Source organism: Dactylosporangium sp. CA-139066 (genome assembly GCF_050936175.1).
In the GTDB taxonomy this organism is placed as follows: domain Bacteria; phylum Actinomycetota; class Actinomycetes; order Mycobacteriales; family Micromonosporaceae; genus Dactylosporangium.
Genome location: NZ_JBNJNH010000001.1, coordinates 6,580,341 through 6,637,136, shown reverse-complemented (window position 1 = coordinate 6,637,136; position 56,796 = coordinate 6,580,341). Strand labels below are relative to the sequence as shown.

The window sequence follows — 56,796 nt, the reverse complement described above, 5'->3', positions numbered from 1 at the left end:
CTCGGTGTCGAGCTGGCGGTCCTTGAGCTCCGCGTTGCGCTCGGCCACCTTCTGCTGCTCGGCGATGATCGCCTGGTCGCGCTCGGCCTGGGCGAGCGGGCCGGCCGCGGCGGTGCGCGCCCGGGCCGCGTCGATCTCGGCCTGGACCGCGGCCTGCTTGAGCGCCAGGTTGCGGCCGGACTCGGCGATGACCTCCTCGGCCTTGAGGCGCTCCTGCTCCGCCCCCTGCCGGGCCTGGGCCTCGGCGATGGCGGCGGCCCGGTACACCCTGGCCGCCTCGGGCCGGCCGAGGTCCTCCAGGTAGGTGCCGGCGGTGCGGATGTCCTCGAGCTGGAACACGTCGAGGACGAGCCCCTGGTGCGTGAGCGTCCGCTCGGCCTCCTCGGCGACGTGCGCCGCGAAGCCGGCCCGGTCGCGGATGATCTCCTCGACGGTGAGCCGGCCGATGACCGAGCGCAGCGCGCCGGAGAGCACCTGCTTGGTGAACGCCTCGATGCGATCCTGCTGGTGCAGGAACCGCTGGGCGGCCGGGCGGATCATCTCCGCCGTCCCGCCCACCTTGACGATCGCGACCGCATCGGCGTCGCAGCGGATGCCCTGCTTGCTGACCGCGGCGGTGACCTCGACCGGGATCTCGCGGCTGGACAGGTCGAGGCGGTGCAGGCGCTGGACGATGGGCAGCACGAACACCGCCGCGCCCATCACCACCTTCTGCCCCGACAGGTCCGTGGTGACGCTGCCGTCCGCGGCCTTCACCGAGCGGCCCTTGCGGCCGGTGACGATGAACGCCTCGTTGGGGCCGGCGACCCGGACCCGCGACAGCACGGACGCGACGATGAGCACGACGAGCACGACGAGGCCGCCGATAGCGGCTAGGAGCGGTGTCATGACCCTTCCTCAGGAGAAAAGTGCCCCATTTGCTGATGGACGGCCGACAGCGGCGTGACCAGGACACTCGTCGGGGTGGGCACCCCGATGACGAGCACCCGGACGCCGAGCGCGAGCGGGCCGTCCGCGCGCGCGTTGAACTTCATCGGCTGTCCCGCGTAGGACAGCCGGACCTGGCCGAGGCCGCCGGGCGGGATCTCGCTCACCACCACGCCGACGGCGCCGACCAGCCCGGCGCTCTCCGGCGTCGCGTCGGTCGGCATGTCGGCGACGGCGTTGACGAACCGCCCCGCGCCCCAGGCGAGCGGCGTGCCGGCCACGAGCCCGGCGACGCAGCCGACGAGGACCGCGCCCGGGCCGCTGCGGTGCGACAGCTCGATCGCGATCGCCCCGCCGAACCCGAATCCGCCGATGAACCCACTCGTGATCGGCAGTGTGAATGCCCTGCCGTTGCGCCGCCTGGCCAGCCGATGGAGGAATCGGAAATGACCGATTCTCCGGAATCGGAGGGAAAGCAGCAGCAACAGGAGGCTCAGGCCACCCAGGCCCAAGAAGGCGAGCGTCACCGCGCTCATGCCGCCGCCTCCGCTGCGCTCCGGCGACGGCCTGAGCCAATGCTGTGCTTATTGCTCGCGGCCCCTCCGCCCGGTCTGGCTCGACGGGACTCCGTGGCGGTCGACCCAGACCAGGCGCCGCTTCGCTCCGGACCGCTCATGCGCCATCCCCGTTGTTCCCGGTGTCAGGGCGCCGGGAACCGCACGGCCGAATCTACGACCGGCCGTCAAGTGATCCGGGTCACGCTCCGGCGCGCAGGGTGATGAGCGTGATCTCGCTCGGGGCGAAGACGCGGAAGGGCGGGCCCCAGAATCCGGTCCCGCGGCTGGTGAACAGCTGCGTGCGCTCCCCGTGCCGGGTCAGGCCCTGCACCACGGGCTGGTCGACGCGCACGAGGTAGTGGAACGGCCAGATCTGCCCGCCGTGCGTGTGCCCGGACAGCTGCAGGTCGATGCCGTGCGCCACGGCGGCGTCGATCTGCTTCGGCTGGTGGGCCAGGAGCAGTACCGGCAGCGCGGGATCGGCGCCGTCGAGCGCCAGCGCGTGGTCGGCCCGGTGACCCTCCAGGCCGGAGCCGGCCGCGGTCCGGTCGTCGACGCCGGCCACCACGAGCCGGTCGCCGCCGCGCTCCACGACGACGTGCCGGTTGTGCAGCGGCTCCCAGCCGAGGGCCTGCATGCGGTCGAGCCAGCCCTGGGCGTCGCCGAAGTACTCGTGGTTGCCGGTGATGTACACCCGCGCGAGCTTCGCCCGGATGTCGCCGAGCGGCGCCGACTGCTCGGTGCGCTGCTGCGGGGTGCCGTCGGCGATGTCGCCGGTGTGCGTGACGATGTCGGCGTCGAGGGAGTTGACGACCTCGGTGACGCCCCGCGACCAGGCGGCGCGGTCGATCGGCCCGTAGTGGGTGTCGGTGAGCTGCACGATCCGCAGCCCGTCGAGGCCGGCCCCGAGCCGCGGGATGCGCACCTCGACGCGGCGCACCCGGGGCACGCGCATGGCCTCGCGGTACCCCCACAGACCCAGCCCGGCCGCCACCACGACGGTGAACAGCGCCGCGACCCGCGAGCGGACCGGGTCGGCGACCCCGCCGGCGAACAGCGCGAGGCGCAGCAGGTCGCCGGCGACCGCCCACACGAACAGAATCCACACGGCGCCGAGGATCGTGTCGCCGATGCGGGCGGCCCAGTCGACCCGCCGCCCGTGGCCGAGGAACATCGTGACCGGGAACGCGACGAGCGCCACCGCGAACAGCACGGTCCCGCCGGCCTGCACGGCCGCCGGCCAGTCGTTGCCGGCCATGACGAGCGACCACCACGGCACGCCGAAGAGCAGCCCGAGCACGACCACGAGCGTTCCGGCGAATGCCAGGGGTCGTAGCAGGGAGCGCGGCCGTTCGGCCGCCGCGGGCACCGCATCAGTAGTCGCCATCCGGCAATATTGGCACGCGCTGCGGGGCCCTACCTGAGAGACGCCTGAGAGATCAGTGCGACCCCGCGGCCGCGGGGCGCCGGCATGACGGCGTGCCTGCGGGGGCTGACGCCGGCGCTGGATGTCCGTCGCGGCCCGGGTCCTGTCCGCGGTCCCTACGAGGCCGCCAGCACGTCCACGATGAACCGCAGCGCGCCGGCCGGGCGGCCGCCGCCGGGGTTGTCGCCGTAGGCCATGGAGGACGGGATGTCCAGCTGCACCCGGCTGCCGACCTTGACGCCGACGAGGCCCTGGTCCCAGCCGGGGATGACGCTGCCGGTGCCGAGGGTGAAGGGGAACGCCTGCTGGTGGTTCCAGGAGGCGTCGAACTCCTTGCCGTCGGCGTAGGTCACGCCGACGTAGTTCACCGTGATCTGGTGGCCCGACTGGGTGGCCGGCCCCTTGCCCTCGATGAGCGTCGTCACGTTGAGCTTCGTCAGGGTGCCGCTGCCGGCCTTCGCCTCGGGCTTCGTCGACAGCGCGGGGTCGGCGCCGTCGGGCACGGGCGGGAACTTCGCCGCCGGTGCCGTGGTGGGCGCCTCCGCCGGCGCCGCGGTCGTCGCGGCGGCATTCGCGCTCTGGTTGTCCGTCGTCGAGCCGCCGGACCGGATCGCGAGCACCACGACCAGGGCGATGACGGCGGCAACGGCCACGCCGGCGCCGGTGATCGCGAGGACCCGCCGGCGCCTGGCCGCGGCGGCGGCCCGCGCCCGGGCGGCCTTGGCGGCGGCGCGCTTCTAGGCCTTGGACATCGGCTCGGTAACGTTCACCGGCATACCGTACGGCAAACCCGTCGCCCCCGGCGTTCCCGCTCCGGTTCAGGTCGCGACGATGCCCGTGCGCAGCAGCGACACGAGCCGCCGGGCGTGCGCGGCGTCGGCCGCGAGGGCCGCGCCGGCGGCGAGGACCAGCACGTCGGCGGCGGTGACCCCGGGCCGCAGCGCGTCCCCCGCCCGCGCGGTCAGCCGCTCGGCGACCGAGGTGATCGCCGCGTGCCACCGGTGGAACAGCGCGGTGCGCCGCTCGCTGCCCCCCTCGGTCGCCGCGAGCGCCAGGGACCGGTGCGCGGCGACGTGCACCACGAACTCGTCGAGCCACGTGAACAGCGCGTCCGCCGGGTCGGAGGCCTCCAGCAGCTGCTCGCCGCGCGCGCACAGGGCGGCAACCTCGTCGGCGTAGACGGCGACGAGCAGGTCCGCGCGGGTCGGGAAGTGGCGGTACAGCGTGGCGTTGCCGACCCCGGCCCGCCGCGCGATCACGTCCAGCGCCACGTCCGTGCCGCCGGCCTCGGCCAGCACCTCGCGCGCCGCGGCGAGCAGCCGGGCGGCGTTGCGGGCGGCGTCGGCCCGCGGGCCGCGCTTGCTATCCGGGGACATCCCCGGATACGTTACCCGAACGCAAACCGGGGATGTCCCCAGTTAGGATGGAGGGCTCGTCGTGGCCATGACGGCGGACGACCGGATCGCCATCACCGACCTCATCAACCTGCACGGCCACCTGACCGACCGCGGCGACTTCGACGGCCTGGCGGCCCTGTTCACGCCCGGCGTGGTGTACGACGTGTCGGCCCTCGGCGGCGGCGAGCTGACCGGCCTGGAGGCGCTGCGCGCGGCCGCGCTGGCGCTGGGCGAGGCCAATCCGGTGGCGCACCACGTGACGAACATCGTGCTGCGCGAGACCGCGGACGGCGTGGTCCACGCGCTGTCGAAGGGCCTGGGCATCATGGCCGACGGCTCGGCGGGCAGCGTGACCTACGAGGACACGCTCGAGCGCACGCCGGCCGGCTGGCGCATCACCCACCGCGTCGTGCGCCCCCGTCGCACCCCGCTGCGGGGCTGACGGCGCCGGCGCTACGGCACGAGCAGGACGCGGCCCAGGTTCGCGCGCGACCCCGACCTCGACGCCGACGTCCTGAGCGACGTCCTGCACAGCGGGCCGGTGCTGCATCTGCTGGAGCAGGGCGACGGCCCGCGGCTGGCGGCGACGCTGCGGGCGCTGGTCGCAGCCCTGCTCGACCAGCGCCCGCAGCCGTTGCCGTGAACGATCAGCCCGTGGCGCGCGGGCGGGTGGTCACCGCGGACAGCGGGGTGGCCACTTCCTCGAGGGACTGGCCCTCGGCGTTGACGCCCAGGAATATCTCCACCACGCCGCCGATGACCATGACGGCGGCGCCGATGAGGTAGCCGATGAAGAGCTTGCCCGGGTCCTGGCCCTCGCCGATCAGCCAGCCGTAGAAGATCGGGCCGATGGCGCCGAAGCACTGGGCGATGGCGAAGAAGACCGCGATCGCCTGGGCCCGGATCTCCAGCGGGAAGATCTCCGACACGGTCAGGTACGCCGAGCTGGCCCCGGCCGAGGCGAAGAAGAAGATGACGCACCAGGCCAGGGTCTGCGTGAACGCGTTGAGGATGCCCGCGTCGAACATCCACGCCGAGACGGCCAGCAGCACGCCGGAGAGGATGTACGTCCCGGCGATCATCTTGCGCCGGCCGATCGTGTCGAACAGGTGGCCCAGCACCAGCGGGCCGGCGAGGTTGCCGAGCGCGAACGCGATCAGGTAGATCGGCGTCTTCTCCGCGTCGACGTGGTAGAACTTCGACAGCACCAGCGTGTAGGTGAAGAAGATCGCGTTGTACAGGAACGACTGCGTGATCATCAGGCTCGCCGACAGGGTCGAGCGCGCCGGCATCTGGGTGAACAGGACCCGCAGCAGTGACAGGTAGCCGTGGCCCGAGGACGGGCGCACCTCCAGGGCCCTGGACTCGTCGACCGGGGCGAGGGTCTGGCCGGAGGACTCGACGTCGCGCTCGATCTGGGCGATGGCCTCCTCGGCCTCCCGCTCGCGGCCGTGCATGATGAGCCAGCGGGGGCTCTCCGGCAGGTGCCGGCGCAGGTTCCAGATCAGCAGGCCGATGATCGGGCCGATGAGGAAGCCCAGCCGCCAGGAGATGTTCAGGGAGATGTGGTTGAGCAGCACGTACGTGCCGAGCGTGCCGATGATGGCGCCGGCCCAGTAGGTGCCGTTGACGCCGATGTCGACGCGCCCGCGGTACTTCGCCGGCATCATCTCGTCGATCGCGCTGTTGATCGCGGCGTACTCGCCGCCGATGCCCGCGCCGGCGATGAACCTGGTCAGGTACAGGAACACCAGGGCGGTCGCGCCGTTGCCCCACGTCAGGGCGGTGAGCGCATTGCCGGCGAGGTAGACCCCGAGGGTCACGACGAAGAGATTCTTGCGGCCGAGGGCGTCGGAGAGGCGGCCGAAGAACAGCGCGCCGAAGACCTCGCCGAGCAGGTAGACCGTGGCGATCGCGCCGACCTGCGTGCTGGACAGGCCCAGCGTCTCCTGCTTGTTGAGCACCGCGCCGACGGCGCTGGCGATGGTGATCTCGAGGCCGTCGAGCACCCAGGCGGTGCCGAGCGCGAGCACCATCCGCGTATGGAACGGGGCCCAGGTGAGCCGGTCGATCCGTGCGGGGATCAGGCTGCGGATGATCCCGCCCGTTGACGCGGATGCGGATTGTATTTCAGCCACGTGCACCTCCCAGGCGCTGATGCCGCCTTGGGGGACGCGGCGGCGGGCGTCCATCTGTGACAGGACGTGCCCGAAGCCGCACATATCAAAACCCGCCACTTGACGGAACCGGCGGAATCGATAAGGCTGCTTTCTGAGAGAGCGCTCTCTCATCCCGCCAGCGAACGACGCCCGCCAGCGCCGGTCCACCGCCTGATCCGGCGCATCCCCCGCGGTGCGGCGTCGATCGCCGACGCCCCCAACCCACGTCAGGGAGCAGCCTAAATGCTCGAGAACTCGAGACCACCGACGCCCCAGAACATCGATGAGCGTGCGCCAAAGCGGCGCCGCCGGCGCAAGCCGTTGATCGTGAGCGCGCTCTCCGTGGCGGTCGTGCTCATCGGCTACGCGGCGTTCACGATCGGCAACGCCAGCGCCGCCAGCTCGCTGCTGTCGCAGGGCAAGCCCACCACCGCCTCCTCCTCGGAGAACGCCGGGACGCCCGCCTCGGCCGCCACCGACGGCAACACCGGCACCCGCTGGTCCAGCGCCTTCAGCGACCCGCAGTGGATCCAGGTCGACCTCGGCCAGACGGCGACCATCGACCAGGTCGTGCTCAACTGGGAGGCCGCCTACGCCAAGTCCTTCCAGATCCAGACGTCCGCCAACGGCACGACCTGGACCAACATCTACAGCACGACCACGGGCACAGGCGGGGTGCAGACGCTCGCGGTGTCCGGCTCCGGGCGGTACGTCCGGATGAACGGCACGGCCCGCGCCACCGCATACGGGTACTCGCTGTGGGAGTTCCAGGTGTACGGCTCGTTCGGCGGGACGACGGGCTGCGGCACCGCCAACGCGGCGCAGGGCCGCCCGGCCTCCGCGTCGTCGACGGAGAACGCGGGCACGCCCGCCTCGGCCGCCTTCGACGGCAACACCGGCACCCGCTGGTCCAGCGCGTTCAGTGACCCGCAGTGGATCCAGGTCGACCTGGGCGGCACCGCGAGCATCTGCGGCGTCGACCTGAACTGGGAGGCCGCCTACGCGAAGTCCTTCCAGATCCAGGTGTCCACCAACGGCACGACGTGGACGAACATCTACAGCACCACGACCGGCGCCGGCGGCGTGCAGCAGATCACCGCGTCGGGCTCGGGCCGCTACGTGCGCATGAACGGCACCGCGCGGGCCACCGCCTACGGCTACTCACTGTGGGAGTTCGCGGTCCACGTGACCGGCACCGTGCCGACCACGCCCAACAGCACCCCGCCGAGCAGCCCGCCGCCGCCGGACCAGTTCTGGGGCGACACCAGCAACATCCCGGCCGCGCAGAACGTGGTGATGGTCAAGGTGCTCAACCGCACCAACGGCGCCTACCCGGACAGCCAGGTGTACTGGAGCTACAACGGCTCGGTGCACTCGATCGCCGACCAGCCCTACTTCGACATGCCGGCCAACACCGCGGGCCGCATGTATTTCTACGTCGGCAGCCCGAACAGCCAGTACTACGACTTCATCGAGTTCACCGTCGGCCCGTCGGTGTTCAACGGCAACACCACGCGCGTCGACGCGTTCGGCCTGAAGATCGCGATGCGCCTGCACTCGCACGACGGCAATGACGTGCAGGTCGGCGAGGACTACCAGACCTTCACCGAGTCCCGCACCGCGACGTTCAACAAGTTCATCGCGGAGGTACCGCAGGAGTTCAAGGTCCTGGCGCAGTCCCAGGCGCCGTACCGCATCATCGCCCCCGGCAGCGACCCGACCTTCCGCAGCGGCGGGGTGAACCAGAACTACTTCACCGCGTACGCCCAGCAGTACGGCATCAACGCCCCGACCTCGGACATCTTCGGGTGCGCCGGGGTGCTGGCCAACGACCCGGGCAACTGCGCCGCGCTCAACCGGCACGTGCGCCAGCTGCCGCAGTCGGACTGGTCGACGCCGAGCCTGTACTACCAGGCCGCGCCGGCGAACTACTACGCCAAGTTCTGGCACGACCACGCCATCAACAAGCTGGCGTACGGCTTCCCGTACGACGACTACGCCGGGCAGTCCTCGTTCATCTCGCACGGCAACCCGCAGTACCTGCTCGTGGCCGTCGGCTTCTAAGGAGCGAACGGCGAGGGGTGGCGCGGATCACCGCGCCACCCCTTTCTTCATCCCAGGTTTATCAGTCTACATTTACTATATGGAGATCGAGAGCACCGCCGCGGCGCTGCAGATCGCGGTCGGCCGGCTGGTCCGGCGGCTGCGGCAGACCCACGTGCCGGGCGAGCTGACCCTGTCCGAGGCGTCGGTGCTGTCCCGCCTCGACCGGGAGGGCGCCATGACCCCGGGCGAGCTGGCCGCCTCCGACCGGGTCAAGCCGCAGGCGATGGGCACCACGCTGCAGGCCCTGGAGCAGCGCGGCCTCGTCTCCCGCGCGCCCGACCCGGGCGACGGCCGGCGCGTGCTCATGGCCGCCACCGACGAGGGCAAGCGGCTGCTCACCGACCGCCGCACGCTCAAGACCCACGCCCTCGCCGACGCGATCGGCCGGCTCACCGACGCCGAGCGCGACGCCCTCGTCGAGGCCGCCCGCCTGCTGGACCGACTGGCGGAGGAGCTGTGAGCGCCGCCGTCCTCGACCCGCCGAAGACCGACCGCTACAAGTGGGTCGCGCTGTCGAACACCACGCTCGGCATGCTCATGGCCACGATCGACGGGTCGATCGTCATCATCTCGCTGCCGGCCATCTTCCGCGGCATCGGCCTCGACCCGCTGGCGCCGGGCAACATCGGCTACCTGCTGTGGATGATCATGGGCTACCTGCTCGTGTCCGCGGTCCTGGTGGTCGCCCTGGGCCGTCTGGGCGACATGTTCGGGCGCGTCCGGATGTACAACTCCGGCTTCCTGATCTTCGCGCTCGCCTCGATCGCGCTCTCCTTCGACCCGTTCCACGCCGCCGGCGGCGCCCTGTGGCTCATCGGCTGGCGCATCGTGCAGGCGTTCGGCGGCGCGATGCTCACGGCCAACTCGGCGGCGATCCTCACCGACGCCTTCCCGGCCCGCCAGCGCGGCATGGCGCTGGGGATCAACCAGATGACCGCGCTCGCCGGGCAGTTCCTCGGCCTGCTGCTCGGCGGGCTGCTCGCCGCGTGGGACTGGCGGGCGGTCTTCTGGGTCAGCGTGCCGGTCGGCGTCGTGGGCACCATCTGGTCGTACCGCAGCCTGCGCGAGACCGGCGAGCGCCACCGCGCCCCGGTGGACTGGGCCGGCAACGTGACGTTCGCGGCCGGCACCGCGCTCATCCTGGCGTCGATGACCTACGGGATCCAGCCGTACGGCGGCCACCCCACCGGCTGGACCAGCCCCCGGGTGCTGGGCGGCATCGGCCTGGGCGTGGCGCTGCTGATCGCGTTCGTGGTCATCGAGTCGCGCGTGGCCCACCCGATGTTCCGCCTGGCGCTGTTCAAGGTGCGCGCGTTCGCCGCCGGCAACCTCGCCGCGCTGCTCGTGGCGGTCGCCCGCGGCGGCATGCAGTTCATGCTCATCATCTGGCTGCAGGGCATCTGGCTGCCGCTGCACGGCTACAAGTTCGAGGACACCCCGCTGTGGGCCGGCATCTTCATGCTGCCGCTGACCGCCGGCTTCCTCATCGCCGGCCCCGTATCGGGCTACCTGTCCGACCGCTTCGGCGCCCGCCTGTTCTCCACCACGGGCCTGCTGCTGGTCGCCGCCGCGTTCGCCGGCCTGCTGCTGATCCCGATCGACTTCCCGTACCCGCTGTTCGCGTCCCTGCTGCTGCTCAGCGGCCTGGGCCAGGGCATGTTCTCGGCCCCGAACACGGCGGCCATCATGAGCAGCGTCCCGGCCGGCCAGCGGGGCGTGGCCTCGGGCATGCGCTCGACGTTCCAGAACGCCGGCATGTCGCTGTCGATCGGCGTGTTCTTCTCCCTCATGGTGGCGGGCCTGGCCCGCGCCCTGCCCGAGACGCTCACGTCCGGCCTCACCGCCCAGGGTGTACCGCCGGACGTGGCCGGCCACGTCGCCTCCCTGCCCCCGGTGAGCACCCTGTTCGCGGCGTTCCTGGGCAGCAACCCGGTCGAGCACCTGCTGGGCGGCCCGGTGCTGGCGGCGCTGCCGCCACAGAACGTCGCGACCCTGACCGGCCACGAGTTCTTCCCGCACCTGATCGCCACACCGTTCCACGACGGCCTGGTGGTCGTCTTCGGCGCCGCCACGATCATGACCCTGCTGGCCACGGTCGCCTCCGCCTCCCGCGGCCGCCACGTGCGCCAGCAGTAGCACCGGCACGTCCGCTGCCGCTGGACCCTCACCTCAGGTTGAGGGTGCGGTACTGCCAGCGGGAGCGCAGCCAGCGGTCGTGGCTGGCGATGACGAAGGTGCCGGGGCCGGTGGACAGGGCCTCCTCCAGTTCGTCGCACAGGGCGGGGGAGAGGTGGTTCGTCGGCTCGTCCAGCAGGAGCAGGTCCGGCGGGTCGGCGATCAGCAGGGCCAGCGCCAGGCGGCGGCGCTGGCCGACCGACAGGTCGGCGACCGGGCGGGCGGCGTCGCGCGGGGAGAGCAGGCCGAGGCTGCTCAGCGGTACCGTCGCGGCCAGATCCTCGCCGAGCGACGCCTCGTAGGTCTGTGCGGCGGTGCGGTCCGGGCGGGCGAACGTGGTGTCCTGGGTCAGCAGGGCGACCCGCAGCGCGGGGCGGCGGTGGACGGCGCCCTCGGCCGCGAGGTGGCCGGACAGGACCGCCAGCAGCGTCGACTTGCCGGTGCCGTTCCCGCCGGTGACGAGGAGGCGGTCGCCGGACGGGATGTCCAGGCGGTCCAGGGTGAGGCGGCCGGGGACGTGGACGTCGCGCAGGGAGACGAGCAGGCCGTCCGTCGCCGTGGCCAGCGCGGGGGCGTGGAAGCGCAGCGGCGGCGGGGGCTTGCGGACCTGGTCGCGGGTCAGGGTGTCGAGGCGGCGCGACGCGTTGCGCACGCGGCGGGAGATCTGCTGCTCCACGCGGCCCACCGTGCGGCCGTAGTTCATCTTCTCGTTGTCGCGCTTCGGGCGGTTGTGCGCGACCTGGTGGGCCGTGACCGCCACCGCCTGGCGCAGGCCGGCCAGCTCCTCCTGCTCCTCGGCGAAGCGGCGCTCCCAGCGCTCCCGTTCGGCCCGCCGCTGCGACTGGTACGCCGAGTAGCCCCCGCCGTAGCGCTGAGGGCCGTCGACCGACGGGTCGAGGTCGATCAGGTCGGTGCATACGGCGTCCAGGAAGGCGCGGTCGTGGCTGGCCAGGACGACGACGCCGGGCAGGGCGCGCAGCTGGGCCTCCAGGAACGCGGCGGCGCCGTCGTCGAGGTGGTTCGTCGGCTCGTCCAGCAGCAGCGCGGCCGGGCGCCGCACCAGCAGGGCCGCCAGTGCCAGGCGGCCGCGCTGACCGCCCGACAGCGTCGCCAGGGTCCGGTCATGCGGTACCGCCGAAAGACCCAGGCCCGCGAGGACGATCTCGGCCCTTCGGTCGGCGTCCCAGGCGTCGAGCTCCTGGGCGCGCTCCAGCAGGACCGCGTAGTCGTCGAGGCGGTCCTCGGCCAGGGCCGCGTCCAGGCCGGCCAGGCACGCGCGGGCCTCACGCAGGGCGTCGTCGAGCACGGCCCGGAGCGTGGCCGAGGGGTCGTACGGCATCTCCTGGTGCAGATGGCCGAGGTCGGGCGGGCGCACGACGGTGCCGCCGTCGGGCTCGTCGGCGCCGGCGAGCAGGCGCAGCAGCGTCGACTTGCCGGTGCCGTTCTCGCCGATCAGGCCGATGCGGCGGCCGGGCGCGGCCGTGAGGGACACCCCGTCGAGCACGCGGCGCTGGCCGAACGTGCGCACGAGGTCATGGGCGAGCAGGGGTGCACGAGACAAGAAAGACCACCGGTGGGTAGACGCTTCCACCCGCCGGGCACGAAGCCTCGGACGCGGGCGCGGGAAGAGCCGGTGATCACATCGCCCTCGACGATATCCGGCCCGGCCCGCGCCCGGCAATCCGATTACACCGTGGCGTCGCCCATACCCTTGACCGACTTGCTGATCTTGCGGTTGTGCAGGAAGAAGTAGCAGCGCGAGGAGTGGTCGCCGGCCTTCCAGCCGGTGGCGCCGGACGTGCGCCACCAGACGTAGTAGACGTCGCGCTGCTTGTTGTACGCCGTGCGGGACATGCCCATGTACTCGAGCATCTTCGCCTCGCACGCCTTGCCGAACAGCTTGTCGTTGGCGTCCTGGCCGTTCGGGTACGCGGCGTCGGCCGGCGCGGTGACGTAGCCGGCGTACTCCATGTCGTGCGGGGACGTGCACGCCACCGGGTCGGCCCGCGCGAACAGCGTGTCCTTGGTGCCGCCGGACGTGACCGCGCACGTCTGGGCCAGCGCGCCGCCGTTCTGCACGGCGTTCTTGAAGGACTTGTCGAACTTCTCGAACTTGTCGTCGGGGCCGACGACGGCCGCGTCGCAGTGGTAGGTGCGCAGGCCGCCGAGCCACTGGGCGTACGTGGGCGGCTGCAGGTACAGGTACAGCCGCCCGGCCTGCCAGTCGCCGCCGAGGTACTTCGCCGCGCCCTCCTCGCACGCCGCGTACAGCGGCGCGAACTGGCCGCGGTCCGGCAGCTTCGGCTGCTTGCCGAGGTCGTCGGAGACCTTCCCGACCGCCACGATCTCGATCTGGTGCGGGCCGTCGCACGGCACAACCTCGGGGACGCCGTCCCACGAGGAGGAGTCCTGGTTGCTGAAGCCGGCCGAGTTGCGGCACTCGCCGAGGACCGGCTCGGGGACCTTCGCCGCGGGCATCATCGCCCAGTCGTCGCCGAGGTCGCCGTCGGTGCCGGCCGGGTTGGCGCAGCCGGAAAGGGCGCCGAGCAGCAGCAGCGCCGCCAGCGCGAGCGTGTGTCGTCTCATCGCCGTCAGACGTTGATGTCCCCGGCGCCCTTGAGCGACCGGTTGATCTTCTTCTTGTCGATCATGGCGTAGCAGCGGGCGGTGTGGTTGCCGGCGGTCCACTCGTCCTTGTCGCCGGTCATCCAGTAGCCGTAGTACAGCGCCTTCTGGTTGGCCCAGCTGCTGTGGCTCATGCCGATGTAGCTGAGCATCTTCGCCTCGCACGCCTTGGAGAACGCGGCGTCGACGGCCTTGCCGTCGGCCGGCCAGTCGTTCGTGGAGCTGCTGACCGCGCCGACGTACTCCACGTCGTGCGGGTCGGTGCACCTGGACGGCGTGATGTCGTCCCAGCTGTCCTGGGTCGTGCCCACCTGGGTGCCGCAGGTCAGCTTCAGCTCGCCGCCGGAGGTCAGGGTGCCCTTCATGGTGGTCTTGCGCGGCTCGAGCACGCCCAGCTCGGAGCGCAGCGCGCCCACGTCGCAGCGGTAGAAGCGCGCGTCGCCGCTCCACTGCCGGCTCGTCGGCACGACGACGTTCACCCAGACGCGGCCGCCCTGCCACTCGGCGCCGAGGTAGTCGGTGGCCGCCTTGTCGCAGTCCGACCACGCGTCGGTCAGCTGCGACGGCGACGGCGGCGAGCTCGAGCTCGCGGCGGAGCCGGTGAAGTGGCCGACCTTGACCGTCTCGAACACGTGCGACATGTCACACGTCGTCTGCGTGACCGCCGACGGCGTCACGTCGTTGACCTTGGTGGCGCTGGTCGTCCAGCACGAGTCGACGGCCGGCTCCGGGATCTTGGGCGCGGCCATCATCGCCCAGTCGTCGGTCAGGTCGCCGTCGCCGGCCTTGGTCCCGGCGCAGCCGCCGAGCGCCCCGGTCAGGGCGACGGCGGTAGCGAGCGCCGCAATTCGTTTCACGTTTCCTCCCCCGCGGATGATGCAGGGGGCACTATGTCAACTTCTCGACCAGTGAGGTATCAACCGAACAGTCGAGGTTCTGGATATAGACCGCGCTCACGGGCGGCCAGCCGGGCCAGCCCGAGCAGGGCGTCCAGCGACGGCGTCGGCACGCCCTCGGCCTCCGCGATCTCGCGCACCGCGCTCAGCATCGCGTCGAGCTCGAGCGGCCGGCCCGCCTCGGCGTCCTGCAGCATCGACGTCTTGAACGCGCCCAGGCGGCGGGTCACCGCGTTGCGGTCGGCCGGGCTCTGCTCGATCGGGCAGCCGATGCGCGCCCCGATCGCCGCCGCCTCCCGCATGACCGCGTGGGCGAAGCCGTTGACGAGCGGGTCGTCGAGGATGCGGTCGGCGGTCGCGCCCGTCAGCGCCGAGATCGGGTTGACGGTCATGTTGCCCCACAGCTTGTACCACACGTCGCGCCGCACGTCGGCCGACAGCGTGACGTCGAACCCGGCCAGCAGCCCGGCCACGGCGTCCAGGCGCGCGCTGCTGCCGCCGCCGGGCTCGCCGAGGATCAGGCCGTTGCCCGCGGCCAGGCGCGCCTCGCCGGGCGCGGTCACCGCGGCGCTGAGGTGCACGACGCAGCCGATGACCCGGGACCGGTCGATGACCGCGGCCACCGTCCCGTCCGGGTCGACGCTGCGCAGCGCCCGGTCCGGGAAGAACCACCACGGCACCCCGTTGAGCGCGGGCACGACGATCGTGTCCGGGCCGAGCAGCGGCTTGAGCGCCGGCGCGAGGGCCGGCAGGGCGTGCGCCTTCACGGTCAGGATGACGACGTCCTGCTCGCCCAGGTCGGCCGCCTCGTCGCTCGCGGTCACCGGCCGGGCCGCGCCGTCGAGGGACCAGCCGCGCTCGCGCAGCGCCGCCAGGGTCGCGCCGCGGGCCAGCACCGACAGCGGGCCGGCGATGCGGGCGCCGAAGACGGCGCCGACCGCTCCGGCGCCGACGACGCAGACCCGCTCCAGGCCGGTCACGCCGGGGCCTCCTCCAGCAGGTGGGCCTCGAGGCGGGCGTAGGTGGCGTCGGGCAGACCGAGGTACGCCCGGATGGAGCCGTGCCGGGCCCGCAGGTCGGCCAGGAACAGCAGCATCGCCTCGGCGGGGGAGAGCAGCCAGCGCCGCGGCATCTTCTCGATCTCCGGGTTGAGTCCGCGCAGGAACGCCAGGGTCCGCTCGGTGGCCGCGCTGGTCAGCGCGTAGTCCTCCGCCACGACGTCGTCGGGGACGCCCAGCGCGGCGAGGGTCACCGCCGACACCACACCGGTGCGGTCCTTGCCGGCGACGCAGTGCACGACCACGGGCGCGTTGCCGGCGTCGGCGATCACCTCGACCGCGGCCGAGATCGCCGGGTGGCCTTGCTCGGCGAGCTCGAGGTAGCGGTTGGCGAGCCACCGGGCGTCGCTGGGCTCGTCGTGGTCGGTGGCGTCCTCCCACTCCGCGTGCAGCGGGTTGAGGTGGTGGTACGTCAACCCCTCGAACGCGTGGATCCGCCCGTCGCGGTCGATCTCCCGCGGACGGCGCAGGTCGATGACGGTGCGTACGCCGAGCGCCGTGAACGAGGCGGCGTCCGCGGGGTCGATGCGGCTGAGCGAGTCGGACCGGTACAGCCGCCGCCAGCGCGTGGTGCGGCCCGACTCGGTGCCGTAGCCGCCCAGGTCGCGGAAGTTGAACAGGTTGGGGTGGTCGTAGTTGCGCACGCAGCGACGATAGCGGCTATGCCGGTACTGAAGGCACGGGCATCATCCGGGCCAGCTCGTCGCGCAGCACGGCGGCGGCCGCGTCGAAGTCGCCGGCCGGGGTCTCGGCGCCGTCGCGGGTCACGACCCGCCAGCTGCCGTCGGCCGAGGACGACAGCGTCGCCCGGACCGGCTCGACGCCCCGCGTCACGTCGGCCGCCGACGAGGCGGTGAACGTCGCCACCGCCGGGCGGTGCCGGTGCAGGAACTGGTCGGCCACGGCCAGCAGCGGCTCGCGCGCGTCGACGTCGGCCGGGATCGGCTTGATGTCGTAGCACCGGTACGCCCGGGCCGCGACCAGCACGCGGCTGCGCTCGCCGTGGATGAGCAGGGCCCCGTCGGCGTGGTCGTCGGCGCTGAGCTCGACCTGCACGAAGCCGCGCGGGTGGTGCAGCCCGGCGGCGACCGCGGCCACGGCCGGCGCCATCTCCAGCCGCGCGCCGTCGACCGGCGCGGCCAGGTGGCGCAGCAGCAGCGAACCGAGGCCGGCGCTGAGCACCGCGTCGGTGCGGTCGGCGTCGGTGAGCCCGAGCAGCCGCGGCGTCTCGCCGGCCCGTTCGCCGCTGGCGAGCAGGAACGAAAGTTCCGCAGCGGTCATGCTGAGCTGTTCGGTGGCGGTCCCGTCCATGGCATCCATCCCGTCGCGGCTGTCGTTGCGTCCCACCGCTCAACGCCGCCCGCCGCCCCGGGGTAACGCACCGGATCGTTCCTTCGCTCTTTCTCTCCGGCGTGTTGGCGGACGGCCCGCATCGGGGCTGTAGCATGCCGCATGTCCGGACGGGATGAGGGATTACGATTGACGCAACGCAGCAGGCCTCGGGGGCAGACATGACCGACGGCATCGCGACCTCGACCGTCGGGGGATGCGTCATCGTCGCCCCAACCGGTGCCCTCGACGTCTCGACGTCGCCGCAGCTGCACACGCTGCTGCACCAGACCCTCGACGACGGCGCCACCCGGCTGGTGCTCGACCTGTCGCAGGTCGACTTCATCGACTCCACCGCGCTGCGGACGCTGGTGTCGATCCACAAGCGGCTGCGCGAGAGCGGCGGCTTCGCGATCGTCTGCCCGCACGCCCGGATCAGGCGGATCTTCGACCTGACCGCCCTGGACCGGGTCCTGATCCTGACCGACACGGTGGACGAGGCCCGGGCGGCCCTGGAGTAGCGCTGACGCGGCCCGGCGGCCCTGGAGCAGCGATCACGGTGGACGAGGCCCGGGCGGCCCTGGAGTAGCGCTGACGCGGCCCGGCGGCCCTGGAGCAGCGATCACGGTGGACGAGGCCCGGGCGGCCCTGGAGTAGCGCTGACGCGGCCCGGCGGCCCTGGAGCAGCGATATGTCGGGCGCTGACGCGCCACGACATATCGGACATATCAGCATTTAGTGGCTTTCGGCGGCCTGGAGTGCGCGCGGGTGGCGGAGGCCGGGGTGGTCGGCGGGCAGCGCGCGGCGCAGCACCCACCAGCTCAGCGCCAGGCACGCGGCCACGAGCGGCCAGGTGAGGACCGTCTGCGCGGCGGCCAGCCACAGCACCTTCCCCGCCCACCAGAGCGGGACGAAGACGAGCAGGCGCGCGACGTACTGCAGCACCCACACCCAGCTGGCCCGCTGGTACGCCCGCAGCAGGTCCGGGTCGGCCCGCCAGCGCCGGCGCTGCCCGAGCACCGTGCCGACCACGACGCCGAGCAGCGGCCAGCGCACCAGGATGCTGGCCGCCCAGGCCAGGGCGCTGGCCGCGTTGGTGAGCACCCGCACGGCGAAGAAGTCCTCGGCCCGGCCGGTGCGCAGCGCGACCAGCGCCCCGACGCACACGACGAGCAGGCTGAACACGGTGCCGATCGGGCGCCGGCCGGCGGCGATGCGCCACGCGGCGACGCCGGCGCCGCCGAGCACGGCGACGCCGGCGCCGAGGGGGATGGACCGGCCGCCGGCGAGCCAGCCGGCGGCGAACGCGACGACGGGTACCGCCGTCTCCACCGCCGGCTGCCAGCCGCCGAGCAGCTCCCGCAGCGACTCACCCTCGCGTGCCATCCGTCCCCCTTCTGAATGTAGGCAAGCCTGCCCTACATTCAGGGACGGCTCAACTGTGGCTGACGCTCAGCGAGTAGAACTTCACCTTCGCGCCGTTGGTGGTGCTGTCCGACGAGGACTGGTTGTAGGAGCCGGCCTTGAAGTACATCCCGTACTGGTTGAACGACGACGGGATCGCGTAGCTCGTGGTCGAGCCGTTCACGGTCAGCTTGATCGTGTTGCCGCCGGAGATCGCGATCACGTAGCTCCACTTGGTGCCGAGCGGGACGTTGCCGACCGTGTGCAGGGTCTGGCCGCCGTCCGGGGAGTTCTCGGTGCCGAGGATGATGTCGCCGTTGGGCCGGTAGTACAGCTCCAGCAGCGGCTTCGTCGAGGAGCCGCCGGAGCCCAGGTGTACCTGTCCGACGCACACGTTCTTCGTCACCGACGCGATGCGCAGGTTCGCCGACAGCTTGTGCGAGCCGGCCAGGCGCCAGTCCGCGGCGCTGCCGTTGGCGTTCATCTCGCGCAGCTCCGAGCGCGCGTAGTTGGAGTTCGGCGTGGTCACGCCCTTCTCCGGCGCCCAGAACGTCATCGAGCCGTCGTTCTTGTCGGTGAAGAAGTACGCCGGGTTGGTGTACCCGTTGGGCCCCTTCAGCTGCGCCGGCTGGATCGTGGTGGGCGCGCCCGGGCTGCCGACGGGCAGCTGCAGCTGCCAGATCGACAGGTCGAAGTTGCCGCCCGGCGCGACGTTGGGGTTCAGGCCGGCCGACGGTGTGGTGGGTGTGGTGGTACCCCCGGGCAGGGTCCACGACTGGTTGGCCGCTCCCGTGCAGGTCCAGATCTGCAGGCGGGTGCCGTTGGCCGAGCTCTGGCCGGTGGCGTCGAGGCACTTGCCGGAGCCGGTGTTGACCAGCGCCGCGCCGCTGCTCGTCCACTGCTGGGCGGCGGTGCCGTTGCAGTCGTAAAGCTGGACGGTCGTGCCGTTGGCCGTGCCGGCCGCGGTGACGTCGAGGCACTTGCCCAGGGCGCGGACGGTGTTGTCGCCCGAGCCGACGGTCCAGTTCTGGGCGGCGGTGCCGTTGCAGTCGTACAGCTGGATGGCCGTGCCGTTGGCGGAGCTCGCGGCGGCGACGTCGACGCACTTGCCCCCGATGCCGGTGATCGGCCCTCCGGTGGCGGCGGTGGCGGCGGTGATGCCGAGGACGCCGAGCGCGGCGACGACGGCGGTGGCGGTCAGGGCGATGAGCAGCTTGGATCGGCGTTTCATGGGCGGTGTCCTAGCCGGGTCGGGGATCAGGCAGAGTGGCTGCCAATAAACGCTCCCGTCGATGGCTTGTCAACCGGTTGCCAAGCCCCTTAAATCGCATCGCCCCTGGTCAGCGTCTTGTTAAGACTCTTACATTAAGTTTCGCTTAGTTGTTTGCCCGCTTACTTGCGGGGGAGCCGGTCCACGTCGACCAGGGCCTCCGCCTCCTCGCCGAGGATGTCCTGGCGCAGCTGGTCGAGGCGCCCGAGCAGCGACACCGAGTCCAGCGCGGCCAGCGCGGTGGGGAAGACGGTGTGCACGCGCTCGACGGCGGCGATGAGCCCGGCGCGCAGCGAGTCGTCGTCGTACGGCTCGCCGTCGCAGCGGCGCTGCATGAGGTCGGCCAGGGCGGTGAGCAGGGCGCGCAGGGTGGCGCGGTCGAGGGCCGGCGGCGGCCCCGCCCGGTCGTAGAGCCGGTCGACCGCGAGGGAGATCGCCCGCACCTGCAGGGTGACGCGGACCAGCCAGAGCTGCCGGCGGCGTACCTCGTCGATGTCCTGTCGCAGATGCCGCGCGAACACGTTGTACAGCGAGATCTCCTCGACCCCGGCAACGGCCGCGGCCGCTTCGCTCGCGACCTCGTTGAGCGCCCGCGACTCGGCGATCCACCCGTGCCGCTCGTCCGGCCCGAACAGCTGTTCCTGCTTGAGCTCCGCGCTGATGCTGCGCAGCACGCCGATCGCCCCGCACGCCCAGGCGTCGAGCGTGGCCCGGATCTGCGCCACCCGGGGCCGCTCCGGCACGAGGACGGCGACGGCGAGCCCGACGACCGACCCGATGGCGACGTCGATGTAGCGCCACTGGCCGTACCCCTTGGCAACCGGTGCCAGCACCAGCACGACGAGGGTGGAGATGGTCAGCTGGTTGCGGGCCAGCGGCGTGTTGGTGATCTGCCGCGCCACGGCGAGCGCCCCGAACACGGCGAGCGCCAGCGACCACCACGACAGCCCGACGATCTGCGTCCAGGCGATGGCGAGCGCGGTCCCGACGAGGTTGGCGAACAGCAGCTGCAGCCCGGTGGCGATCGACCCGTACACGCTGGCCTGCAGCGTGAGAATGGCGATGACGGGCGCGAACAGCACGGCCACGTTCTCGCCGAGCTGCCGCGCGAGCGCCCAGGCCAGCGTCCCGGCCACGGTCGTCTTGACGACGGTGAGCCAGCTGGGTTTGCTCTTGGGCACGCTGGCGAGCAGCGCCCCGATCGGCTCGGTCACAACGGCGTGCGGTTTACGCGTGGCCACGCAGTATTTCTAGCTCGCCGCGCTCGCCGCCGGGGGAGCTACGCCCCACCGAGACCCGCTGTGTTTCGGTACCGGGGGAGCTGCGCTCCACCCGAACCCGCTGTGTTTGCGATGCCGGGGGAGTCCTGCTCCACCCGCCCCTTAGTAAAACCCGCGGCGGCGCACCCGGTCGACAAGCGGGTCCTCAATCGCGGCGGACTTCGGCGGGCGGCGTGCGCGGGTGACGGGCAGTTCTCGGCGCAGGCTTCTCAATCGCGGCGGGCGGCGTGCGCGGGTGACGGGCAGTTCTCGGCGCAGGCTTCTCAATCGCGGCGGCCGCCGTGCGGTGCTCAACTTGGCCATCGAGGCGTTTGAGCGCACAAATCCGATTTATGCTGCGCCGGGGTATAAATCGGATAAGTCCGGACGCGCCAGCGTCTGGACTTATCCGCTTCGCGCTTCGAACGACGCGCTCACCGCCGGCCGCGGGCTTGAGCGAAGCGAGCTGGGGATACAGCTATGACCAGCCGTAGCCGGCGCGGAGTTCGGCGGCCACGGCGTCGAAGCGGGCGCGGTCCAGCACGGCGCCCTCGCGGCGGATGCCCGTCGCGTTCACCGTCAGCACGCGGTCCAGGCGGACCCAGCTCGGGCGCTTCTCCCGGTCCCACGAGCCGGGGCCGAGCGCGAACCAGTTGTGCTGGCCGTCGCGCTCCGACTGGCTCGACAGCATCAGGCCCAGGACCGCGGGGCCCTTGCGGCCGACGACCAGGACCGGGCGGTCCTTGCCCTGCGACGGGTCGTCCTCGTACGGGACCCAGGTCCACACGATCTCGCCGGGGTCGGCGTCGCCGTCGAGCTGTGGGGAGTACACCAGCAGCTTCTGCGTCTCGTGGTGCGGCGGCGGGCCGGGGACCGGGTGGGGGGCCCGGGTCGGGGTGGGGGCCGGGGGGCGCCGCATGCCCAGGTGCGTTGCCACCGCCTGAAGAAGTCGTTTCACGCGGACGACCATAGCGGCACCTGTCTTTACGCGCGCCGGGCGGCGCCGTCAGACTGTGGCCCATGTACGACTTCGATGTCCTCGTCCTTGGCTCCGGGCCGGGCGGGCAGAAGGCCGCGATCGCGGCGGCGAAGCTCGACCGGCGGGTCGCCGTCATCGAGCGGCGCAACATGATCGGCGGCGTCTGCATCAACACCGGCACCATCCCGAGCAAGACGCTGCGCGAGGCGGTCATGTACCTGACCGGGCTCAACCAGCGCGAGATGTACGGCTCGAGCTACCGCGTCAAGGAGGACATCACCGTCAGCGACCTCGCGGCCCGCACCACGCACGTCATCGGGCGGGAGATCGAGGTCATCCGCAGCCAGCTGGCCCGCAACCGGGTGCGGCTGCTGTCGGGGACCGGCACGTTCGTCGACCCGCACACGATCGCGATCGAGGACGACCAGGGGCGCGAGTCGCAGGTGTCCGCCGAGAAGATCATCCTGGCGGCGGGCACCCGGCCGGCGCGGCCCGAGAGCGTGGACTTCGACGACGTCACGATCATCGACTCCGACGGGATCCTCAACCTCGACAAGGTGCCCGGCTCGATGGTCGTGGTCGGGGCCGGGGTGATCGGCATCGAGTACGCGTCCATGTTCGCGGCGCTGGGCACCAAGGTGACCGTCGTCGAGCGGCGCGACCGGATGCTGGACTTCTGCGACCTGGAGATCGTCGAGGCGCTGAAGTACCACCTGCGGGATCTTTCGGTCTCCTTCCGCTTCCGCGAGTCCGTCGCGGCCGTCGAGCGCCACGGCCGCACCGCCGTCGCCGTGCTCGCCAGCGGCAAGCGCATCGCCGCCGACACCGTCATGTACTCCGCCGGCCGCCAGGGCGCCGCCGACCTGCTCGGCCTGGACAAGGCGGGGCTGTCCGCCGACGCGCGCGGGCGGATCACCGTCGACGAGCACTTCCGCACCGAGGTCCCGCACGTCTACGCCGTCGGCGACATCATCGGCTTCCCGGCCCTGGCCTCCACGTCGATGGAGCAGGGGCGCCTCGCCGCCCACCACGCCTGCGACGAGCCGGTGCGGGGCATGGGTTCGCTGCAGCCGATCGGCATCTACACCATCCCGGAGATCAGCTTCGTCGGGCGGACCGAGGACGAGCTGACCGACGCGAGCATCCCGTTCGAGGTCGGCATCTCCCGCTACCGGGAGCTGGCCCGCGGGCAGATCATCGGCGACTCCTACGGCATGCTGAAGATCATCGTGTCGCCCGAGGACCGCAAGATCCTGGGTGTGCACGTCTTCGGCACCGGGGCCACCGAGCTCGTCCACATCGGACAGACGGTGATGGGCTGCGGCGGCACCGTGGACTACCTGGTCGACGCGGTGTTCAACTACCCGACGCTCGCGGAGTCCTACAAGGTTGCCGCGCTTGACGCAATGAACAAGATGCGATCGGTGTCGCGGTTCAGCGCGTAGGTGAGTCTATGGTCGGGGTCGTGAGCAAGCTCCGGGGGACCCTGCTTCTGCTCGCGGCCCTGATCGTGGCCGCGCCGGCCATCGCCGCCTGCGACGACGACGGCCCGCCGTCGGTCGACTCGCGCTTCGCCGCGTTCCTCGACGGCTGGCGCAAGGGCGACTTCACCGGCGTCGCCGACCTGCTCACGCCGCAGGGCCGGGCCCTCGACGCGGCCGGGGCCAAGGCCGCCCTCGCGGCCGCCGAGGGCGAGGTCGCCGTCGACCGGCCCACCCTCACCCCGCACGGCCGGGCCGCCGTCGACCACGCCGACGCGACCCTCGGCGTCGGCGTCGCCTGGACGCTGCCGGGCGGGCGCACCTGGACGTACGACACGACGCTCACGGCCCGGCTGCTGAGCGGCCGCTGGCACGTGTACCTCGGGCCGCAGACCGTGCACCCGGGCCTGCAGGCGGGCCAGACGATGACGCTGCGGACCACGGCGGCCCGGCGCGGCACGATCGTCGCCGGCGACGGGACGCCGATCGTCGCCGACACGCCGGTGGTGTACGTCGGCGTCGAACCCCAGCGCGTCCCGGACGTCGACGCCCTCGTCAAGCGGCTCGACCTCGTGTTCCGCTCGGTCAAGGCCGACGTCGACGTGCAGAGCCTGGCCGGGCGGATCAAGGCGGCCAAGCCCGACGCGTTCGTCGACGTCGTCACGCTGCGCCGCACCGACTTCGACGAGATCGCCGCCGACCTCGACGGCACCGAGGGCGTGCGCACGCGCGCGGGCACCCTGTCGCTGACGATGACCCGCACGTTCGCCCGCGGCCTGCTCGGCACGTCCGGCCCGGCCACGAAGGAGCTCATCGACGCGAGCAGGGGCGCGCTGCGGGCCGGCGACATCGCGGGCCTGACCGGGCTGCAGCGGCGGTACGACCCCCAGCTGCGCGGCCGGCCCGGGCTCTCGGTCGTCCCGGTCGACATCCCGCCTGCCGCATCGCCGAGCCCCTCGGCCCCGGTTTCGGCCGCCGGGGGCAAGGCCGGCGACCCGCTCTACACGGCACCGCCCGCGGACGGCATCAGGATCGCCACCACGATCGATGTGCGGGTCCAGCAGGCCGCCGACGCGGCCCTGGCCAGCACCGCCAAGCAGTCGGCGCTGGTCGCCATCCGGGTCAGTGACGGCGCCGTCCTCGCCGTCGCCAACGGGCCCGGCGCCGCCGGCTACGACCTGGCCCTGCTCGGCGAGGTCCCGGCGGCAGCGCTGCCCGCCGCCCCGGCCGGCCTCGGCATCGGCGCGGCCTGGAAGCTCGGTGAGGACGTGTTCACCGGTCGCGCCGACGGCAACGGCGTCGTCGCCGCGCCGATCGGGTACGCCGCCGCGGCCGCCGCCCTGGCCCGCGGCCAGTGGCAGCAGCCGGTCCTGCTGAAGGACCCGGCCCCGGGCGACCCCGCCCCGGCCGGCCCCGCGGTGTCGGGCATGCTGAGCCTCACCGCCCTCAGCGCGGGCGTGCGCGGCGACATCGCCTACTGCGTCTACGTCACCGGTTCGGGTGCGGACGTCACCGGGCCGATCGCCGAGGGGTTCCTCGCCGCCGTTCACGCGTGAATGAATCGTGAAAATGGTTGCCGTGCGTTAAACAACTGGTAGCGCGCCGTAGACATCGGGTGCGTCCGGCAGTACCAACTAAGCCGCTAAATGCGCAGATGGCGGCAAAAACGTCGGGCGGGCCGGTCGGAACGATCCTGCCAGGTACTCCTCATTCGGCCCTGAACTGGGTAGCGTCTGCCTCGCCGCGGGCAAGCGCGGACGCCACAACGGTTACACGGTAAGGGCAGCTGGGAGTGAGCGGGTCGGCACGCGGGGTGCTGGCGGGGTACGTCGGCACGATGGCGATCCTCGTGATCGCCAACTTCGCGCTGCCCGCGTTCCACCCCATCCTGTGGTCCGCGATCGGGTACTCCAGCGTCGCCGCGATCCTGCTCGGCGTACACCTGCACAGGCCGCGGCGCCGCGCACCCTGGCTGCTGCTGGCCGCCGCCGTCGGCTGCTTCATCACCGGCGACCTCGCCGCCGACGTGCTCACCCGCCTGCTGCACCGGCCCGGCTCGCCGTCCGTCGCCGACGGGTTCTACCTCGCGATGTACGGCCTCATCGCCGCCGCCTTCGTCTGGCTCTACCGGCTCGGCGTCGTGCGCCGCGACCCGGCCGGCCTGTTCGACGCCATCACGCTCACGGCCGGCCTCGGCCTGCTGTCGTACATCTTCCTGATCCGCCCGTACGTCGACAACCCGGAGCTCTCGGCACTGGACCGGGCCATCTCCATCGCCTACCCGCTCGCCGACATCGTCGTGCTGCTCGTCGGCGCGCGGCTCATCGCCTCCGTCCGCTTCGACACCGCCGTGGCCCTGCTCGCCGTCGGCGGCGTCGGCCTGCTCAGCTCCGACGTCGGCTACGGCCTGCACCAGCTCGCCGGCGACTGGGCCACCGGCAGCCCCGTCGACATCGGCTGGGCCGCCTTCTACGTGCTGTGGGGCGTCGCCGCGCTGCACCCGTCGATGCGCGAGCTCACCGAGCCGCGCGTCCAGCGGGCCGGCGAGGAGCGGCTCGGCCGGCTGCTGCTGCTCGGTCTCTCGCTGTTCATCGCACCGATCGTGCTGTTCGTCGAGATGCGGGGAGGCCAGGTGCGCGACGCCGCCGCCATCGCCGCCGTGTCCGCGCTGCTGTCCGGCCTGGTCCTGCTGCGGCTGGGCCGGGCCGTGCGCGCGCAGCGGCTCACCGTGCAACGGGAACGGCGCCTGCGCAGCGCCGGCGCCGCACTGCTGCTGGCCACCGACGCCGACGCCGTCGCCCGCACCGTCCGCGAGGCCGTCGCCGAGCTGCTGCCGCCCGGGCGTCCCCACGCCGTCACGCTCGGCCCCGCCCTGGGCGGCCGGGTCTCCATGCCGTACACGTCCACATTGGACCCCGCCGTCGCCGCCGCCCTCGACGACTTCGAGGTCGCGCTGTGCTGCCCCCTGGCCCTGGCCGACGGCAGCGCCGCCGAGCGCGCCCTCTACGTCGCCGCCGACGAGGCCATCCTGGCCGGGCTGCAGGACGCCGCGCAGATCCTCGCCACCCAGGCCGCCATGGCCCTGGAGCGCATCGCGCTCGGCGAGGAGATCGGCCGGCGCAACAACGAGGCGTACTTCCGGACTTTGATCCTCAACACCGCCGACGTCATCCTCATCGTCGGGGCCGACGACGTCGTCAACTACGCCAGCCCCTCCGCGCAGGCCCTCTTCGGCGCCGACCTCGTCGGCACCGCCCTGCCGGCCGCGTTCGCCGGCGAGAGCGCCGCCGAGGTCGGGCGGCGCCTCGCCGAGGTCCGCTCCGGCGCCGCCGACCGGCCCGGCGACGACCTGCAGGTCAGCGGCGCCGACGGCCGCCCCGCCCTGGTCGAGGCGGCGTTCCGCGACCTGCGCGACGAGCCGACCGTCCGCGGCGTCGTCGTCACCCTGCGCGACGTGACCGAGCGCAGCCGCCTGCAGGCCGAGCTGTACGAGCGGGCCACCTTCGACGCCCTCACCAAGCTGCCCAACCGCGAGGTCTTCCTGACCCGGGTCCAGGAGGCGGTCGCCTCCGGCGCGGAGACCGGCGCCACCGTCGGCGTCCTCATCGTCGAGCTCGACGACTTCAAGGTCGTCAACGACACCTTCGGCCACGGCGCCGGCGACGCGCTGCTCGTCGCCGTCGGCCAGCGGCTCACCGAGGCCCTGCGCGCCGTCGACGGCTCCTACGGCGCCGCCGGCACCGTCGCCCGCCTCGGCGGCGACGAGTTCGCCGCCCTCGTGCGCCGCGCCGGCAGCCCCGGCGACGTCGAGCGGGTCGCCGAGCGCGTCCTCGCCAGCTTCAAGGCCCCCTTCGAGCTCGACCACGGCACCGTCACCGCGACCGCCAGCATCGGCGTGGCCACCACCGCCGAGGCCGGCACCGCCCAGGAGCTGCTGCGCCACGCCGACCTCGCCGTGTACGTCGCCAAGGACGCCGGCCGCGACCGCTGGCGCCGCTACGAGTCCTCCCTGCACAGCGCCGTCGTCGAGCGCCACAAGCTGCGCGCCGACCTCGACCGGGCCATCGCCGACAAGGGCTTTCTGCTGCACTTCCAGCCGATCGTCACCCTCGCCGACGACCGCACCCGCGGCTTCGAGGCCCTCGTGCGCTGGAACCACCCGACCCGCGGCATGGTCCCGCCGGAGGAGTTCATCTCCGTCGCCGAGGAGAGCGGCCTCATCGTGCCGCTCGGCGCCTGGGTGCTCAGCAACGCCATGACCGCCGCCGCGCAGTGGCGCATCGCGTACCCCGCCGAGGAGATCTACGTCTCGGTGAACGTCTCCGCGCGGCAGTTCCGCTCGCCCGACTTCGCCCAGTGGGTCCTCGCCGAGGTCGAGCGGCTCGGCCTGCCGCCCGGCGGCCTGCTGCTGGAGATGACCGAGAGCCTGCTGCTGCACGACGACGGCGAGGTCGCCGCCGAGCTCGCCGCGCTGCGCCAGGCCGGCGTCCGCATCGCCATCGACGACTTCGGCACCGGGTTCTCGTCGCTGTCGTACCTGCGCCGGCTCCCCGTCGACGTGCTCAAGCTCGACAAGAGCTTCATCGACACCGTCGTGTCCTCCAGCGAGCAGTACGCCGTCGTCAACATGATCGTCCAGCTCGCCCGGCTGCTGAAACTGCAGGTCGTGGCCGAGGGCATCGAGACCGCCGCCGAGCGGGAACTGCTCGTGGAGATGGGCTGCGACCACGGCCAGGGGTACTTGTTCTCGCGCCCCTTGAGTTACGGTGACGCGAGCCTATGGTTGTCTGACGATTCATCGGGGCCTCAACGGGGAGGTCGCACCGCGGCCTAGCACCGGAGGAATGTGTTGCGCGCCGAGCACCTCGCCACTGAAGTCGACCTTGACCCGCGGTACAGCGGCATCGCCCGCCTCCGCACCGAGACCCGCTTCTACGACGCGGTGATCGACGAGATCGACGGCCGGCGGATCCGCGTCGGCGATCACTGGCTCACCGACTGGGCCTCCTGCAACTACCTCGGCTTCGACCTCGAGCCGCAGATCATCGGCGCCGTCGAGGACCAGCTGCGCGCCTGGGGCACCCACCCGTCGTGGTCTCGGATGCTGGGCAACCCGCGGCTGTACCCCCTGATCGAGGAACGCCTCGCGGACCTCCTCGGCGCCCCCGACACGCTCGTGCTCCCGACCATCACGCAGATCCACCTGTCGGTCATCCCGGTCCTCGCCGCCCAGGGCACCGTGCTCGTCGACGCCCGCGCCCACAAGACCATCTGGGACGGCTGCGTCTTCGCCCGCGCCCAGGGCGCCACCCTGTCGCGGTTCCGGACCCTCGACGAGCTCGCCACGCAGCTGCGCTCGGCCCCCGCCGGCCCGGTCCTGGTCTGCATGGACGGCGTCAACAGCATGACCGGCAACATCCCCGACGTCGGCCGGTACCTCGACCTGTGCCGCGCCCACGGCGCCGTGCTCTACATCGACGACGCGCACGGCTTCGGCGTCATCGGCGAGCGCCGCGACGACGAGACCAGCCCCTACGGCGCCGCCGGCAACAGCATCATCCGGTACGCCGGGGAGTCCTACGACGACGTCGTGCTCGTCGGCGGCTTCTCCAAGGCGTACTCGTCGCTGCTCGCCTTCCTCGCCGTTCCGACCGTGCTCAAGAACCGCCTCAAGGCCTCGGCCGCCCCCTACCTGTACTCCGGCCCGTCCCCGACGGCGTCCCTGGCCACGGTCCTCGCCGGCTTCGACGTCAACGCGGAGCGGGGCGACAAGCTGCGCGCCGAGCTGTACCGGATGTCGATGCGCGTGCTCAACCACGTGCGCGGCCTCGGCCTGTTCACCCCCAACACCGACGACACCCCGATCATCGAGCTGCCCATCGCGCTGGACCGCGACCTCGTCGACGTGTCGTCGCTGCTGTGGGAGCGGGGCCTGTTCGTGACGCTGGCGCCGTACCCCGGCGTCCCTCGCGACCAGGTCGGCTTCCGCGTCCAGGTCACCGCGGCCAACACCGACGAGCAGATCGACGACCTCAACGCCGTGCTGTCCGAGCTCGCCGCCGACGGCGTCTTCCAGGAGGCCCGGGAGGGTAGCGCGAGCTGACAACCCGGGGTGAACCCTTAGTGGTGGCGCCGGACATGTATCACGTACTTATGCGCGAACGATGGTCCCGCCGGCGCTACCGCCGGAACCCTGACTACGGCTACCAGCGCGGCGGCAACAGCTGCCTGCGTGACGCCTGCCTGCTCGAGGCCGGCTGCTGCATCGGCGAGGCGATCGACGGCAGCTGCCTCATGCTGGGCCTGCTGTCCCTGCCCAGCATGCTGTTCACGATGGCCCGCTCCCCGCGGGCGGCGGCGTCGCCGGACGGCCCGATGGTCGGGGCGATCCGCAAGTACCAGCGCGAGATCAGCGCCAAGCGCCCGGCGCCGTGCTGCCGCTTCACGCCGAGCTGCTCGCACTACGCCGCGGAAGCGATCACCCGCCACGGCGCCGTGCGCGGCCTGTGGCTGGCGACCCGCCGCCTGTCGCGCTGCCGCCCCGGCGGCGCCCGCGGCGCGGACCCGGTACCGGCGGTATAGTGCGCGGTGACGCGGGGTGAGATCGGCAAGATCGGTTTGGCGGCGGTGGGTAGGCTAAGGTCTGAATGCTGAGCGCCGCCCCGCCGGTCTCGCCTGATGTTCGCAGCCCGCTTGCGTGTCGCGTCGTCTCGCCGCCCCGCCGCCGGCCCGCCCGGCACGGGTAATTCAGACCGCCCGTGATCGCTGAGCCAGGCGCGCGTGGCGGGGTCGGCGAGGAGGCCGATCAGACGCTGCGGGTCACCAGCACCGGGGATGCGGCATGGTGGACGACCATCTGCGTGACCGGGTTGGGCCGGGGCTGCTCGTACCAGCCGACCCGGTGCGCGCCCACGATCAGCATCAGCGCGCTGCGGGCCGCCTCCGTCAGCGTCTCCAGCACGCCCGTGTCGCGGGAGTCGAAGCGCGTCTCGACCTCGGGGTGGCGGCGCAGCCACGGCTCCATCTCGGCCGCCACCGCCTCGTGCGGGCGGGCGCGGCCGGCGTGGATCGCCAGCAGAGGCACGTGGCGCGAGGACGCCTCCGTGTAGCCGTACGCCAGCGCCCGCTGGCTCGACGGCGAACCGTCCACGCCGACCACGACCGGGGCCTTCGCCGGCAGCGCGGCCATCGGGTCGGCCCAGCGCCAGCCGTTGTTGACGACCAGGACGGGGCAGTGGGCGAACCCCGCCAGATGAGCGCCGACCGAGGCGTCCAGCACGCCGCCGTCGTGGACGCGGCCGCCGATCACCACCAGCGCGGCCGTCCGGGACTGTTCGCGCAGCACCCGGGCGGGAGCGCCGCCCAGCGTCATCGTCTCCACCGCGATGCCGGGCTGCCAGGCCCGCGCCTCGGCCGCGGCATCCAATACAACACCCTGACTGTCCGCCGGGCCCTCCCACGACATCGCGTGCACGACCCGCAGGACGCGGTCGTGGCGGGCGGCCTCGTCGGCGGCCCACCGTACGGCGCCCAGGGAGGCCGTGGAACCGTCGACGCCGACCACGATCGGACTGTGTTCCAGCAGCATGACGCACCCCCTCTTACTCATCCACCGTCCCTCTCCCGGGACGATGGAGCAAGGGCGCTCAGCTGCGGGTTCGCTGCAAGGGGAGATGGGATGTTTTGTTCGCTTTTGTACGAGTACGTCGCGTCCGTGATTGACACCGGGATCGCGGCGACCATACGGTTCGAGCCACCATGACGCACCTCGGCGGATCATCCAAGCTGCTCCGGGCCATGAACGACGCGGCCGCCCTGAGCCACGTGCTGGAACGCGGGCCGCTGACCCGCGGGGAGCTGCGCGACCTCACCGGGCTGTCCAAGCCGACGATCTCCGAGGCGCTGCGGCGGCTGACCGAGGCGAAGCTGGTGAGCGTCGTCGGCTACGTGAGCGCCGGCCCGGGGCCCAACGCCGAGGTGTACGCCGTCAACCCCGACGCCGCCTACGCCGTGGCCCTGTCGGTGCGCGACCGCGGCGACAGCGACACCCCGACCGTGACCGCCGCCGTCACCGACCTGTCCGGCACCGTGCGCGGCCGCCTCGAGTCGACCGTGGACTTCTCCCGCACCGACGCGATCACCGGGGTGGTCGACGCGGTGGAGGCCGTCTGCAAGGAGGCCGGCGTCGCGCGCGACCCGGTCGCCCAGGTGCAGATCGCCGTGGCCGGCTCGTACGACCCGCGCGGCGACGTCCTGCACCACGTCGAGGTGCCCGGCTGGGGGCGGCCGGGGCTCGTGGAGGACCTGCGGCGCCGCCTCGGCGTGCCGGTCGGCGTCGACAACGACGTCAACCTGGCCGCCGTCGCCGAGCGCGCGCATGGCGCCGGGCGCCACGCGGAGAGCTTCGCCCTGCTGTGGCTCGGCGAGGCGGGGCTGGGGCTCGCGATCGACCTCGGCGGGAGCCTCCTGCGCGGGGCCCGCGGCGGCGCGGGCGAGATCGGGTACATGCCGATGAACGTGGCCGCCCAGCGCGTCGCGTTCCAGGACCTCGTCGGCGGGGCCGCGCTGCAGGAGCTGGCGGCGGCGCACGGGATCGCGGTCGAGCCGACGGCGGCCGGGACGATGGCCGCGGCGGCGGACCGGGCCGGCGCCGGCGACCTGTCCTCGAACGCGTTCGTCACCGAGCTGGCCGGCCGGATCGCGATCGGCCTGTCGGCCGTCGTCGCGGTGCTCGACCCGCCGCTGGTCGTCATCGGCGGCGAGGTCGGCCAGGCCGGCGGCGAGCTGCTCGGCTCCGCGGTCGCGACCGCCCTGGCCGAGGCGGCGCCGCTGGACACCACGATCGCCACCACGCTCGTGCACGACGACGCCGCGCTGCTCGGCGCCCAGGAGGCCGGCCGCGCATCGGTCCGCGACACGATCCTCGCGACGCTCGGCCGTCCGTAGCGCGTCAGGCCCGCAAAACCGGGCAGAGCCAGGAGCATGACCACACCAGTCGTACTCATCACCGGAGCGCTCAGCGGCATCGGACGGGCCACGGCCCTCGCCTACGCCGAGCAGCACGCCACCGTCGTGGTCGCCGGGCGGCACGACGACGTGGGCGCGGACCTCGCCGACGACCTGCGCGACGCCGGGGCGCGCTCGGCGTACGTCCACACCGACGTGCGGCGCGACGACGAGATCGGCTCGCTCGTCGACGGGATCGTCGAGCGCTACGGCCGGCTCGACGTGGCCGTGAACAACGCCGGCACCGAGGGCGTCCCGGGGCCGATCGAGGAGCAGACCGAGGAGTTGTACGCCCGGACGTTCGACACCAACGTCCTGGGCACGGTGCTCAGCCTCAAGCACGAGGTGCGCGCGATGCTGCCCCGGCACAGCGGCAGCATCGTCAACGTGTCGTCGGTCTACGGCCACGCCGGCGAGCCGAACATGGCGCTGTACTCGGCGAGCAAGCACGCCGTCGAGGGCCTGACCCGCTCGACGGCGCTCGAGGTCGCCGACGCCGGGGTGCGCATCAACGCGGTCGCGCCCGGCCCGGTGTCCACGCCGATGCTCGAGCGGTTCATCGGCGAGGACGAGAAGGCCCGGGCCGACTTCGCCGCGCGGATCCCGATGGGGCACCTCGGCACGCCCGACGAGATCGCCGACGCCGTGCTGTTTCTCGGCTCCGACCACGCCCGGTTCATGACCGGGCAGGTGCTGACCGTCGACGGCGGCATCACGGCCCGCTGACTGACACCCGTCTCTGCTGCACCGACCTGATCGTGTACGGTCCCGTTCGACCTTCGTATCGCGAGGTCGAAGCGAACGCGAGGGGAGCGCGGGACCATGCACATCAACGACTTCTGGGTCGCCATACCGATCGGCCTGCTCATCGGCGTGCTCGGGCGCCTCGTCCTCCCCGGCAAGCAGGCCATCGGCGTCTTCGTCACGTTCCTGATCGGCGTCGGCGCGGCGCTGCTGGGCACCCTCGTCGCCGAGCTCGTCAACCTCGACGACAAGGCCGTGGTGAAGGTCTGGAAGATCCAGTGGAGCTGGTGGGAGCTGGCCATCCAGGTCTTCTTCGCCGCCGTCGGCATCGGGCTGGCGAACATGCTGACGTACACGAAGCTCGCCTCCGGCGCCCCCCGTCCGCGCAAGCGCACCACCCGCAAGCGGCGCACCAAGCCCGCCGAGGACTGAGCGCCACCGTGACCGCGACCGGGTCGCCCGGGTAACGGGCGTGCGCCGGGCCTCGCCGTGCCCGGCTGGTTCCTGAAACCGTGTCGGCCGAGATCTTGATTCCGTTCGTTCACCTGTCGTTAGCCGTCTAGTTGGCCAAACCTTGCTACCAACGAGGGCGCGTCGGCCTGGGGCCGGCCGAGTCGGACCGGTGGAGTCGGAAACGGAGCGTTCGTGCGGTTCAAGGGGTTCACGGCAGTCGCCCTTGCGGCGTTGATCCTGGTCTCGGGGTGCACCAGCAGTAGCAAGCCGTCGCCGTCCGCGACCGCCGGCTACGACGCCAGCCCCAAGGCGCTCAACATCATCGCGGGCACCGAACAGGAAACGGTCGTCGACACGATCGTCAAGCCCTGGTGCCAGAGCAAGGGCTACCAGTGCAGCATCACGCTGAAGGGCTCCGTCGACCAGGCGCGGCTGCTCGCCGGCGGCAACACCGACTACGACGCGTACTGGTTCGCCTCGAGCGTCTTCGCCCAGATCGGCGACCAGGGCGGCAAGCTGCAGGACGTCAAGACGATGTTCCTGACCCCGGTCGTCTTCGCCGGTTGGCAGAGCGAGATGCAGAAGCTCGGCTTCGCCGGCCGGACCGACGTGGCCATCGGCGACATCCTGCAGGCCGTCGAGTCGGGCAAGACCAAGGTCTGGGTGACCAACCCGACGCAGTCGAACTCCGGCGCCACCGTCCTGTTCGGGTTCATGAACTACTTCGCCGGCAACGGGCCGGGCAAGGCGCTCACCCAGGAGCAGCTGGACTCGGCGCCGGTCGAGGACGGGATCACGCGGTTCATCAAGGCGATGGACCAGACGCCGCCGTCGACCGGCACGCTGATGGCCCAGTGCGTGGACCAGCCCGGCGACTGCCGCACGATGTTCACCTACGAGGACCTGGTGATCGAGAAGAACCAGGAGCTGGCGAAGGCCGGCAAGGAGCCGCTCGTGGTGGCGTACCCGCGCGGGTCGCTCGCGATCAGCGACGCGCCGCTGGGGTTCCTGCCGCACAACAACGGCGCCGACGCCGCCAAGAAGCAGATCCTCAACGAGCTGCAGGACTACCTGCTCAAGGACCGTGACGCGCAGGCCAAGCTGCTGAAGCTGGGCCGGCGCCCGGCCACCAGCGTCGGGCTGACCCTCGACAACCCGGACACCGCGGTCTTCAACCCGGCCTGGGGCATTCAGGCGACGATCAACGAGCAGGGGATCCAGTACCCGTCCGCGCCCGTCATCCAGGCCGCGCTGGACCGGTACCAGACCCGCTACCGGCGCCCGGTCAACGCCTACTACTGCCTCGACGGCAGCGGCTCGATGTCCGGCAACGGCGGGTGGGACGGCGTGAAGGCGGCCGCGCACCAGGTCTTCGACCAGGACCAGGCGGCGCTGAACTTCCTGCAGAGCCACCCGAAGGACGTGACCTCGGTCGCCATCTTCAACAGCAAGGTGACCAGCGGCCCGTGGACCGTCCAGGGCAACGACGCGGGGGCGCTGCACGGCCTCACCACCAACATCAACAACTACCGTCCCGGCGGCGGCACGAACATGTACACCTGCCTCAAGCAGGCCGGCGACGAGCTGGCCAAGCCCCAGGCCGACGACCGCAAGGGGCTGGTCGTGCTGATGACCGACGGCCAGTCGGAGACCGCCGAGCGTGACGCCGCGCTGGCGGCCCTGAAGGGCGCCCACGTGCCGGTCGTCGCGATCGCGTTCGGCAAGGACGCCGACCCCAGCCAGCTCAAGGAGGTCGCCGCGGCCACCGGCGGCGCGTTCGTGCAGCAGAACGACCTGGTGGCGGCGCTGCGCCAGGCGGCGGGGTACAAGTGAGGCGCCGGCTCGCCGCCCCGGTCGCGCTGGTCGCGGCCGTGGTGGTGTTCGGCGTCGTCTACGCGCTGACGCGCAGCCTGCTCTGGGCGCCGATCCTCGCGGTCGTCGCCGCGCTCGGCGTCTACCTGATGCTCGACGACCGCAACCGGGCCCAGGTCAGCAGCGACGACTACGCCGACGAGGCACAGGAGAAGGTCGACGAGGCCCTCAAGCTGATCCGCGGCATCGAGCGCCTCGCCAAGGACGTGCGCACGCCCGGCGCGCGCAAGGCGCTCGAGTCCGCGTGCCACTACGTGCCGGAGCTGTTCACCCGGGTCCGCGCGAAGTCGCCGAACAGCCTGTACTCGACCGCCAGCCAGATCGGCGGGCACCTGCGCAGCCTCGACGGCGCGGTGCGCCAGTACCTCGACATTCAGCGTCAGCCGGTGCTGTACCGCGACCCGGAGGCCCTGCGCGCCAGCGGCGAGCAGGCCTTCCAGCGCTTCGCGGACTTCGCCCTGGAGAGCGTCCGGCTGATCAACCAGGGCGACCTCGCGCAGTATCGCGCCAACCTCGACACCGTCGCGCCACCGAAGCTCCCCGAGCTGGGATGAAGGAGTCACGTTGAGATTGCCGAGCATCCGGTTCCTGATCGGGCTGGCGACGGTGATCGTTGTGTGCATCGCCGCCGTCGTGCTGTGGTCGAAGCTGGGCAAGTCGGGCACCGACCAGCCGGCCGCGACCCCGGACATGACGCTGAACTGCCTGGGCGGATCCGAGAAGTCCGAGCTCATGGCCGATGCGAACGTCAAGCGCGTCCTGCACGACAAGTACCACCTGACGATCAACTTCCAGCCGCTGGGCTCCTACGACCAGGTGCAGCTGAGCGCCGACGACCTGCGCGGGCGCAAGATCGACTGTCTGTGGCCGTCCAGCGCCAGCGCGCAGGCCGTCTTCGAGGCCCAGCACCAGGGCGCCTTCAAGGAGTACCGCGCGGAGAACATCCTGCAGTCGCCGGAGGTGATCTACGCCGGGCCGCGGGGCACCGACGCGCTCGTCGCCAAGGGCATCGTCCAGCTGCGCGACAACCGGTACTACATCGTCAACATGAAGGCGCTGCTGCTGGACTACATCAGCAAGAAGCAGACGTGGGAGGGCATCGGCGCGACCGACCTGCGCGGCCCGATCGCCGTGTCGAGCACCGACCCGGCCCGGTCCAACAGCGGCTTCGTGCTGGCCCAGCTGGAGCTCAACATCCTCGCCACCGACGACGTCTTCTCCGCGCCCAACCTGGACCAGGCGCGCAAGGCGATGCCGACGATGCGGGCGCTGTACGACGCCCAGGGCCTGCAGGCGCGCAGCTCCGACGCCGGGTTCCGGGAGTGGCTCACGCAGGGCGGCGAGTTCAAGTCCCCGTTGTACGCCGGGTACGAGAACCAGCTGATCCAGCAGGTCGTCCAGGCAGGGGCCAACAGCGCCGGCATCCTGAAGAACATCCGGGTGCTGTACCCCGACCCGACCATCTACAGCGACCACCCGGTGCTCGCCCTCAACGCGAACGCCGGCCGCTTCATCGACGCGATGAAGGACACCGACATCCAGACGATCGCGTGGAAGAGCTACGGCTTCCGCTCGGCCGTGCAGGTCGGGGCCAACAACATCGCCGACTTCAAGGACATCAGCCTCGCCGAACAGATCCGCACGACGGCGCCGCCGGCCGCCGACGTGACGTTGGCGCTGCTCAGCTGCATGAAGGACGCCAAGACGTGCCAGTGAGAGGGAACACGAGATGAGCGACGGACTCCAGATCGACTTCGGTAACCTCGTCGGCGGGCCCGCCGAACCGGCCGCCGGCGCCGCCGACAGCGCCATCACGGCCGCGGTCGCCGCGAGCGAGCCGCGCGCGCTCGTCTGCAAGGACCTGCTCAGCCCGGCGCAGCTCGCGCAGGCGGAGGCGGCGGCCAGGCAGCTGTACCCGGTGATGCTCGCCAACACCGACCAGCTCGCCGCGTTCGGCAACAGCGCGATCGACGGCGTCAACGCCCAGGTCAGCCGGATCTTCCGCGAGGTCGGCCGGGTCAACATCCCCGAGCTCACCGGCATCATGCACGAGCTCAACGACCGGATGCGCAACTTCCGCCGCAAGTACGACCCGAGCGACCCCAAGGTCCGCGAGACGTTCAACAAGTTCTCGGACTCCATCAAGGGCCTGTTCCGCAAGGGCCGCGACCTGCTGGAGATGCTGTTCGAGGAGGCCCGGACCGTCGAGCAGCAGCTGGACAAGGTCGCCGGCCAGCTCAGCGACAAGCAGCTGCAGCTCAAGCGCAACGTGGTGCTGTGCGACGAGCTGTACAAGGCCAACGAGGCCGCGGTCGGCCAGCTCGTCGGCGCGATCGCCGTGATGGAGCTGGTCCGTGACGTCGCGCTGGAGGACGCCCGCTCGATCAAGATCACCCCGGGCGCGCCGGACGAGCGCGACCTGCAGGAGCGGCTGTCGCTCGTCACGGAGTTCATCCAGGCCCTCGAGGTGCGCATCAACGAGTTCCAGCAGCGGCTCTTCGTCGCCTGGTCCACCTCGCCGCAGGTGCGCAACATCCGCACCCTCAACTACGGCCTGGGCCAGCGCCTCGCGCTGCTGATGAACCTCACGATCCCGACGATGAAGCTGACCATCGCCCAGTGGGCGCTGATGCTGCAGGCCAACCAGGCGGCCGACATGCAGCAGGCGGTGGCCGACGGCGCCAACGACGTGCTGTCGGCCTACGCGCAGGCGTCGAAGACGGCCGTGCCGCAGATCGCCCGGATCATCCAGACCCCGACCATCCGCCCGGAGACGATCCTGGAGGTCGCGGACTCGATCGACGCGCAGGCCCGCGGCATCGAGGAGGCGGTGAAGTACGGCCAGCAGAGGCGGGCCGAGGTCGTCACCGCGATCGTGACGGCCAACGAGTCGATGTCGCAGACGTCGCAGCGGCTGAGCAAGACCGTGGTCGAGCTCGTCTCCCGGGCCAAGGAGCCGCTCGCCCTGCCGGCCGGCCCGCAGCTGCCGGCGTCGGTCCTCGAGCAGGCCCCGGCGCTGGTACCGCGGACCAACGCCTGACGCCGGACCAGTGGGGCACGGATGAGCGTGCCCCACTGGCGACGCGCCGCTCTTGTCGCGTCGTGGACCGGACGACGCCCGGCCTTGGCGCCGTGCAGGAGACGATGCTCATCACGCTGCACGGGGCCTGACCTTGCGCGAGACGTGGCCGCTGAGCCGCCCCGACTGGCCGGTGCGCCGCGGCCTGACCCGCCGGGCCCGCGCCGCCTTGGCCGCGATCAATCCGGTGGTACCGCGGAAGATGACCAACAGCCGCGTCAACCTCTTCTCGGTCGACGCGCCGTAGCCCCTCGCCGCGGCGGCCCCACGCCGGCCGCCTTGCCGGCTCGGTCGGCAGCGGCGTCAGCGTGTGCCGGACCGGTTCAGCCCGGCGCGGACCGTATCCAGCCTTGCGGCCAGATCGGGGCTCGCCTCCCGCAGCGCGAGGAGGTCTGCGCGGGTCTCGAGCATCTGCGACCACAGCATGCCGCGACCCTGTTCGAGGAGCTCGAGCGGCCGGCCTGGTTGGCCGGCAGCGATGGCGCAGGCCGCCGCGTCGGCGGCGAGCCCGCTCCATTCGGCCAGCCGTAGTTCGCGGCTGGACCGACCCACCCCCCGCCAGGCCAGCAGCGGCAACAGCCCGGTGGTGATGGCGTAACCGTCGACCGAATCCGGCCATCGTTGCAGCGATGCGGCCAATTCGCCCCAGAACTGACCGGCCGCGATCCGTATCGCGACCGGCGCCGTGACCGCCGTGGCCGCACGTTGCCACGCATCCAGCGCCGCCTGCGCTTCGGCCGGTTCCCCGGCTCGCCCGAACCGGGCCCGCAGCGCGATGCCGAGGTTGAACAGGTACATCGCCCGGTCGGGGTGGCCGGCGGGGGCGGCGTCCACCGCGGCGCGCCCGGCCTCGATCGCGGCGTCGAGGTCGGCCGGCTCCCCGGCCCTGTCGAACCGGGCCCGCAGCGCGACGCCGAGGTTGGACAGCCAGCCCGCCTGTTCGCGGTGGCCGACCGGTGTGGCGGCCACCGCGGCGCGGCCGGCCTCGACCGCGGCGTCCAGATCGGCCGGCTCCCCGTACCCGTCGAACCGGGCCTTCAGCATGACGCTGAGGTTCGACAGGTACATCGGCCGGTCGGGGTGGCCGGCGGGGGCGGCGGCGAGCGCGGCCCGGCCGGCCTCGACCGCGCCGTCCACGGCAGCCAGTTCTCCGGTTCGATCGAACTGACGCTGGAGCGCGCCGGCGAGGTTGGCCAGCCGGCCTGGCCGCTCGGGGTGGCCGGCGGGGGTGGCGGCCACCGCGGCCCGGCCGGCCTCGACCGCGGCGCCCAGGTCAGCCAGCTCCCCGACCTGCTCGAACCGTGTCCGCAGCATGAAGCCGAGGTTGGACAGGAACGTCGCCTGGTCGGGGTGGCCGGTGGGGGTGGCGGCCAACGCGGCCCGGCTGGCGGCGACGGCGGCGTCCAGGTCGGCCGGCTCCCCGACCCGGTCGAACCGGATCTGGAGTACGCGGGCGAGGTTGGACAGCCGTCCTGCCCGTTCGGGGTGGCCGGCGGGGGTGGCGGCCACCGCGGCGCGTCCGGTGTCGACCGCGGCGTCGAGCTCGGCCGGGTCCCCGTACCGTTCAAACCGGGCGCCCAACGCGAGGCTGAGGTTGGACAGCCGGAGTGCCAGTTCGGGGTGGGCGGCGGGGGTGGCGGCCACCGCGGCGCGCCCGGCCGCAAACGCGGCGTCGAGGTCGGCCAGTTTCCCGTGCCGCTGAAACCGCCGCTGGAGCGCGGTGGAGAGGTTGGACAGCCGTCCTGCCTGTTCGGGGTGGCCGGCGGGGGTGGCGGCCACCGCGGCGCGGCCGGCCTCGACCGCGGCGTCGAGGTCGGCCACCGCGCCGGCCCGCTCGAAGCGGACCTGCAGCACGAGGCACAGGTTGTGCAGGTAGACCGCCTGGTTGGGGTGGTCGGCGGAAATACTCTGCATGGCCCGGTGGAGCAGCTCGATGCCCCGGTCCAGCGCGGCCGGGTCGTCGACCTGGAGTGCTCGCTCCAGGACCGTGTTGACCTCCTCCGCCCAGGCATCCGGGTCGGCCGCTCGCAGCGTTCTTGTGCCGAGCAACCGCACGGCCAGGCCGCCGACGATTGCCGCCTTGGCCAGCACGGACAGCATCCAGCCGCGCCAGTCCCCGCCGTGGGCGAGATAGGCCCAGCCGGGAACGGCGATGACCGCGAGGGCGATGACCGCGATGAGCACGGCAGGCGCGGTCACGAGGTCGGTGAGCCCCCTGCCTGCCGCTGTGGCCGCGACCAGCCCGGCCCAGGCGGCGATGCCGGCGGCAAGCGTGATCAGCCGGTCGGCCGGCGGCAGGACCGCCGTCGCGGCGACGCCGGCGAGCGCGACGGCACCGCCGATATACACGGCAACGCCACGGGCCCGGCGGCCTCCGCGTCGCGGCGGGCCGGAGGGGATGGTCGATCCTCCTGGAGTCAGATCTCCTCCACGGCTGTGCGGGTGTCGTCACCGTAGCGTCTGCGCCGCGGATCGGGCAGGTGCGCCGCGCGGCGCGGGCCGGCGCGGGCGAGCGTGCCGGTCGGGGACGGTGACAGAATCGGGCACCTATGGATCCCAGCCGCGTCCTCGCCGCCCTCGCCGATCTTGCCCCGGCCGGGCGGGACCGGGTGCTGGACGTGGCCAAGGGGGACCAGCCGCTCGTCTGGCTCGCCGATCCCGAGCGGGCGCCGCGCGGGCGGGACGCCGACCGGCTCGCCGCGCTCGACGCGCTGCACCGCGACGAGCGGATTCTGCGGCGCGGGTGGGCGTGGCTGATCGGGACCGCCGAGGTCGACGGGTCGGCCCGGCGGCTGCGGCTGCCGCTGGTGTCCGAGCCGGTCCGGCTGGAGCGGTCCGGGGGCGGGCTGCGCGGGCACCGGGTCGTCGCCGCCGGGGATCTCGAGGTCACGCCGCTGATCACCGACCGGGAGGTCGCGGCGGCGCTCGAGGCGTCGCCGGGCCTGGGCGGGGCCGCCTGGCTCACCGGGGTCGAGATCATCGCCTGGGTCCGGACCGCGGCGGAGGCGGCCGGGTTCAAGCCGGACCGGATCGCCTACGACGAGGCGCCGGCCGGGCGGGCCGCCGACGGGGAGCTGCTCGGGCAGGCCGCCGCCGCGCTGTACGTGGTGCGCGACGTGTCCTCGGCGGGGCTGCGCGACACGCTGCGGGCCTGGTCGGCGCGGGCCGGGCTGGAGCAGACCGCGCTCGCCGCCGTCTACGCCGATGCCGCCGCGGCGGGGGAGCCGGGCGCCGAGGAGGTGTACTCCCCGCTGCCCCTCAACGCCGCCCAGCGCGACGTCGTGCGGCGGGTGCGGCGCGAGCGCGTCGTCGTCGTGTCCGGGCCGCCGGGCAACGGCAAGAGCCACGCCGTCGTCGCCGCGGCGCTCGACACGGTGTACCGCGGCGGGTCCGTGCTCGTCGCCACCCAGGCCCCGCACGCCGCGCAGGTGCTCGGGGAGCTGCTGAGCCGGTATCCGGGGGCCGAGCCGGTCCTGTTCGGCGACGCCGAGCGCCGCGACCGGTTCGCGCAGCGGCTCGCCGAGGGCCGGCCCGAGGGCGTCGCCGCGCGGGCGCTGCAGCGGCGGCGGGAGGAGGCCGGCGCGGCCGCGGCCGCCGTCCGGGCGCTCGAGGACGGGGTCGGGGCCGCGCTCGAGCTCGAGCGGCGGGCCGCCGCGATGCGGGTGTGGGAGCCGCTGCTGGCCGGGCTGCGGGCCGAGGCGCCGCGGGTGTTCGCCGGAGATTTCGACGTACCGCGGGCAAGAAGGCTTTTGGCTTCTCGTTTTCTGCGGGACTGGCGGGTGCGGCGGATGGCCGGGGTCGGGCCCGACCGGCTGCCGGCGCTGCTCGAGGCGCTCGAGGCCGACCGGGCCGCGGCGACGCTCGCGGTGAACGGCGGCACCGATCTCGCGGCGGTGTGGCCGGCGCTGGAGGCGGCCGAGGAGCGGCTGCGCGACGCGGTCGGCGCGGCGATGCGCGACGACGCCGCGGCCGCGGACCGGTGGGGCGGCGACGCGCGGCGCAGCGCCACGGGCCTCGCCGCCGCACTGCGGGCCGGGCGCAACCGCCGCCGGGAGGCCCTCGCCGCGCTCGACGGGCCCGCGCTCGTGCGGGCCATGCCGCTGTGGGTCGGCACCGTCGCCGACGTCGAGGACCTGCTGCCGCCCACGCCGGGCCTGTTCGACCTGGTCATCCTCGACGAGGCGGCGCACATCGACCAGATCCGGGCCGCGCCCGTCCTCGCCCGGGCCCGCCGCGCCCTCGTCGCCGGCGACCCGAGCCAGCTGCGGTTCGTGTCGTTCGTCGCCGACGTCGACGTGGCCGAGACGCTGCAGCGCCACGGGCTGCCCGACCGGATCGACGTGCGGCGCTCCAGCGCCTTCGACGTGGCCGTCGGCGCCGCGCCCGTCACGTGGCTCAGCGAGCACTACCGGTGCGCGCCACACCTCATCGGCTTCGCCGCCCGCCGCTTCTACGACGGCCGGCTGACGCTCATGACCCGCACCCCGGCGACCGAGCGCCAGGCCGCGATCGACGTCGTGCGCGTGCCCGGCGCGGCCGTGCGCGACGGCGTCAACCGGGCCGAGGTCGACGCCGTCCTCGAGGCCGTCCGCGAGCGGGCGCAGCGGGGCGCGACGAGCATCGGGGTCGTCACGCCGTTTCGCGCCCAGGCCGACGCGATCGAGGCCGAGCTGCTGCGGGTGTACCCCGTGGAGGAGATCGACCGGCTCGGGCTGCGCTCGGGGACGGTGCACGCGTTCCAGGGCGCCGAGGCCGACACGGTCATCGTCTCGCTGGCCCTCACCGACGCCGACACCCCGGCCCGGGTCCGCTTCGCCGCCGACCCCAACCTGTTCAACGTCATGACCACCCGCGCCCGGCGGCGCCTCGTCGTCGTCACGTCCCTGACCCGCGGCAGCGGTCTGATCGGCGACTTCCTCGCGCACGCCGCCGCGCCGCCGGCGCCCGCCGGCCCGGACGGCACGCCGGTGCCGTGGGCGGAGCGGCTGGCCAAGGAGCTGGCGGCGGCCGGGCGCGACGCCCGGGTGGCGTACGCGGTCGGGAACTGGACAGTCGACCTGGTCGTCGACGGCGTCGGCTACGTATGCGCGCCGCACCCGGACGGTGACGCGGCGCACCTGGACCGGCAGCGGGAGCTGCGGCGGGCCGGCTGGACGCTTCGGGAGGCGTTCGCCAGCAGATGGGGTGCGGATGCGGTACGCGCGGCCCTCGACCTGTGATTTCAGGGTCGGTTGACAGGGTTTTCCCTGAAGCCGCGCAGCGGTTTGCGCATCACACTCGACGTATGACCGTACGCCGCATCTTCACCGTCGTCGGGGCCGCGCTCGCCGGCGCCGTGAGCGCCTCCGACGACGCCGTGCCGCCGGCCGACCCGCGCGAGGTGCGCTCGCTGCTCGTCGAGATCGGGCTGCTGCGCCCCGACTCGTTCGCGGCCGCGGTGCCGCTCGCGCTGCGCCGCTTCCAGGCCCGGGCGGGCCTGGTCGTCGACGGGGTGGCCGGGCCGCGCACCACGCAGGCCCTGGCCCGTTCGGCCCGCGAGGCGCGCCACCTGCGCGCCCTGGGCATGGCCGCCTGACGCCCTAGGCGGGCAGCGCGCCGAGGAGGTGCATCAGGCCCTCTTCGGTGCCGATCGCCCCGCGGTCCTCGGGGTGGTTGAGGTAGTGGTTGACGGCGTCGTGCAGGAACTCGCGGTTCACCGCCGAACGCTGCAGCTGCAGCTGGATGCGCTGCAGGTTGCGCCGCCGGCCCAGGCCGTGGCTCTTCACCAGCTCCGGCCACAGGATGCCCAGGCGACCCACGCCGAACACCGTCGGCAGCGGGCCGGTCATGATGGCCTCCCACGGCACGTCGTACGTGACGAACGCGTCGACCACGCTCAGCCCGTCGGGGCGCAGCACCAGCAGGCCCGTGCCGCGCACGAGCATCAGGACCGACACGACCCCGAAGTAGGCGATGGCGAGCGTCACCGCGAACAGCATCCAGGTGAACACGCCCCAGCTGTCGTCGTCGTAGACGATGGACAGCAGCAGCGCGACGAGCGGCGGGAACGTTGCCGCGTTGGTGGCCAGCCCCGAGTACGACGGCGGCGCCACGAACTGCCCCGGCCGGATCGACAGCAGGCGCGGCTTCGGCCGCCGCCCCGCATTGACCAGCACCCCCGCGCCGGCCACGACCACGAGCACCACCGCGACGAGCTCCGTCCAGAGCTCGGCGTGCATCACCACCGCGAACGGCAGCAGCACGATGCCGGCACCGCCCACGAGCGCGTAGTACAGCCAGGCGTTGCGCCGGCCTAAACTGTCTTCCCCGTTCGCATTCTGTGACACCGCCCCACCTCCAATGCACGGAAATGTATCGGCTCGCCGCGACGCCCTGCCGCCACGAATTCGACACAGCCTAAAGGCACCGTGCCACATGGCATGCATGGACCTCCACGTGTCCTGATAACTGGCATTTCCCGCCCCCTCGCCGTCACCATGGTCGGATGTACGACGACGCACCGTGGCGGCTGCTGGCGCGCGATCTCGTGGAGCGCATCGAACACGACGTCCTGGCGGTTCTGGACGGCATCGATCCTTTGCTGCTCAACGTTTCCGCCGAGCCCGGCACCAACGGCATAGGCTGGCTCGTGTGGCATTTGTCCCGCAGCCACGACCGCAACGGCAGCGAACTGCTCGGCGTGGCGCAGCTGTGGATCGCCGAAAATTGGCACACTCGATTCGGCCGCGCCGCCGACCCCGACGAAACCGGATACCGCCACACACCGGCGGAAATGGCGGCGTTTCGCAGCCCGGCCCCTTCGGTGCTCGCCGGCTATCACCGCGCGGTGACGGCCCGCCTGCTGTCCATCGTGGACAATGCACCGGACCTCAGCGCCCCCGCGTTCAGCCCGACCCTGGGCGACACGGCCACCGCCCGCGCCCGCCTCGCCGGCGTCCTGGTCGAGGGCCTGGAGCACGCCGGCCAGGCGGCGCTGCTGCGCGGCGTGCTTGAGCGCCGATAAATCATCCGAACGGCCGACCGATTCCGGCTGATTGCGGGCCGCGGGGCCACCGCCGTCGCCGCGCTGCCGGACCTGCTCGCGCCGGGGCGCCGCGCCGTGCCGGCCGCCGCCGGCCTCATCGTGGAGGTCGCCGCGAAGGAGGCGCACCCGGCGCCACAGGCGTAGCGTCCCTGCCCGTGGATCACGGGTTGGACATCATCCGGAACGGATAGTCAACGCGGTCAGCCGACGCGGTAGGTGATGTGCGTGGCCGACGGGGTGTCGACCGTCTCCACGTGGGTCAGGGCGGCGGGGGCGCCGCCCGCGAAGAGCGGCGTGCCGGCGCCGAGCAGCATCGGGGCCACGTGCAGGCGCAGGCGGTCGGCCAGGCCCGCCGCCAGGACCTGCTGCGCGATCGACGCGCCGCCCATCACGTGCACGTCCTTGCCGCCCGCGGCCGCCTTCGCGGCGGCGATCGCCGGTGCGACGCCGTCGACGAACGTGAACGTGGTGTCGGACTTGCGGACCGGGGGCTCGACGCGGTGGGTGACCACGAAGACCGGCATGTGGTAGAAGCCGTCGTCGCCCCAGCCGGACGTCACGTCGTACACCGTGCGGCTCGTGACGACCGCCCCCGCGGCGGCGAACGTCGCGGCGGACAGCGCGCGGCCGGCGGGGTGCTCCAGCCAGTCGTGCAGGGGCTCGCCGCCGGCGCCCAGGCCCTGGTGGGGGCCGGGGTCCGGGCCGGTGACGAAGCCGTCGACGGACACGGTGATGTTGATTTCGACGTCGCTCATGACCGTACCGACGTGCGGCACGGCATATCTCACCGGTGAAAAACCGGACGGGGTGCGTCCGTACGGGTATGACAGTGGTCGTGGACGCCGACACGTTCGCCGAGCTGAGCCGGCGCTACCGCCGCGAGCTGCAGCTGCACTGCTACCGGATGCTCGGCTCGGCCGAGCTCGCCGAGGAGCACGTCCAGGAGGTGTTCCTGCGCGCATGGCGGGGGCGCGACGGGTTCGAGGAGCGCGCCAGTGCCCGCACGTGGCTGTACCGTATCGCCACCAACGCCTGCCTGGACACCCTGCGACGGGCGGAGCCGAGCCTGCAGCCGTACCCGGACCAGCTCCTCGACGACGCACCCGGGCCCGACGCCGTCGCGGTCGGGCGGGAGACGGTGTCGCTGGCGTTCATGGCGGCGATCCGGCTGCTGCCGCCGCGGCAGCGGGCCGTGTTCGTGCTGCGCGACGTGCTCGCGTTCTCCGCGGCCGAGGCGGCGGGGCTGCTCGGCATCGGGGTCACCGCGGCCAACAGCGCGCTGCAGCGGGCCCGGGAGACGCTGCGCGGGCGGTGGCCGGGCGGGCGCCTGCAGTGGCCGGCCCGCGGCGGCGACGCGGCCGAGCGGGAGATCGTGCGCCGCTACATCGAGGCGCACGAGAGCGCCGACCCGGAGAAGCTCATCGCGCTGCTGAGCCGGGACGTGCGGCTGAGCATCGAGCCGGGCGCCGGCGTGTGGGACGGGCGGGACCCGGTCGCCGCGGGGCTACGCGAAGGCATGAACACGCCCGGGGCGTGGCGGATGGTGCCGACGGCGGCGAACCGGCAGCCGGCCGTCGCCGCGTACGTGCGCGCGGCCGGCGCCGGCACCTACCGGGCGTTCGCGATCATCGTGCTGCGGGTCGAGGACGGCCGGCTCGCCGGCATCGACGCGTGGGAGGAGCCGGCGCTGTTCACGCGGTTCGGGCTGCCGGATTCGTCACAGCCCTGAGCTGCCGGATTCGTCACAGCCCTGAGCTGCCGGATTCGTCACAGCCCGGAGCGTGAGGCGGGCCTACCCTGGCCGGGTGCGGACCCTGCCGAGCACCGACGACCTGCTGCGGGCCATGACCGTCCTGGGAGTTCCGGGCGACCCGCTGTACATCATGAAGGACCACGACGACGACCGCCGCCGCGCGGAGCTGCTCGCCCACATCACCGCGGCGCTCGTCGAGCGGCTCGAGGCCCTCGAGACCCTGGCCGGGCTCGGCGTCGACGACCGCGCCGACCTGCACTGGCAGGCCGACCGCGACGCCGCCGGCCCGGGGCGGGTGGACCGGCTGCAGGCGGCGCGGCTGGCGTGGGTGCAGCAGAGCGTCACCCGGGAGCGCGGCCGCCGGCCCGACGCGCACGCCGACGCCGTCGCCACCACCCTCGGCGTGCTCATCGAGCTGCTCGCCCACCGCGGCACCGCCCGTGCGGCCGGGCCGATGGTCGCCGACGCGGTCGCCGGGCTGTGCGCCGCCGCCGACCACCTCGGCACCGTGCTGCGTGCGGCGCCGGGGGAGTGCGTCTGAGCGTCGCGTTGCCGACAGGTGCGACCATCGATGCGTGGACGGGTTGAAGCCCAACGAGTACTCGCTCGTCGTCCTCGCGCTACTGCCCCCGGCGGCCGGCGCCGCGTTCCGCGGGCCCTGTGGCTCAGCGACGACGTCGCCGACGGCCGGCCCCTCCTCGCGCTGTACGTGGCGCTCGGCGCGCTCGCCGGCGGGCTGCTGGCGCCGTGGGTGCGCACCCGGCCGATGCTCGTGCGCAACCTGCCGCCCGGGATCATCGGCGTGTCGCTGGCCGCGTTCGGGCTGCAGTTCGACAGCGACGACCCCACGATGCCGGCCGCCCTGGCGCTGCCGATCACCGCGGGCATCGCCGGCCTGGCCATCGCCGCCGCGGCGGTCGCGGTGCTGTGGATCTCCGGGCGGTACACCATCGAGCTGCACCACCGCGCGTCGGTCCGGCTGACCTCGGAGCGCGACACCGAGTTCTACCAGGCCCGGTGCGACTGCGGCTGGCGCAGCACCCGCTTCGCGCTCGGCCCGGACGACGACGCCGAGCGCGAGGCGTTCGCCGCCGCGCACGAGCACACCCCGTCCGTCCGCCAGGGCGTCGAGCTGCAGTGGTGACGCCCGGCCTCACGGCTTCGGCGGGGCACCGGCCTTGAGGAAGTCCTCGACGGCCTTCGCCGCCTCGGCGGCGCCGTCGCCGGTCACGGTGAGCAGCGCGGTGCCGTGCAGCTGGCCGGGCACGATCGCGAGGCTGCGCCGGTTGCCGGGGGTGGCGTCGTACAGCTGCTGCGCGGAGCTTGCGAAGGCGCTGTCGCCGCTCGCCGCGACGTACAGCACCGGCACGTCCAGCCGCGGCACCGCCGGCAGGGCGTCCTCCCCGGCGTAGTCGGCCGGGCCGGACAGGCTGATGACGGCGGTGGCCGGCGGCTCGAGGCCGGCGGCGGCGACGAGGGTCGCGGTGGCGCCGCGGGAGGCGCCGATGAGCACGACGTCGCGGCCGCCCTTGGCCCGGGCGAACGCGACGGCGGCGGCGATGTCGCCGGAGGCGCGGCCGGTCTCGGCGCGCTGCGAGCGGCCCTCGCCGTTGAAGTCGAACGCGAGGACCCGGTAGCCGGCGGCGGCCTGCTGCTTCGCCCAGGCGAGCCATGAGCAGCCGGTGGCGGCGGCCTGCGGTGCGAGGACGAGGGTCACGCCGCCCTGGCCGAGCAGGTAGCCGGCGAGGTACGTCCCGGCCTGCCCGGCGAACGCGACCTGCTTGTCGTTGAGCTCCGGGTCGGCGCAGAGCCGGTCCGTCGGGCTCGGCGCCGCCCTGGTCGTCGCGGACGGCGCCGCCGTCGCCGCGGGCTTGTCGGGGCCGGCGCAGGCGGCCAGCAGGAAAAGGCACAGGGTCCCCGTCACGATGCGCATATCGATGCGACTCGCGAGCGGCCGATCCGGTTGCATCAATCGCCGACCTGGGTGCCGGTCCGCTCGGCGCGGGCGGCGCCCCAGTCGTAGAGGGCCTGCAGGACGGGGGCGAGGCTGCGGCCCTCGGCGGTGAGCTCGTACTCCACGTGCGGCGGGTTGGTGCCCAGGCCCCGCCGCGCGACGAGCCCGTCGGCCTCGAGCTCCCGCAGCCGCTGCACGAGCATCTTCTCGCTCACGTGCGGCATCCGCCGGCGCAGCTCGCCGTAGCGGTGCACGCCCTCCTTGAGGTGGGCCAGGATCACCGGGCGCCACTTGCCGCCGACGACGTCCACGGCCAGTTCGACCGGGCAGTGGTACCGCTTGAGCATGCTCGCCTCCGGGGTACTCACCGGAAGGTGCGTACTTGTGGCGCCGCCCGGTGCGTGATCGTGTGCCTGGTGTGAGCCAACCAGAGACTCCGACGTTGTACGAATGGGCCGGCGGGACGGAAGCGTTCGTGCGCCTGTGTGACGCGTTCTACGAGCGCGTCCGCGCCGACGAGGTGCTCGCCCCGATGTTCGCCGGCATGGACGCCGAGCACGCGCGCTACGTGGCGCTGTGGCTGGCCGAGGTCTTCGGCGGCCCCGCCGTGTACACGACCGAGCACGGCGGCTACCCGCACATGCTGAGCAAGCACATTGGCCTGGCCATCACCGAGCCGCAGCGGCGGCGCTGGGTGAACCTCATCATGGACGCCGCCGACGCGGCCGGCCTGCCCGACGACCCCGAGTTCCGGGCCGCGTTCGCCGGCTACATCGAGTGGGGCACCCGGCTGGCCGTGAGCAACTCCCAGCCGGGTGCCGACCCGGTCCGCCAGGCGCCCGTCCCGCGCTGGGGCTGGGGCGTGGCGCCGCCGTACGCGGGCTGAGCTACCAGACCATGTTGATCTCGTTCTGGTAGTTGTCGTAGCCGCCCCGGGCGAACGCCCGGGCCATGGGCCCGTTGCCGACGTCCGTCGTCGCCCGGATCCGCGGCGCGTCCTGCTCGGCCAGGACGCGGGTGCCCTCGGCGAGCACGTCGTCGATGTAGCCGCGGCCGCGGTGCTCGGGAAGGACGCCGATGTAGGCGATGATCGGCCCGTAGCCGTTGCGGGCCGGGAACACGAACCCGACCGGCTCGCCGCCGGGCAGGGTCGCCACCCGCCACCATTCGGCCGGGCTCGGGTACTTGACCAGCTCGCCGTGCAGGTGCTCCTCGGCGACGGCCCGCGGCGGGAGCCGCTCGAGGTCGGACCGGTGGTGGGCGTCGAGGGTGCCCTCGACGGCCTTCGTCATCAGATCCAGGGCTTCTGCGGTACCGCTGAAGCTGCGGAACTGCAGACGACCGGAGGCGGCGGGAATGCCGGCCCCCGGCCGCCACTCCAGCCGGAGGCGCTCGACGAGGGCCCGGGCGCCGAGGCGCTCCAGCACCGCCATGCGCGAGCGCACCGGCTCCGGGTCGTCGCGCCAGTCCGGCGGGATGAAGCGGATGTACTCCGGCGCCGTCGCGCCGGGCGCGATCGCCGCGAGGGCCGTGCGGACGAGCTCCTCGCCCGCGCCGTCGTGTCCCTCGGCGAACTCGAAGTGGTCCATGAGCAGCGGCTCGGCGTCCCCGGCGCGGCTCCACCAGGCGGCCTTGGCGACGACGCGGTCGCCGTCGAGGGCCATCCAGAGCCATTCGGGCCGGCGCCGCCCGGCGTCGAGGTCGCCGTCGAGCTCCGGGTCGAGCACGGACGGCAGGCTGCGGAAGAGGTCGAGCTCGTCACGCCCCGCGATGGGGCGGAAGGTGCGTTGCATGTGAGGCTCCAGTGTTCGTGACGCGTACAGCGGACATTGCTGGCTCCTCCTTCCCGGCGGTCGTTCGCCGCCGGCGCCCGTTGTACCCGCCGCGGCCGCCGCCGCGCAACGCCTTTATCGCCCGCCGCTCACGCCGGGGCCCGCCCAGCGCGATCGGCCGGTATCGCAGGGCACTGCTCCACGGCCATCGCGCGCAGCGAGGAGGTCCCTCACCTGCGCCTGCTGCGCTGCGCGGGCCGCCGCACGCAGGCGCAACGCCCGGTGACCGGGTGGATTCAGCGGCGAAGTGGGTAGTGGAGCCCGGATGAGCCGAATCGTCACCGAGGAGGCGAGCATGCATCTGTCCTTCCTGCGCCCGCTGTACGAGACGGCGGGGCCCTGGGCGTCGGTGTACCTCGACGGCACCCGCAACACCGAGGACGCCGCCACGCAGGTCCGGCTGCGCTGGCGGGCGGCCCGCGCGGCGCTCGAGATGGCCGGCTGCGGCCCGGCCACGGCCGGTGCGCTCGAGGCGACCCTGCTCGAGCGGCCCGCCGGCGAGGGCCCGCAGGGCCTGGTCGCGTTCGCCGCCGGTGGCCGGACCGCGCTGAGCCGCGTCCTGCCCGCGCCGCCGCGGCGCGAGATCGCCGCGTTCGGCCCGCTGCCGCACGTCATGCCGCTGCTGGCCCAGCTCGGCGAGTCCCTCCCGTACGTCCAGGTGCGCGTCGACCGCACCGGCGGCGACATCGAGGCGGTCGACGCCGGCCGGCTCGTGCACACCGCCGAGGTCGAGGGCCGCGAGACGTTCCCGCTGCATCGCGTGAAGCCGGGTGGCTGGTCGCAGCCGCGGTACCAGCGCGCCGCCCACGTCACCTGGCAGCGCAACGCCGGCGACGTGGCCGCCGCGGTCGCCGAGGCCGCCCAGGACTGCGCCGCCGAGGTCATCGTCGTGGCCGGCGACCCGCAGGCCCGCCCGATGCTCGTCGCCCGGCTCCCGGAGTACTGGCAGGAGCGCACGGTGCAGACCGACATCGCCGCCGGCGCCCGCGCGCCCGGCGCCGACCACACCGCCCTCGACGACGTGACGGTCGCCGCGATCGCGCAGCGCGCCGCGGCCAACGCGCGAGTGGCGTTCGACCGCTACCACACCCAGCACGGCAACGACGCCGCCGGCGCCGGCCTGCCCGCGGTCGTCGCCGCGCTGCAGCGCGGCCAGGCCGACACGGTTCTCCTCGTCGACGACCCCACCTCGACGGCCGAGCTGTGGATCGGCCCGGAGCCGCTGCAGGTGTCGTTCGACCGCGCCGAGCTGCTCGCCATGGGCGTCGTCAACCCGCAGCGCGTGCGCGCCGACGCGGCACTGGCCCGCGCGATCGCCTGCTCGGAGGCCGACCTGCTCTTCGCCGCGCCGGAGGAGGTCCCGGCCGCGGGCGGCGTGGCCGCGGTCCTGCGCTACGCCGACGCCGCCACCCGCCGCCGCTGACGCGGTCCGCCCATTCGTCGAGGACCTTGGGGGGACCAGGTCCTGGAGAACGACCCGCATCAGCGTGTGGTGCGGGTCGGCGACACGGTGCGGCCGGGGGCGATGGCCGCTTGCCGTGTCGCCGGCGCGTTACCGGTCAGACGGCGGCGAGCGTCATGGCACGGGAGCACAGTTTGCGTGCCCACGTGATGCGGCGGAGGGCGACGTCGGGGTGGTTGCCGAACTCTTCAGCGGCGCGGGCGTAGCACTCGTCGGCGCCGAGCCGCTCGAGGGTGCGGGTGACGGTGTCGCGAACGGTGCTGTTGTCGAGGTCGGCCGTCTGTGAGGCGTCGGAGACGAACAGCGCCATGCACAGCACCGGGTCGACTGTGGAGGTCGTCATGGCTGATCACCAGTTCGCGAGAGGGTGTGGGCGTTAACTCCACGTTCTCTCGTACCGATGAGGTATGGCCTCGCGGCCACCTGCATTCTCCGGCTGCCGGTTTCCGCACCCGCATATACCTGCTAGCCGCCATGCCCCCGCACCGCCTCCCGGAAGCATGGCGCACGACGTCCGGTTTCGGCTTCGGTGCCCGGTTTCTTCGGCGGCCTCCAGTGCATCGAGGTCGCCGGCCCTCGTGCGTGTCGTAGCCGTCGCCCGATCTGCACGGGATATGCCCCGAGGTCCGCGGCCGAATCCCCGAACCACCATCCGCTCTCACGTCGCATCGCCATATGGCGCCTCTTCAGGTCCCGCCGGCTATCGGCCCGCATACTGCCGCAGCGCGGCCAGTGTGTCGGGCAGCCCCGCCCAGCCCAGCGGCATGAGGGCGTCGTCGCCGGCGAAGATGTCGGGCCGCTCGCAGAGCTGCTCGACCAGCCGGCGCTGCGTGACGTCGAGCGCCTCCAGCGGCACCGGTCCCCGGTCCGGCGCCGCGCCGCTGAGCAGGCCGGCCTGCTCGAGGATGATCAGCAGGTGGTTGTGCCAGTTGGACGAGGGCGTCTCGCCGAGCAGCCGGTCCAGGATCGGCCGCACTCGCTCGTCGTGCCCGTCGGGATCGATCTCCGCCAGCTCCTCGAGCGCCAGGTCCTCCCGGATGCCATACCAGGGCGCGCCGCCGCCCTTCCCATGCACCAGCGCGGCGGCCCACCGGCGCAGCTCCGCGAGCGCCTCGGGCAGCAGGCCCGGCCGGCGCAGCCGGGCCGCGGCGAGCGCCGCCGCCCACCGCACGCCCCCGTCGTCGTCCCGCATCCGCCGCCGCAGGATCTCGTCATACGCGCCCGTCCCGGCCGGCGCGACCGCCCCGAGGCCCAGCAGCGCCATCGTGGCCAGCGCGACGGGCGCCTCGTCGTCGTCGGCGGCGTCCGCGAGCGCCGCCGAGGAGCGCCCCGCATGCTCCGGGAACACCGCCAGCGCCTGCGCCGCCGGCACGGCGATCTCCGCGTCGGCGTCGCCGACCAGCGCGGCGAACAGCGGCACGCCCTCGGCGACCGCGTCATAGGCGGCCAGCGCGGACGACGGCCCGGCCGCCCGCAGCTCGCCGATCGGATATCGCCGCCACGTCGGCTGCCCGTCACCGGTGGCGACGAACTCCAGGAAGTCGACGAGCTGCCCACGGTCGGGAGTGGCCGAGTCGGCGGCCAGCTCCAGCAGGAAGGGCACGGCGGGCGCCGTGGCCGGATATCGCGTGCCCTGGTGTGCGATGCACGAATACAACTCGTGGCGCACCTCGCCGCGCACGTCGGCGTCCGGTGACAGCAGCGCACGAATCAGCGCCGGCACGTCATCCGCCGGGCCGTATGCGTGCGTGAGCCCCGCCCAGTCGACCTCGTCCAACCCCTGCCTCATGCCCGACATCTTGCCGGAGGGGTACGACAGAAAATCGGGTCAGCCGACCCCGGCGAGCTCGCTGGTGCAGTGCGGGCACCGGACCGCGCCCATCGGCAGGTCGGCGAGCTTGCAGCTCGGGCACTGCTTGGTCGGCGGCGGGTCACCGAAGACGGTCTTGCCACGCCGGGCCATGTAGGCCCGGTACGGCACGACGATCAGGAAGTAGATGACCGCCATGAAGATGACGAAGTAGATGACCGCGCCGATGAATGCGCCGAGGTCGATCCGCTGACCGTTGATCGTCCAGCCGACGCCCTTCCCGGTCGTCCCCCCGCCCGCGATCGCGTTGATCAGCGGCGTGATGACGCTGTCGGTGAACGACTTGATCAAGGTGCTGAAGGCCAGGGCGACGACCAGGCCGACCGCGACGACGATCAGGTCGCCTTGCATGAGAAAGTTCTTGAAGCCCTTCAACATCGCGTATTCCCCTGCGGTGAAGCGGGTCGCTGTGCCCGGTCGCCCCATGCAACCACCGCGCGAGCCGGCCAGGGGCGGGAGCGCGCCCGCGTCACCTCGCGATGCGCCGGGGATCACCTCAGGGGCAGCGCGCTGTCGCCGCCGTCCGTCAGTATCGAGCGTGTTCCGGAGAATGCGCATCCAGCGGTTGCAGCGGGCGCTGACGTTGCGCGTACGCAGGTGGCTGGCGGGGGACGACGTCGACGCGGTGCTCGACGAACGCGCCCTCAGCGAGGCGGCGCGGCTCATGCTCCTGTTGGACGCGCGTGACGGCGGCGTGGCGATCCGGGGCATGTACACCATCGGCATGGTGCACCTCGCGCGGTTCGTCGAGGCGCCGCCCGGCGCCGGGGACGAGGACCGGCAGCAGGCGCTCGAGCTGTTCACGATCGTGCGCGAGTTCTGGCACGGACTGCCCGACGACATCCTGCGGCTGCCGTTCGCGCTGCTCGAGCGGCGCGACGACGCCGAGGCCGACGAGCTGGGTCCGGCGCTGCTGCGCCACGCCATCGACGTCGGCGACGTGCGGATACTCAGCAAGAGCATCCGCCTGCTCGACGCCGCGCTTGCCCGGCACCCCGACGGTGACGCCGGTGCGACGCTGCACGAGTCGCTGTGCGTGGCGTTCCAGACGCGCGCAGCGATGCTGCACGACGTGGGCGACGCCCGCCAGGCGATCCGGCACGGCACGATCGCGGCCGATCGCGCGTCGGACCCGCGATGGCAGGGCCGCGCCCGGTCGAGCCTCGCCGGGGCGTACAAGACCGCGTTCGAACTCGGCGGTGACCTCGAGGACCTCGACCGGTGCATCGACGTGGTGCGGCTCGCCGCGCACGACGACGTCAAGGTCGGCGTGAATCTGGGCATGGCGCTGCGCATCCGGTACGACCACGCCGGCCGGGAGGCGGACCTCGTCGAGACGATCGAGGTCTTCCGGGACCTGTACCGGCGTGTCCCGCGCGAGCACGAGCACTGGGCGCGCATCGCCGACGGATACCTGGCCGCGCTGTTCCGCCGGGGCGATGACGACGAGACCGGGCCGGAGTTCGACGAGATGCTCGCGGTCCTGCGGGAGATCGTCGCCGGGACGGCCGCCGACGACCCGGACCGGCCCGACTGGTCGGCCCGGCTGGCGATCATGCTGACCCAGCGGTTGTTCGTGGCGCCCATCGCCAGCGACCTGGCCGAGGCGATCCGCATGATCGATGACGCGGTCGCGGCCATCGGCGCGTACGACCCGCGGCAGGACGACTACCGCAAGATCCGCGACGTGCTGTGGCAGATGCTCGAACGGGCCACGGTCGATCCGCCGTCGGGTGCCGGCGAGCCGGTCCGGGTGATGCACGGCGAGGACGCCGAGCACGCCGTGTCGGACATCCTCGCCGAGGCCAAGGCGCTGCTGGACGGCCAACCGGACGCCGGGGCCGTCGACCGGGCCGTGCAGCTGTGCCGCGACGCCGTGGCGGCCGCCGAGGCCACGCCCGACGGTTCGACGCGCCGCCTCACCGCGCGCGGGGAGCTCGTCGCCGCGCTGCTGGAGCGGTACCTGCTCGCGGAGCGGCTCGACGACCTGCACGAGCTCATCGCGCTGGCCCGGGACGTCGCGGCCACTGCGCGGGCCGACGCCGCCATCCGCGTCGCGATGCTGCCGGCGCTGAGCCAGGGGCTGGTGCTGCTGTACGAGCGGACCGGCGCCGCGGAGCATCTCGATGCCGCGGTGGACGCGGCCCGCGCGGGAGCGGCCGTCGTCGTCGACGACCAGCTGATCCGGGACGGCGCGGTCGTGAACGCGATTTCGGTACTGCGGACCCGGATCATGGCGAGGGACGCCCCCGCCGACCTCGACGAGGCGATCGAGCTGTGCGCGGCCGCGCCGGACCATCCCGACGTCCCGGCGTACCTCGCCGAGCTGCTGTCCGCCCGGTTCGGCCGGACGCGGGCCTACGCCGACGTCGACGGCGCGTGCCGGGCCGCCGCGACGGCCGTCGGCGCGAAGCCCGACGCCCATCGGCACGGGTTGCTGAGCGAGGCGCTGGCCCACCGGTACTCGTTCACCGCCGACCTCGCCGACCTCGACCAGGCCGTCGACAACGCCGAGCGGGGCTTGGCGCTCGCGGCCGGCGACCCGGACCGCACCCGGCTCCTGTGCGCGGCGAGCGACGCCCGGCGCCGGCGCTTCGAGGCCCGCGGCGTCACCGCCGACCTCGACGGCGCGATCGACGCGGCCCGCCGGGCGGTCCGCACCCTGCCCGGCGACGCCACGGCCGTCTTTACGCTCGCCG

General features: G+C 72.9%; 53 protein-coding genes (2 of these 53 running past the window's edge). 27 read left to right on the top strand and 26 right to left on the bottom strand.

All coding sequences use genetic code 11. The annotated features are described in order from the left end of the window. The 5 genes from ACQEVU_RS30500 to ACQEVU_RS30480 form a co-directional block, all read right to left on the bottom strand. On the bottom strand, positions 1-888 hold the 5' portion of the coding sequence (locus tag ACQEVU_RS30500) for a flotillin family protein (RefSeq protein ID WP_433329536.1). It extends 507 nt beyond the left edge of the window; only the first 888 of its 1,395 coding nucleotides appear in the window; its start codon is at positions 886-888; the stop codon falls past the left edge of the window. Beyond that, entirely contained in the window at positions 885-1,463 is a 579-nt protein-coding gene (locus ACQEVU_RS30495) for a hypothetical protein (protein WP_433329534.1), read from the bottom strand. The genes ACQEVU_RS30500 and ACQEVU_RS30495 overlap by 4 nt, the downstream gene beginning before the upstream one ends. Positions 1,464-1,683: 220 nt before the next feature. Further along, positions 1,684-2,871 (bottom strand): metallophosphoesterase, encoded by a 1,188-nt coding sequence (locus ACQEVU_RS30490; protein ID WP_433329532.1) that lies wholly within the window; start codon positions 2,869-2,871, stop codon positions 1,684-1,686. Positions 2,872-3,026: 155 nt separating this feature from the next. Beyond that, positions 3,027-3,563, bottom strand: coding sequence for an FKBP-type peptidyl-prolyl cis-trans isomerase (locus ACQEVU_RS30485; protein ID WP_433329530.1), 537 nt, complete (start codon positions 3,561-3,563; stop codon positions 3,027-3,029). A gap of 165 nt (positions 3,564-3,728) precedes the next feature. Beyond that, a complete protein-coding gene (locus ACQEVU_RS30480) occupies positions 3,729-4,286 on the bottom strand; it encodes a TetR/AcrR family transcriptional regulator (RefSeq protein WP_433329528.1) in 558 nt (185 codons plus the stop codon). 67 nt (positions 4,287-4,353) lie between these two features. On the opposite strand from ACQEVU_RS30480, the gene ACQEVU_RS30475 reads away from it, so the two are divergent. Further along, entirely contained in the window at positions 4,354-4,749 is a 396-nt protein-coding gene (locus ACQEVU_RS30475) for a nuclear transport factor 2 family protein (RefSeq protein WP_433335140.1), read from the top strand. 205 nt (positions 4,750-4,954) lie between these two features. On the opposite strand, the gene ACQEVU_RS30470 is transcribed toward ACQEVU_RS30475, so the two are convergent. Next, a complete protein-coding gene (locus tag ACQEVU_RS30470; protein WP_433329526.1) occupies positions 4,955-6,445 on the bottom strand; it encodes an MFS transporter in 1,491 nt (496 codons plus the stop codon). Between the two features lie 264 nt (positions 6,446-6,709). On the opposite strand from ACQEVU_RS30470, the gene ACQEVU_RS30465 reads away from it, so the two are divergent. The 3 genes from ACQEVU_RS30465 to ACQEVU_RS30455 all read left to right on the top strand — a co-directional run bounded on the left by ACQEVU_RS30465 (position 6,710) and on the right by ACQEVU_RS30455 (position 10,708). Further along, positions 6,710-8,530, top strand: coding sequence for a discoidin domain-containing protein (locus ACQEVU_RS30465; RefSeq protein WP_433329524.1), 1,821 nt, complete (start codon positions 6,710-6,712; stop codon positions 8,528-8,530). Between the two features lie 79 nt (positions 8,531-8,609). Next, positions 8,610-9,032, top strand: coding sequence for a MarR family winged helix-turn-helix transcriptional regulator (locus ACQEVU_RS30460; protein WP_433329522.1), 423 nt, complete (start codon positions 8,610-8,612; stop codon positions 9,030-9,032). Beyond that, the gene (locus ACQEVU_RS30455) at positions 9,029-10,708 is read left to right on the top strand and encodes an MFS transporter (RefSeq protein WP_433329520.1); all 1,680 of its coding nucleotides are present in this window, start codon (positions 9,029-9,031) and stop codon (positions 10,706-10,708) included. The genes ACQEVU_RS30460 and ACQEVU_RS30455 overlap by 4 nt, the downstream gene beginning before the upstream one ends. Before the next feature lie 28 nt (positions 10,709-10,736). On the opposite strand, the gene ACQEVU_RS30450 is transcribed toward ACQEVU_RS30455, so the two are convergent. From ACQEVU_RS30450 to ACQEVU_RS30425, 6 genes are all read right to left on the bottom strand, one after another. Beyond that, complete coding sequence (locus ACQEVU_RS30450) at positions 10,737-12,308, bottom strand: ABC-F family ATP-binding cassette domain-containing protein (protein WP_433329518.1); 1,572 nt, start codon at positions 12,306-12,308, stop codon at positions 10,737-10,739. 125 nt (positions 12,309-12,433) lie between these two features. Then, positions 12,434-13,333, bottom strand: a complete 900-nt coding sequence (locus tag ACQEVU_RS30445; RefSeq protein ID WP_433329516.1) for a septum formation family protein — start codon at positions 13,331-13,333, stop codon at positions 12,434-12,436. Positions 13,334-13,338: 5 nt separating this feature from the next. Then, entirely contained in the window at positions 13,339-14,229 is an 891-nt protein-coding gene (locus tag ACQEVU_RS30440) for a septum formation family protein (RefSeq protein WP_433329514.1), read from the bottom strand. Positions 14,230-14,288: 59 nt separating this feature from the next. Beyond that, a complete protein-coding gene (locus tag ACQEVU_RS30435; RefSeq protein WP_433329512.1) occupies positions 14,289-15,248 on the bottom strand; it encodes a 2-dehydropantoate 2-reductase in 960 nt (319 codons plus the stop codon). Then, positions 15,245-15,970, bottom strand: coding sequence for a tyrosine-protein phosphatase (locus ACQEVU_RS30430; protein ID WP_433329510.1), 726 nt, complete (start codon positions 15,968-15,970; stop codon positions 15,245-15,247). The genes ACQEVU_RS30435 and ACQEVU_RS30430 overlap by 4 nt, the downstream gene beginning before the upstream one ends. 16 nt (positions 15,971-15,986) lie before the next feature. Further along, positions 15,987-16,673 carry a hypothetical protein gene (locus tag ACQEVU_RS30425; RefSeq protein ID WP_433329508.1) on the bottom strand — a complete coding sequence of 229 codons (687 nt, stop codon included), beginning with the start codon at positions 16,671-16,673 and terminating at the stop codon, positions 15,987-15,989. A gap of 164 nt (positions 16,674-16,837) precedes the next feature. Between ACQEVU_RS30425 and ACQEVU_RS30420 the strand changes: the two genes are divergently transcribed. Then, positions 16,838-17,176 carry an STAS domain-containing protein gene (locus ACQEVU_RS30420; protein ID WP_433329506.1) on the top strand — a complete coding sequence of 113 codons (339 nt, stop codon included), beginning with the start codon at positions 16,838-16,840 and terminating at the stop codon, positions 17,174-17,176. 214 nt (positions 17,177-17,390) lie between these two features. On the opposite strand, the gene ACQEVU_RS30415 is transcribed toward ACQEVU_RS30420, so the two are convergent. The 4 genes from ACQEVU_RS30415 to ACQEVU_RS30400 all read right to left on the bottom strand — a co-directional run bounded on the left by ACQEVU_RS30415 (position 17,391) and on the right by ACQEVU_RS30400 (position 21,558). Next, positions 17,391-18,041 carry a DUF3159 domain-containing protein gene (locus tag ACQEVU_RS30415; protein ID WP_433329504.1) on the bottom strand — a complete coding sequence of 217 codons (651 nt, stop codon included), beginning with the start codon at positions 18,039-18,041 and terminating at the stop codon, positions 17,391-17,393. A gap of 49 nt (positions 18,042-18,090) precedes the next feature. Continuing rightward, complete coding sequence (locus ACQEVU_RS30410) at positions 18,091-19,290, bottom strand: polysaccharide lyase family 7 protein (RefSeq protein WP_433329502.1); 1,200 nt, start codon at positions 19,288-19,290, stop codon at positions 18,091-18,093. A 161-nt stretch (positions 19,291-19,451) separates the two neighbouring features. Further along, the gene (locus ACQEVU_RS30405; RefSeq protein WP_433329500.1) at positions 19,452-20,570 is read right to left on the bottom strand and encodes an FUSC family protein; all 1,119 of its coding nucleotides are present in this window, start codon (positions 20,568-20,570) and stop codon (positions 19,452-19,454) included. Positions 20,571-21,066: 496 nt separating this feature from the next. Continuing rightward, a complete protein-coding gene (locus tag ACQEVU_RS30400; RefSeq protein ID WP_433329498.1) occupies positions 21,067-21,558 on the bottom strand; it encodes a type II toxin-antitoxin system PemK/MazF family toxin in 492 nt (163 codons plus the stop codon). 50 nt (positions 21,559-21,608) lie between these two features. Here ACQEVU_RS30400 and sthA point away from each other — a divergent pair, with 50 nt between their 5' ends. From sthA to yidD, 5 genes are all read left to right on the top strand, one after another. Then, entirely contained in the window at positions 21,609-23,012 is a 1,404-nt protein-coding gene (gene sthA / locus ACQEVU_RS30395; protein ID WP_433329496.1) for a Si-specific NAD(P)(+) transhydrogenase, read from the top strand. 20 nt (positions 23,013-23,032) lie between these two features. Further along, positions 23,033-24,604, top strand: coding sequence for an NTF2-like N-terminal transpeptidase domain-containing protein (locus ACQEVU_RS30390; protein ID WP_433329494.1), 1,572 nt, complete (start codon positions 23,033-23,035; stop codon positions 24,602-24,604). A 236-nt stretch (positions 24,605-24,840) separates the two neighbouring features. Continuing rightward, the gene (locus ACQEVU_RS30385; RefSeq protein WP_433329492.1) at positions 24,841-27,882 is read left to right on the top strand and encodes an EAL domain-containing protein; all 3,042 of its coding nucleotides are present in this window, start codon (positions 24,841-24,843) and stop codon (positions 27,880-27,882) included. Positions 27,883-27,897: 15 nt separating this feature from the next. Then, on the top strand, positions 27,898-29,151 hold the full coding sequence (locus ACQEVU_RS30380) for an aminotransferase class I/II-fold pyridoxal phosphate-dependent enzyme (RefSeq protein ID WP_433329490.1): 1,254 nt from the start codon (positions 27,898-27,900) through the stop codon (positions 29,149-29,151). 50 nt (positions 29,152-29,201) lie between these two features. Then, positions 29,202-29,630 (top strand): membrane protein insertion efficiency factor YidD, encoded by a 429-nt coding sequence (gene yidD, locus ACQEVU_RS30375; protein ID WP_433329488.1) that lies wholly within the window; start codon positions 29,202-29,204, stop codon positions 29,628-29,630. Positions 29,631-29,853: 223 nt separating this feature from the next. Here yidD and ACQEVU_RS30370 read toward each other — a convergent pair whose 3' ends face one another. Next, positions 29,854-30,657, bottom strand: a complete 804-nt coding sequence (locus ACQEVU_RS30370; RefSeq protein WP_433329486.1) for a universal stress protein — start codon at positions 30,655-30,657, stop codon at positions 29,854-29,856. A 149-nt stretch (positions 30,658-30,806) separates the two neighbouring features. Between ACQEVU_RS30370 and ACQEVU_RS30365 the strand changes: the two genes are divergently transcribed. The 8 genes from ACQEVU_RS30365 (at position 30,807) to ACQEVU_RS30330 (ending at position 38,449) form a co-directional block, all read left to right on the top strand. Beyond that, complete coding sequence (locus ACQEVU_RS30365) at positions 30,807-31,994, top strand: ROK family protein (RefSeq protein WP_433329484.1); 1,188 nt, start codon at positions 30,807-30,809, stop codon at positions 31,992-31,994. A 36-nt stretch (positions 31,995-32,030) separates the two neighbouring features. After that, a complete protein-coding gene (locus tag ACQEVU_RS30360; RefSeq protein WP_433329482.1) occupies positions 32,031-32,780 on the top strand; it encodes an SDR family NAD(P)-dependent oxidoreductase in 750 nt (249 codons plus the stop codon). 96 nt (positions 32,781-32,876) lie between these two features. After that, complete coding sequence (locus ACQEVU_RS30355) at positions 32,877-33,230, top strand: GlsB/YeaQ/YmgE family stress response membrane protein (RefSeq protein ID WP_433329480.1); 354 nt, start codon at positions 32,877-32,879, stop codon at positions 33,228-33,230. A gap of 213 nt (positions 33,231-33,443) precedes the next feature. Next, on the top strand, positions 33,444-35,084 hold the full coding sequence (locus ACQEVU_RS30350) for a vWA domain-containing protein (RefSeq protein WP_433329478.1): 1,641 nt from the start codon (positions 33,444-33,446) through the stop codon (positions 35,082-35,084). Continuing rightward, the gene (locus ACQEVU_RS30345; RefSeq protein ID WP_433329476.1) at positions 35,081-35,677 is read left to right on the top strand and encodes a 5-bromo-4-chloroindolyl phosphate hydrolysis family protein; all 597 of its coding nucleotides are present in this window, start codon (positions 35,081-35,083) and stop codon (positions 35,675-35,677) included. Before ACQEVU_RS30350 ends, ACQEVU_RS30345 begins: the two co-directional genes overlap by 4 nt. Positions 35,678-35,687: 10 nt before the next feature. Beyond that, positions 35,688-36,839, top strand: a complete 1,152-nt coding sequence (locus ACQEVU_RS30340; protein WP_433329474.1) for a hypothetical protein — start codon at positions 35,688-35,690, stop codon at positions 36,837-36,839. 13 nt (positions 36,840-36,852) lie between these two features. Further along, positions 36,853-38,163, top strand: a complete 1,311-nt coding sequence (locus tag ACQEVU_RS30335) for a toxic anion resistance protein (protein WP_433329472.1) — start codon at positions 36,853-36,855, stop codon at positions 38,161-38,163. A 133-nt stretch (positions 38,164-38,296) separates the two neighbouring features. Continuing rightward, complete coding sequence (locus ACQEVU_RS30330; protein ID WP_433329470.1) at positions 38,297-38,449, top strand: hypothetical protein; 153 nt, start codon at positions 38,297-38,299, stop codon at positions 38,447-38,449. Positions 38,450-38,505: 56 nt separating this feature from the next. Here ACQEVU_RS30330 and ACQEVU_RS30325 read toward each other — a convergent pair whose 3' ends face one another. Beyond that, positions 38,506-40,551, bottom strand: a complete 2,046-nt coding sequence (locus tag ACQEVU_RS30325) for a hypothetical protein (protein WP_433329468.1) — start codon at positions 40,549-40,551, stop codon at positions 38,506-38,508. A 200-nt stretch (positions 40,552-40,751) separates the two neighbouring features. Between ACQEVU_RS30325 and ACQEVU_RS30320 the strand changes: the two genes are divergently transcribed. Then, complete coding sequence (locus ACQEVU_RS30320; protein WP_433329466.1) at positions 40,752-43,421, top strand: AAA domain-containing protein; 2,670 nt, start codon at positions 40,752-40,754, stop codon at positions 43,419-43,421. Positions 43,422-43,486: 65 nt separating this feature from the next. Next, positions 43,487-43,777, top strand: coding sequence for a peptidoglycan-binding protein (locus ACQEVU_RS30315; RefSeq protein ID WP_433329464.1), 291 nt, complete (start codon positions 43,487-43,489; stop codon positions 43,775-43,777). Between the two features lie 4 nt (positions 43,778-43,781). On the opposite strand, the gene ACQEVU_RS30310 is transcribed toward ACQEVU_RS30315, so the two are convergent. Further along, positions 43,782-44,528: a hypothetical protein gene (locus tag ACQEVU_RS30310; protein WP_433329462.1), complete on the bottom strand. Its 747-nt coding sequence runs from the start codon at positions 44,526-44,528 to the stop codon at positions 43,782-43,784. Between the two features lie 158 nt (positions 44,529-44,686). Between ACQEVU_RS30310 and ACQEVU_RS30305 the strand changes: the two genes are divergently transcribed. Next, complete coding sequence (locus tag ACQEVU_RS30305; RefSeq protein ID WP_433329460.1) at positions 44,687-45,205, top strand: DUF664 domain-containing protein; 519 nt, start codon at positions 44,687-44,689, stop codon at positions 45,203-45,205. 221 nt (positions 45,206-45,426) lie between these two features. Here ACQEVU_RS30305 and ACQEVU_RS30300 read toward each other — a convergent pair whose 3' ends face one another. After that, positions 45,427-45,981, bottom strand: a complete 555-nt coding sequence (locus ACQEVU_RS30300) for a dihydrofolate reductase family protein (protein ID WP_433329458.1) — start codon at positions 45,979-45,981, stop codon at positions 45,427-45,429. Positions 45,982-46,049: 68 nt separating this feature from the next. Between ACQEVU_RS30300 and ACQEVU_RS30295 the strand changes: the two genes are divergently transcribed. From ACQEVU_RS30295 to ACQEVU_RS30285, 3 genes are all read left to right on the top strand, one after another. Continuing rightward, positions 46,050-46,955: a sigma-70 family RNA polymerase sigma factor gene (locus ACQEVU_RS30295; RefSeq protein WP_433329456.1), complete on the top strand. Its 906-nt coding sequence runs from the start codon at positions 46,050-46,052 to the stop codon at positions 46,953-46,955. Positions 46,956-47,031: 76 nt separating this feature from the next. After that, positions 47,032-47,520 carry a hypothetical protein gene (locus tag ACQEVU_RS30290; protein WP_433329454.1) on the top strand — a complete coding sequence of 163 codons (489 nt, stop codon included), beginning with the start codon at positions 47,032-47,034 and terminating at the stop codon, positions 47,518-47,520. 30 nt (positions 47,521-47,550) lie between these two features. After that, complete coding sequence (locus ACQEVU_RS30285) at positions 47,551-48,123, top strand: hypothetical protein (RefSeq protein WP_433329453.1); 573 nt, start codon at positions 47,551-47,553, stop codon at positions 48,121-48,123. A gap of 9 nt (positions 48,124-48,132) precedes the next feature. Here the strand turns inward: ACQEVU_RS30285 and ACQEVU_RS30280 are convergent, their stop codons facing one another. Both ACQEVU_RS30280 and ACQEVU_RS30275 read right to left on the bottom strand, forming a co-directional pair. Beyond that, positions 48,133-48,903 carry an alpha/beta hydrolase family protein gene (locus tag ACQEVU_RS30280; RefSeq protein WP_433329451.1) on the bottom strand — a complete coding sequence of 257 codons (771 nt, stop codon included), beginning with the start codon at positions 48,901-48,903 and terminating at the stop codon, positions 48,133-48,135. A gap of 44 nt (positions 48,904-48,947) precedes the next feature. After that, positions 48,948-49,301, bottom strand: a complete 354-nt coding sequence (locus ACQEVU_RS30275) for a winged helix-turn-helix transcriptional regulator (protein WP_433329449.1) — start codon at positions 49,299-49,301, stop codon at positions 48,948-48,950. Between the two features lie 50 nt (positions 49,302-49,351). Here ACQEVU_RS30275 and ACQEVU_RS30270 point away from each other — a divergent pair, with 50 nt between their 5' ends. Then, a complete protein-coding gene (locus ACQEVU_RS30270; protein WP_433329447.1) occupies positions 49,352-49,819 on the top strand; it encodes a group II truncated hemoglobin in 468 nt (155 codons plus the stop codon). A gap of 1 nt (position 49,820) precedes the next feature. Here ACQEVU_RS30270 and ACQEVU_RS30265 read toward each other — a convergent pair whose 3' ends face one another. Further along, on the bottom strand, positions 49,821-50,726 hold the full coding sequence (locus tag ACQEVU_RS30265; RefSeq protein WP_433329445.1) for a GNAT family N-acetyltransferase: 906 nt from the start codon (positions 50,724-50,726) through the stop codon (positions 49,821-49,823). Between the two features lie 334 nt (positions 50,727-51,060). Here ACQEVU_RS30265 and ACQEVU_RS30260 point away from each other — a divergent pair, with 334 nt between their 5' ends. Further along, positions 51,061-52,188 (top strand): Vms1/Ankzf1 family peptidyl-tRNA hydrolase, encoded by a 1,128-nt coding sequence (locus tag ACQEVU_RS30260; protein ID WP_433335138.1) that lies wholly within the window; start codon positions 51,061-51,063, stop codon positions 52,186-52,188. A gap of 136 nt (positions 52,189-52,324) precedes the next feature. On the opposite strand, the gene ACQEVU_RS30255 is transcribed toward ACQEVU_RS30260, so the two are convergent. From ACQEVU_RS30255 to ACQEVU_RS30245, 3 genes are all read right to left on the bottom strand, one after another. Next, positions 52,325-52,570 (bottom strand): hypothetical protein, encoded by a 246-nt coding sequence (locus ACQEVU_RS30255; protein WP_433329443.1) that lies wholly within the window; start codon positions 52,568-52,570, stop codon positions 52,325-52,327. Positions 52,571-52,927: 357 nt separating this feature from the next. Then, positions 52,928-54,016: a hypothetical protein gene (locus ACQEVU_RS30250; RefSeq protein WP_433329441.1), complete on the bottom strand. Its 1,089-nt coding sequence runs from the start codon at positions 54,014-54,016 to the stop codon at positions 52,928-52,930. A 39-nt stretch (positions 54,017-54,055) separates the two neighbouring features. Then, positions 54,056-54,475 (bottom strand): MscL family protein, encoded by a 420-nt coding sequence (locus ACQEVU_RS30245; protein ID WP_433329439.1) that lies wholly within the window; start codon positions 54,473-54,475, stop codon positions 54,056-54,058. Between the two features lie 160 nt (positions 54,476-54,635). Between ACQEVU_RS30245 and ACQEVU_RS30240 the strand changes: the two genes are divergently transcribed. Continuing rightward, on the top strand, positions 54,636-56,796 hold the 5' portion of the coding sequence (locus ACQEVU_RS30240) for a hypothetical protein (protein WP_433329437.1). 833 nt of this gene lie beyond the right edge of the window; 2,161 of the gene's 2,994 nt are visible here — the first part of the coding sequence; the start codon lies at positions 54,636-54,638; its stop codon lies off the right edge, out of view.

Bases quoted from the DNA above. Each gene is read 5' to 3' on its own strand.
- ACQEVU_RS30420 (WP_433329506.1), top strand. From the start codon at position 16,838: ATGACCGACGGCATCGCGACCTCGACCGTCGGGGGATGCGTCATCGTC.
- ACQEVU_RS30255 (WP_433329443.1), bottom strand. From the start codon at position 52,570: ATGACGACCTCCACAGTCGACCCGGTGCTGTGCATGGCGCTGTTCGTC.
- ACQEVU_RS30475 (WP_433335140.1), top strand. From the start codon at position 4,354: ATGACGGCGGACGACCGGATCGCCATCACCGACCTCATCAACCTGCAC.
- ACQEVU_RS30335 (WP_433329472.1), top strand. From the start codon at position 36,853: ATGAGCGACGGACTCCAGATCGACTTCGGTAACCTCGTCGGCGGGCCC.
- ACQEVU_RS30295 (WP_433329456.1), top strand. From the start codon at position 46,050: ATGACAGTGGTCGTGGACGCCGACACGTTCGCCGAGCTGAGCCGGCGC.
- ACQEVU_RS30415 (WP_433329504.1), bottom strand. From the start codon at position 18,041: ATGGCACGCGAGGGTGAGTCGCTGCGGGAGCTGCTCGGCGGCTGGCAG.
- ACQEVU_RS30445 (WP_433329516.1), bottom strand. From the start codon at position 13,333: ATGAGACGACACACGCTCGCGCTGGCGGCGCTGCTGCTGCTCGGCGCC.
- ACQEVU_RS30465 (WP_433329524.1), top strand. From the start codon at position 6,710: ATGCTCGAGAACTCGAGACCACCGACGCCCCAGAACATCGATGAGCGT.
- ACQEVU_RS30490 (WP_433329532.1), bottom strand. From the start codon at position 2,871: ATGGCGACTACTGATGCGGTGCCCGCGGCGGCCGAACGGCCGCGCTCC.
- ACQEVU_RS30355 (WP_433329480.1), top strand. From the start codon at position 32,877: ATGCACATCAACGACTTCTGGGTCGCCATACCGATCGGCCTGCTCATC.
- ACQEVU_RS30285 (WP_433329453.1), top strand. From the start codon at position 47,551: ATGCGTGGACGGGTTGAAGCCCAACGAGTACTCGCTCGTCGTCCTCGC.
- ACQEVU_RS30250 (WP_433329441.1), bottom strand. From the start codon at position 54,016: ATGAGGCAGGGGTTGGACGAGGTCGACTGGGCGGGGCTCACGCACGCA.
- ACQEVU_RS30315 (WP_433329464.1), top strand. From the start codon at position 43,487: ATGACCGTACGCCGCATCTTCACCGTCGTCGGGGCCGCGCTCGCCGGC.
- ACQEVU_RS30410 (WP_433329502.1), bottom strand. From the start codon at position 19,290: ATGAAACGCCGATCCAAGCTGCTCATCGCCCTGACCGCCACCGCCGTC.
- ACQEVU_RS30260 (WP_433335138.1), top strand. From the start codon at position 51,061: ATGCATCTGTCCTTCCTGCGCCCGCTGTACGAGACGGCGGGGCCCTGG.
- ACQEVU_RS30305 (WP_433329460.1), top strand. From the start codon at position 44,687: ATGTACGACGACGCACCGTGGCGGCTGCTGGCGCGCGATCTCGTGGAG.
- ACQEVU_RS30370 (WP_433329486.1), bottom strand. From the start codon at position 30,657: ATGAGTAAGAGGGGGTGCGTCATGCTGCTGGAACACAGTCCGATCGTG.
- ACQEVU_RS30460 (WP_433329522.1), top strand. From the start codon at position 8,610: ATGGAGATCGAGAGCACCGCCGCGGCGCTGCAGATCGCGGTCGGCCGG.
- yidD (WP_433329488.1), top strand. From the start codon at position 29,202: ATGCGCGAACGATGGTCCCGCCGGCGCTACCGCCGGAACCCTGACTAC.
- ACQEVU_RS30300 (WP_433329458.1), bottom strand. From the start codon at position 45,981: ATGAGCGACGTCGAAATCAACATCACCGTGTCCGTCGACGGCTTCGTC.
- sthA (WP_433329496.1), top strand. From the start codon at position 21,609: ATGTACGACTTCGATGTCCTCGTCCTTGGCTCCGGGCCGGGCGGGCAG.
- ACQEVU_RS30245 (WP_433329439.1), bottom strand. From the start codon at position 54,475: ATGTTGAAGGGCTTCAAGAACTTTCTCATGCAAGGCGACCTGATCGTC.
- ACQEVU_RS30400 (WP_433329498.1), bottom strand. From the start codon at position 21,558: ATGGTCGTCCGCGTGAAACGACTTCTTCAGGCGGTGGCAACGCACCTG.
- ACQEVU_RS30480 (WP_433329528.1), bottom strand. From the start codon at position 4,286: ATGTCCCCGGATAGCAAGCGCGGCCCGCGGGCCGACGCCGCCCGCAAC.
- ACQEVU_RS30360 (WP_433329482.1), top strand. From the start codon at position 32,031: ATGACCACACCAGTCGTACTCATCACCGGAGCGCTCAGCGGCATCGGA.
- ACQEVU_RS30265 (WP_433329445.1), bottom strand. From the start codon at position 50,726: ATGCAACGCACCTTCCGCCCCATCGCGGGGCGTGACGAGCTCGACCTC.
- ACQEVU_RS30365 (WP_433329484.1), top strand. From the start codon at position 30,807: ATGACGCACCTCGGCGGATCATCCAAGCTGCTCCGGGCCATGAACGAC.
- ACQEVU_RS30320 (WP_433329466.1), top strand. From the start codon at position 40,752: ATGGATCCCAGCCGCGTCCTCGCCGCCCTCGCCGATCTTGCCCCGGCC.
- ACQEVU_RS30495 (WP_433329534.1), bottom strand. From the start codon at position 1,463: ATGAGCGCGGTGACGCTCGCCTTCTTGGGCCTGGGTGGCCTGAGCCTC.